Source organism: Ignatzschineria sp. LJL83, assembly GCF_054871845.1.
In genome coordinates this window covers 57,672-111,343 of the sequence record NZ_JBTXLY010000012.1, presented here as the reverse complement: position 1 = coordinate 111,343, position 53,672 = coordinate 57,672, and the positions used below count along the sequence as shown (strand labels likewise).

Here is a 53,672-nt window from a genome sequence, read left to right as displayed (position 1 = left end):
CCTTTCTTCAAGGGTAAGATGTGAATAATGCGACATAATTCAACTCCGGGAAGGGATGGATAATGGAACATTGTCACATCTTACTTCCGTTTCAGATAGTTAAAAAGTGTCGCACTTCATACTTGGATCTAAGAATTAAATAGTTAAAATTAATTTGTAATACTTAACTTATTGTTTTTTTATATAAAAGGATGTGTGTTTAATGGGATCTTTTTCAGTTTTTCATTGGCTTATTTTAATAGTGGTATTAGTGATTTTCATTGGTCTACCTATATTGGTAGCGAAAATGATATCGAAAAGTATAGAAAATAATAGCCAGAATCCCAAAAAGCAATTGGGGGTTGGGTTTGGAATACTATGCTTCCTTTTTCCATTTATAGGAATTATCCTTGGTTTAATGAGGCTTCAGAAACCTTATGGTAAGAGTGCTTTGTTATTAGGTGGGTTAGGCATAGGTGTTGGTGTGTTATTTAATATCCTTGGTTCTATGAATTAAAGTAAAAACGTAGGTAATATATTTACCTACGTTTTTTTGATTATAAAATTAGGCTATTCAGTTTTACAAGCGGATGCACAACGGTTGCGTTATCCATGCGTTTGACTTGTCCTCGGCAGGAAGAACCGGTTGCAAGCAGTGTTGTAACATCATTTTTCTGAACGATATCTTCCCATGATTGCGAATAGATTTTTTTCGACACTTCGACATTTTTCTTGATGTGTCCAAATGCACCGCTCATGCCGCAACAACCTGATTTCATCAGCTCAAGATCAACACCAAATGCCGAGAATACAGTTTGCCACGCTTTGGGTGCATTAGTTGCATTGGTTTTTTCTGTGCAATGACTTAAGAGTTTGAGCGTTTCGGCATGATTGATTTGCGGTAGATTCTCAGCAGTTGCAAGATAACGGCTGAGCCATTCTTGTACTAATTCTACTTGTGGCGTTTCTAAGCCAATTGCCGGATATTCATCACGATAAGTGAGCGTAATAGGTGGTTCAATGCCGATTAATGGAATGCCATAAGCTTGAAGTGCTACAAGAAGAGATTGCTGCTTTTCGGCTTCTTTTTTGAATTGATCTAGCGCGCCGTAAACTTGTGCGACTTTTCCAGAAGGTTGGTAAGGCGCAATAAAGACTTCAATGCCGAGCTTTTGGAAGAGTTCTACTGCGGCATTAAATGTCGTTGCATCATAAAATCTAAAGAAAGAATCCGGCACGATAATGACGGCTTTGCTCTTATCTTTCACACGAACTAATGGGGAGAGATCCTCTTTCGATAATTCATGATATAAATTTTGTGGCGCAAGATAAGCTTTTTTCTCAAGTTTTGGCAGATCGACTAATCCTAAGAAATCGAATGCTTTTTTTCCTAAAGAACTGCTAACAACTAAGTTATAAGCGCTACTGACCTTGTTTGTGATCGGTGCCATACTTTCAGAATTAATCAACAATTTCTCATAAAGCGGACGTTTATGGTTTTGATAATATTGATTTAAAAACTGCGATTTAGATGCCGGAATATTCACTTTAATCGGGCATTCGCCGGCACATGATTTACAGCTTAAGCAGAGCGAAAGAGAATCGTAAACCTCTTGCTCAAAGGCTGCATTCACGTTGTTATTAGACTTTTGACGAAGCCATTCTTTGATGAGTTCCGCTCGGCCTTTTGGTGAATGAATTCGTTCACGAGTTGCCTTATAGCTTGGGCACATTGCCGCATCGGTATCGTAGTTGAAGCAAGCGCCATTTCCATTACAGTAGAGCGTGGTTTGATACGCATTTTCTGCCCAATAATGGCTGTTAATTTGTCTGTTGTAATCAGCACGAAGAGGAACACCATCAATTTTCAGAAGGGGCATTTCATTGGCGCTTGAAATCTTACCGGGATTGAGCTGATTGAAAGGATCGAATGTTGCTTTGACTTGCTGAACGAGCGGGTAGAGCTCGCCGAAAAAGGTTTGTGCATATTCAGAACGAACGCCTTTTCCATGTTCTCCCCAAAGTGCACCGCCATATTTTTGGCAAAGCGCAAAGACTTTATCGGAGATTTCACGAATGAGCGGACGATCTTCTTCGAGTTTTAAGTCAAGCGCCGGGCGAACATGAATCACGCCGGCATCGGCATGGCCAAACATACCGTATTTTACATGCGCATGATCGAGAATATCTCTAAATTCTGCGATAAATGGCGCAAGGTTTTTCGGCGGAACCGCCGTATCTTCTACGAAAGGAATCGGACGGCGATTGCCTTGTACAGCGCCGAGTAACCCCACCGCGCGTTTACGTAAACCGTAAATATCCGTGACGGCTTTTTTGCCCATTAAAGGGCGGATAGATAATCGGCTACTTTCAGGATGTTGCTCGACATATTCCATAAATGCCGAGATTTTTTCTTCTAAAAGCGCTTCCGTATCAGCATTAAATTCAATGAGCTGAATCGCTTTCAGTTCGGAATAATCAATGCCGGTAAAGTATTGCTCTGTCGTTGCCCAGATGAAATCATTTTTGGCAATTTCCATCACAACGTTATCGATTACTTCCACCGATGTTGGCGTTGGATTGGAGCTCATTAATACCGGCGCATCATGAAGCGCTGCAATAAAGTCATTATAGGTAATGAGGATTAATGCGGTTTCTTTAGGAATCGGCAGAACATTGAGTTTTGCTTCTGTGAAAACGCCTAATGTGCCTTCAGATCCGCAGAGAAGATGATTGAGGTTTTTACGAGAATCTTGCGTGAAATGATCGAGATCATATCCTGTAATAAAGCGGTTTAATTGTGGAAAATGCGCATGAATTTCCGCTTTTTTTGGCTCTAGTGCATCAAAGAGCTTATTCACTAATGGGAATTGATCGGGATCATTCAGCTCCGTTTCTGTGAGCGCACGACTACGAATTGCTTCTCCGCCAATAGGATATGCGAGAATCTCAAGCACGTGTTGGCTTGTTTTGCCATATTCACAGCTTCCTTGTCCTGAAGCATCCGTATTAATCATACCGCCGATTGTGGCACGGTTTGAAGTGGAAAGTTCCGGCGCAAAGAAGTAGCCAAAAGGGCGAAGATAGGCATTGAGCTGATCTTTCACAACACCTGTTTGCACAGTAACGGTTCTTGAAGCTTCATCAAATCCCAAAATATTGTTCATATGACGTGAAATATCAAGGATAATGCCGTTATTGAGCGATTGCCCATTGGTTCCCGTTCCACCGCCGCGCGTTGAGAGCGTGACCGTTTTAAATTCTGGCTTTGCTAACAGCTTCATCACTTTTGCCACATCATCATTGGACTTTGGAAAAAGTACCGCTTCCGGCATCATCTGATAGATGGAGTTATCGGTTGCAGAGATTAATCTTTCGGCATAGCTGACTTCAATATCGCCGGAAAAATGTGTGGCTTTTAACGCTGTTAAAAATTGCTCGGTTGCGGCAGATGAGTTGGGAACGCTTATCATGAAGTTATTTACCGTTGTTACGTTTAGGTTGATCTAGATATTCTTGAGATTGCATTTCAATCAGACGGCTAATGGTTCTATCAAACTCAAAATCGAGCGCTTTTTCGCCCTTCGGTTCGTAGAGTTTGTTCATCGGTACGTCTGAGGCGATAATGACTTTCACGCCTTGGTCATAAAATTCGTCGATCATAATAACAAAACGGCGCGCTTCGTTCTCAAGAAACCTCGTTAATTGCGGTAATCCGCTGAAAAACACCGTATCTAATACATTTGCGAGATAGATAAAGTCTTGAGAAGAACGTGCTTTTTTACACGCTTCATCAAAAGTAAACCACGCACAGTTATCCACCATTTCGATCATCTCAAACGCATGACCATTCACGTCTAAGGTTTCAGGCTCGCTCGATCCGCCGGAGATATCTTCAAATTGTGTTCTAAAGTGATTTTCTTGCGCAGAATGATCGCCGACAAACCAAACATCTGCGCTCTCAATATGGCGCATGCGGTAATCTTGCTCGGTATCTAACACGATAATGCCTAAGCGCTTTTTGATGATCTCAATTGCCGGCAAAAATTGCTGTCTTTGTAAGCCATTTTTATAAAGCGCATCAGGTTCACGATTTGAGGTTGTGATGAAGAAAATTCCTTCGGCAAGAAGCGCATCGAGAAGGCGATAGAGAATCATCGCATCCGTGATATCAATCACATGGAATTCATCTACGCAGAGCACTTTGCACTCTTTGGCAAACTCTTTGGCAACGAGTTTTAATGGATCCTCTGAGCCTTGATGCTGACGCATTTTTTTATGCACATCTTGCATGAAATGGTAATAATGCTCACGAATTTTCGGCACATCGATATTGTCGAAAAAGAGATCCATCAGGAATGTTTTCCCACGCCCAACTCTGCCATAAATATAGAGCCCGCGCGGATCGCTGTAGGTTACGGGCGCCGTTGCAAATGGATTGCGGAGCTTTTGCATAAAAGAGCGATTGTCTTCTGCGGTAACAGGTTTATCGTTTAAAATTTTCTCTCTGAGCTTGTCGTAGCTTTCGGCAACGCTGACTTGCACAGGATCGATATTAAATCCTTTTTCCTCGATAAGCTTAAAATAAGCTTCTTTGATTGTGGTCATAATTATTTTTATTCCTCATTTTTTGCCCGGCGTTTTTTAAAGAATGCTTTAATTAACTGACTGCATTCTTCCTGAAGAACACGGGGAATAACATTGAGTTTGTGATTAAATGCTTCGTAATCATTCACATTAAGATTGGTGCCTAATGCGCCATTTCGGGAATCTCCGGCGCCATAAACAATGGTTTCGATGCGAGAATGCAAGAAGCTTCCGGCACACATTGTACAAGGCTCTAATGTTACGTAAAGCGTTGTTTTTGGAAGACGATAATTGCCCATTATACGACAAGCTTCTCGTATGGCAACGATTTCAGCATGCGCCGTTGGATCGGAATCGATAATAGAACGATTATGACCGCGCGCGATAATTTCGCCATCTTGCACAATCACAGCGCCAATAGGAACTTCGCCAATATCGCCGGCTTTTTCCGCTTCGATCAATGCTTCTCGCATAAACGCTTCATGCATTTGTTGCTCGCTTTTCGGCATTTCAGGCAGTTCCTTAAGGTTTGTTTCGGCATTGTGATGATTCATTGTGGAGATCTCTATTTTTGATTCTAACGTTAGTTTTGATTCGGACTTCATTTAGACTTCATTTTGACTTTATTCAGGTTTCGTTCATTTGAAAGCTGACTTGCGGCGGGAGGGAATGTTTGCACTCATTTTACAATCCCGCGTCCGCAGATTAGGCTTCTTTTATCCCATTTTTTATAAGAAATAGTGACTTTCATTGCGGGCGAGAGCTTTGTAGAAGAGAGTAAATGTTCTACCTCGCTTTTGATCCCCTTTCTTTAAAAATAGTTGTTTTAGTTTAAACTTCTAAGAAGGATGGATAGTGCTGGCGTGGGATTTTCATAAGAATGCAAGCATTCGACCCAGCAATGAATCAGCCTCTATTTTACAATGGGTTTTTCTTAAATTGCTTTCTCTTAAATCGGTTTCATTATATGTGCCAAATTTGATGCTTCATCCAAAGAAATTATGCAAAAAGCACTAATTTTGCATAGAAATGGCTGATCACTCTTAAGAGAAGGAAAAGTCCTAAAACAATGACCATTGGTCTGAAATCCATTACGCCGGCTTGTAACTTGAATGGAAAGCGCTTGACGAGTGGATTTGTGAGTTGCGAGAGAAGACTCATAAATACCGTTTGTCTTGGAGATGAACCAACCCAGCTACTGATCGCTTGAATGATGAAGGCGAAAAGATAGATATAGATAATGTTTCGAGCAATCTCAAGTGCTACAACGCCGGCTAAAAGAAGCGGGGAAATAGGGTGAATCACGCCTATGAGCATCAGTAAGACATATTTCAAAATCGTGATAATGACTGCTGCAAGAATACATGCCCAATCTGCACTGCCGATAATCGGCGTAATTTTACGAATCGGTAAAATTACGGGATTCGTGAGTTTGACGATAGACTGCACAATCGGATGAAAGAAGCTCGCCTTTGCTAATTGAAGCAAGAAGCGAAGCAGGATAAAGATAATGGCGAAGCTATATGCCATTTCGATGATGAATTCTAGGATTTGAGTCATAGGATTGACGATTCCTTGTTGTAAAAAAGCTACGAAAGTTGTGAAAAACTATGAAGATCTCATTAAGAAGATCACATTAAAGAGAGAATAGATAAAAATGACCTATTTGATCTCTTGAGAAATGATTTCAGAAAGCTCTTGATCTCGATTAAAAGCCGCTTGCATTGCATCTTGAATAATGCGATCTAAATGATTATTTTCAAGGCTGAAAATCGCTTGTTCCGTGGTTCCTTTCGGCGACATCACGTTTTTCTTCAATGTTTCTAAAGAATCGGTGGATAGCTGACTATATTTCGCCGAACCCAAAACAGCTTGTTGCGTGAGCGCTTTACTACTTGCTTCATCTAAGCCCATTTGCACGCCGACTTTCGTCATAATATCCATGAGGTAGTAGATGTAAGCAGGGCTTGAGCCAGAAACGGCAACTACGGCAGAGATGAGTTTTTCTTCCTCTAACCAAGCAGTAATTCCGCAACTTTTAAAGATTGTATCGGTAATTTCCTTTTGGGAATCTGACACAAATTCATTAGCGAAAATTGCCGAAGCACCTAAACCAATGGTTGCCGGTGTATTAGGCATCACGCGAATAATGGGATGTTCATCTTTCGCAACACCACGTAAAATGCCGGCAACAGAAACGCCAGCGGCGATAGAAATTAAGAGTTGATGCGGTTTTAAAAGCGGTTTTAATTCTGCCAATAATGCCGGAAAACCTTGTGGTTTAATGGCAAGCACAATGATATCGAGGGATTCAATAAAGTCCTTATAATCCGCCATTGCCGTAATTCCTAAATCTTCTTGGAAATGTCGGCGTTTATCTTCATTTCGATCACAGACAAAGAGATTAAATTCTGATGTTTGTTGGCTTAAGCTCGTTAAAATAGCGCGCGCCATATTGCCACCGCCGATAAAACCGACGCTTGTTTGAGTTGAAGAATCATTGTGAGGGATGTTTTCAGATTGCATGATGATCGTTCCTATTCTATGAATCAGCGCCTTTTAAGCATAATTTTATGGCAATGATTATAGCTTGTTTCGATGCTTTTAAGTAGAAAAGGCAGAGAATGAAGCGGAACAGGATTTAAGGTTTTGTGAGGATTGCTGTATGATTTAGGACTATTAGATATTTAATATAGAAGTTTAGATAAGAGGAATAGATTATGCCTTCGTTTGATATTGTTATGGAACCGGATATGGTTGAAGTTCGCAATGCGGTTGATCAATCTATCAAAGAAATTGATACGCGTTTTGACTTTAAAGGTACAGGCGCAAAATGTGAATTAGTGGATAAAAGCATCGTACTTCACGCAGATAGCGACTTTCAGCTTGAGCAAGTACAAAGCGTTGTAACCTCAAAACTCGCGCGCCGTAATGTGGATGTTCGCTTTTTAGACTTAACGGCAAAGCCTGAGAAAGTCGGTGGAAACTTACTGAAGCAGACAATTGCGATTAAAGTCGGTCTTGAAACAGATCAAGCGAAAAAAATCGTGAAAACGATCAAAGATGAAAAGATGAAAGTCCAAGCTTCAATCCAAGGCGATAGCGTTCGTGTGAGCGGTAAAAAACGCGATGATCTTCAAGATGCCATTGCGATCTTAAGAGATAAAGTGAAAGATTTGCCATTAACGTTCAACAACTTTAGAGATTAGTTGTTGCAAACGCTAATGTGAAATCGCTAGATCGAGCAAGTTGTTTGAGCTAATTCAATCATCGAATTGATCAGTGAATTCATCAATATAGATTATCAAAACGGCTTTAAGGGGTTAAACCTTTAAAGCCATTTTTTATAGTAAATTTTCTAGAACAGATTGTTTTTGTTTTAATTCTTTTCAGCCAAAAGCCTCTTTTACAAAAGACTACATCTCTTGCCATTAATTTTATATTAGATTGTTATAAATAGGTGTTCATTACGCATAGTTATGCGTTTCGATCATTTTAAATAGTCAGTGTGATTTTGAAATTCATCTCTATTTAATAAGAACAGTGAACAGTTAAAGGGAAATCAGTAAGGAGAAATTATGTCTACGGTTGAAATTTTAAAATTCAAAAGTAAAGATTTATCGAATGAGAAAATAGATGAATTAGCAGAAAATAGAAATTCATTTGTCATTACGGATGTTTCTAACATGGCACATACCGTTAAGCATGTTGAAAATCTTATAGAAAGAAAAGGCTATAAAGTAAGAGTTTATACAGAAAATAGAGCTGCAGGAATAGCCGTTGCAGCTATTCCGACTGGGATAACTCAAGTTACAGGAATTGCGACAGCTATCGGTATCGGAGTACACAATTTAGTAACGATTAATCCCGATTATGAGTTAGGAAAAAATTTATTTAATAACTCTTTAACAGTGATGTATAAAAAATAAAAATATTTTTTAGTTTTAAAGGAGGCTTTTAGTCTCCTTTTAACGATAGTTTTTTATCCGAATTAGAAGATAGCGATGTTTTTACCATTTGCGGGCGAGGGATTGTGAAATGAGGGTAAACATTCCCTCCCGCCACATATCAGCTTTTCTTATGAAACCAGGAATCTATAAATCCATGAATCCATCACTCAATCTGATCGATAGAAGCATGAATCATTGATATATGAAAACTAAGAGAGTAAGAACTCTTTTTTTAGATAATCAATCTCATCTCGAACTCTTGCGGCATCTTCAAATTCTAGATTCTGCGCATGATTGAGCATCTCTTTTTCTAAGGTTTGAATATGTTTTGCGAGGAGTTTTGGATTCGATTTAAACTGATGCTCTTTCTCGATCGCTTCATGATCAATCACAAGCTTGCCACGATATTCTTTGATGTATTCCTGCTCCGGCGCATTATCTCTTGCATCGTGCATCACATCTTGAATACTTTTAATGATGGTTGTGGGGGTAATGCCGTGTTCTTCGTTATAGGCTTCTTGAAGCGCTCTTCGGCGTTCTGTTTCGTCAATGGCAAAGCGCATCGCTTTTGTGATTTTATTGGCATATAAAATCGCTTTTCCTTCCGAATTTCGAGCGGCTCTTCCGATGGTTTGAATGAGGGATCGCTCAGATCGTAAAAAGCCTTCTTTATCGGCATCGAAAATCGCTACAAGGGAAACTTCCGGAATATCCAAGCCTTCCCGCAGTAAGTTGATTCCTACTAACACATCAAATACGCCTAAGCGTAAATCACGAATAATTTCCACACGTTCCACGGTATCAATATCAGAATGCAGATAACGGACTTTAATGCCGTGATCGCTTAAGAATTCGGTGAGATCTTCCGACATCCGTTTTGTGAGCGTTGTAATGAGAACTCGTTCATTTTTAGCCGCACGCGCCGTAATTTCAGAAAAGACATCATCGACTTGCGTATCCACAGGGCGAATCTCCACAATTGGATCGAGTAATCCTGTAGGACGAACTACTTGCTCAACGATTTGATCTGCATGTTCCGCTTCATATTTACTCGGCGTTGCCGATACAAAGATGGTTTGCGGCATGAGATCTTCAAATTCTTCAAACTTCAGCGGACGGTTATCAAGGGCTGAAGGTAATCTAAAACCATAATTCACGAGGGTTTCTTTACGGGAACGGTCGCCTTTATACATGGCGCCCACTTGCGGTACGGCAACGTGAGATTCATCAATGAAAAAGAGGGCGTTATCGGGCAAGTAATCAAAGAGCGTTGGTGGTGCTTCGCCGGGATTTCTGCCGGAAAGATAGCGAGAATAGTTTTCAATGCCTTGGCAGTAGCCAAGCTCAATCATCATTTCGATATCAAACTTCACACGCTGTTCGATTCTTTGGGCTTCGATCAGTTTATTTTGCGCTCGAAGCTCTTCTAAGCGCTCAGCAAGTTCTTCTTTGATGAGTTCAACAGATGCCATTAAACGGCTTTTCGGTGTCACATAATGGCTTGAAGGATAGACAGTTAATCTCGGCACTTGGCGAGAAACATGACCGGTGAGCGGGTCAAAGAAGGAGAGATTTTCAATCTCATCATCAAAAAGCTCAATACGAACGGCATCCCGTTCACTCTCTGCCGGGAAAATATCAATAATTTCCCCACGAACCCTGAAAGTTCCACGTTCTAAAACGGTATCATTGCGTGTATATTGCAGTTCGACTAAGCGTTTGATGATATCTCTTTGATCGATCAATTCTCCTTTAGAAACATGCAAAATCATGCTCATATAGTGATCTTTATCGCCAAGTCCGTAAATTGCGGAAACGGTTGCAACGATAATGGTATCAGGACGTTCTAAAATCGCTTTGGTTGCCGAAAGACGCATCTGTTCAATATGATCATTAACAGAGGCATCTTTCTCAATAAAGGTATCTGATGCCGGCACATAAGCTTCCGGCTGATAATAATCGTAATAAGAGACAAAGTATTCCACGGCATTATCTGGGAAAAACTCTTTCATTTCGCCATAAAGCTGCGCAGCTAATGTTTTATTCGGCGCTAAAATCATGGCAGGTCGTTGGGTATTTTGAATGACGTTTGCCATCGTAAATGTTTTCCCAGAACCTGTTACCCCTAATAATGTTTGAAAGGCGAGCCCATCATTTAGCCCATCTGTAAGCGCTTTAATGGCCGCAGGTTGATCTCCAGCAGGAGAATAATGCGTTGAAAGCTTGAAAGTTCTCTGATCTGACACCATATACCTACTGAGTTTTATTCAATAAAAAAGTAAAAAGCTACTATAGCATAACTTCTAACAATCTAAGTTAGGTGTTAAGATCATAGAGCTCGGCATAAAGCCTTATATAATTATAATTATTGGAGATAAAAATAGAATGTCTCAAAAAAAAGATCATTATGCAGAATTACCGATTCTAGCACTTCGAGATTTAGTGGTTTTTCCGGGAACTAAAACACCTCTATTGGTAGGAAGACCTCTATCTATTGGTGCTTTGGAAATGGCCGCAGAAATTGATAATCGCGTATTATTGATGAGCCTTCGAGATCCCGATGATGAAAGTATTACAATGGATTCAATTTATCACACGGGTGTGGTGGTAAATATTGTATCGAGTAAGCTCTCGAAAGGTGGATCTTATCAAATTACCGTAGAAGCCATTGAGCGAGTCAAACTTCGTTCAACGAAATCCTCTGTATATGAGAATGCAGATGGTTTTACGTATGATTTTGTGATGGGCGAGTATGAGCTTTCTCCTTTTGAAGACCATTTATCAAAGGCTGAAGCGGAAGTTTACTATACAACATTTGAAAAGCTCATTAAGAAGCTTTTAGAAAATGCCCAAATTAAACAACTCACGCCGGAAAAATTACTCGATGAGAAAGAACTCTTTCCATTAGTGATGAAGCTTGCGAGCGAAATTCCGATGAGTGTTGAGAAAAAACAAGCGATTTTATCGGAAGATGCGTTAGGGGATGCTGCAGATATTTTAATTAATAACTTAACGGTTGAATTAAATATCGTGGATCTTCAGCGCCGTATTCACGGATTAGTGCAGACGCAAATTTCTAAAAATCAGCGTGAATATTATTTAAACGAACAAATTAAAGCGATTCATAAAGAGCTTGATGAATTGAGCGATTCAGGGCTTTCTGAGTTGGAAGAGCTTGAGCTTAAAATCGTTGAGGCAAAAATGCCGGTTGAAGCGGAAGAGAAAGCACTCAATGAAGTGAAGCGCTTAAAATCAATGCCGACAATGTCTGCTGAAGGCACAGTTGCAAGAACCTATATCGATTGGTTATTGAAAATGCCATGGCATAAGCGTTCTCGTTTACGTTATGGTTTGGCAACAGCGAAAAAAGTGCTTGATAAAGATCATTCAGGGCTGTTTAAAGTGAAAGATCATATTCTTGAGCATTTAGCCGTTGTCAGTCATACCAAATCGAAAAAAGGCGATATTATCTGCTTTATTGGACCTCCAGGAGTGGGTAAAACATCCCTTGCGCGTTCTATTGCTGAAGCAACGGGTAGAGAGTTTATGCGCATGAGCCTTGGTGGTGTGAATGATGAATCTGAAATCCGTGGGCATCGTAGAACTTATATCGGGGCAATGCCGGGGAAACTCGTGCAACTTTTAGCGAAAGCGAAGACGAAAAACCCATTAATTTTACTTGATGAACTCGATAAAACAGGTAGCAGCCATAAAGGCGATCCTGCTGATGCGCTCTTGGAAGTATTAGATCCACAGCAAAATCATAATTTTAATGATCACTATTTAGATGTGGATATCGATCTCTCTGAAGTAATGTTTATTGCCACAGCAAATAGCTACAATATCCCGGGACCACTTCGTGATCGTATGGATATTATTGAACTTTCTAGCTATACAGAGCTTGAAAAACTCGATATCGCTAGAAATCATCTTGTGCCTGATGCGTATAAAGAGAATGGTTTAACAGCAGATGAGATTAAATTCACAGATGCCGGATTACTCTTCTTAATCAATCATTACACGAAGGAAGCCGGTGTTCGTAATCTCATGCGTGAGCTCAATACGATTTGCCGTAAATTCATCAAAACTCGTCTTTTAGAGAAAGATAAAACTCGAAAAGGGGAAGTCATTGATGCGGATCGTGTGAAGCATTATTTAGGTGCCACAAAATATCGTCATGGTATTAAATCTGATGCCCATGAAATTGGATATGTGAATGGTCTTGCTTGGACACAAGTGGGTGGCGATCTTTTAGGGATTGAAGTGCAATTATTACCGGGGAAAGGCGAGCTTATCACAACCGGAAGTCTTGGGGATGTGATGAAGGAGTCTGTACGAACGGCTTTAACAGTGATTCGTGCGCGTAGTAATTATTATGGATTGCCGGAAGATTTCTACAAAAAATGGGATATTCATGTACATGCTCCGGAAGGCGCAATACCTAAAGATGGACCAAGTGCTGGTGCGGCGATCACTTTAGCGATATTATCAGCGCTCTTAGGCGTACCAATTCGCTCTGATATTGCAATGACAGGGGAAATCACACTTCGAGGACATGTTCTAATTATCGGCGGTTTAAAAGAGAAATTGATCGCTGCAGAGCGTGCTGGTATTAAAACTGTCTTAATTCCGGATGAAAATCAGAAGGACTTAGAAGACGTGCCATTCAATATTTTAGAGGCATTGGAGATTATTCCTGTTAAAACCTTTGATGAGGTGGTAGATTATGCTTTAACACAATCACTTAAAAGATCAGAGGATTGGGAACGTTTTAATAGCTTTACAATGATTGATGAAAATAATACAGAGATCAAAAATAGAGCGAAAACACACTGAAACACTTGACTTCAATTGATTGCGGAAGTATAAATCTATACAGAATTAACAAATCTTGTTGATTTCATATAGACATAAGCATTAAACATAATCATAATGCGATAATGCAAATTAAATGTTTTCTTAAATAGTAGGATATAACTTTATGAACAAAACTGAATTGATTGCTGCAGTAGCAGAAAAAACGGAAATGACGAAAGTAGCTTCTGCGAAAGCAGTTGAAGCAGTGATGGAGACAATTACAGAAGCGCTCGCATCAGGCGACAGCGTTACTTTAATTGGTTTTGGTACTTTCACTGTGCGTGATCGTGCTGCACGTGTAGGCCGTGACCCACGTAATCCTGAAAAAACAATTCAGATTAAAGCGTCACGCGTACCAGCATTTAAAGCAGGTAAGGGTTTACGTGAATCTGTAAACAAATAAGTATTCACTGAATACTGATTTAGAAAGATTTTTAAAAGGCTTTGACACAAGCGTGTTAAAGCCTTTTTAGTGTGCGTTATCCTGCAGAAATCGTATGAAATCGCTATACTGAATCATTATTGATAATCGTCATAAATTATAATTTTAAATGGAGAACCTTATGGTTGATGAAAACCGTATTCCTCAAAGTATTTCTTATGGTTTACTGCAAGAACAGTTCCAAGGATTGAACTTAGCAGAAGCGCAAGGAGTGTTAGTCGCATTATTGAATAGCACTTCATTTGATCATTTTAAAGATTGGTTACAAGAGCTTGATCATATCCGTTTTGATGAATCTCCCCTCAATGAAGAAATTCTGAAAATTTTGTATGACAAAACCCTTGATGAAATGAATTCGACAGAATTTGGATTACAGCTTTTAATTGCCGATGAAGAGCAGTTAAAAGAGCGTATTAAAGGATTTATCAATTGGTGTCATGGATTTAGCTATGGCTTTGGCTTATCAAGCGAGTTATATGAGCGCTTAGATGAGGATGGCAAAGACTTTATTCGTTATATCGTGGAGTTCTCGGCATTAGATGCTGATGAAGTCATGGATGGTTTAGAGAACGAAATGGATAAACTTGCCCTTGAAGAGCTTGTGGAATTTGTTCGAATGGGCGCATTGATGCTCTATTTTCATTTAAAAGATCAACCTAAAGTTCATTAATTGTTCTGTAAAAGATTGATAAAAAGCCCGTGATACCGTATGCAATTGATTGATTCCCATATTCACTTAAATGCTGAGCAATATCGTGATAGTTTGCCGGCATTAATGCAACGAGCACGAGATCACTCTATTGACGCTTGGATTATTCCGGGAACGACTTTAGAAGGGATTTCTTCTCAATTAGTGGTTACAGAAGCTTATTTGAACTGCTTTAATGCATTTGGAATTCATCCTTGGTTTTTAGAAGGATTGCCGGCATTTTGGGAGTCGATCTTAGTTGAAAATATTGAAGAACACAATCCCGTTGCAATTGGGGAATGTGGTTTAGATTTTTCTAGAGAAGCGCAAGCGTTGCAACTCAAGGTATTTGAAGCGCAAGTTGTGTTAGCAGAAAAATACCAGCTTCCGCTGATTATTCATTCCTATAAAGCCGTGGATTCTGTTTTGAAAATTTTACGGAAATATCCAAAATCTCGGGGCGTATTTCACGGTTTTAATGGAAGCTTACAGCAATTATCGCAAGTTTTAGATCTTGGGTTTTACGTAGGATTTGGCGGTGCAATCACTTATGATCGAGCTAATAGAATGCGCCAGTTACTGAAAGGGATGCCTTTAGAGCGGTTATTGATTGAAACAGATGGACCTTTTCAAGCGGGAAGCTATCGGCAGAAAGGGGAAATTCATCTGCCGGAAGATCTTTTACCCATTGCGACATGTATTGCGGAACAAAAATCGCTAGAGCTGATAGAACTTGCTACTATAACTGCTGAAAATGCGATGACTTTATTTAATTTGGAGATAAGATGACTATTCAAAAACCTGCGAGACTTTCTCAACAGCTCGCCATAGAATTCCCAATTATTCAAGCGCCACTTTATCATGGTGGCTCAACTGAGCTCGTCGCAGCAATCTCTAATAATGGCGGTCTTGGAATGATTGCCGGCGGATTATTAACGCCGGAAGCGCTGCAACATGAAATTCAAGAAGTAAAAGCACTCACGGATAAACCTTTCGCTGTAAATCTTCTTGTCGCTACGGAAAATAGCTTAGAAGAGCAGAACTATGTGGATGCCATTAATCGCTTGAAAGGCTTTGCCGGGGCAGAAGCGATTGAGCTTGATGCATTAAATACCGAAGCGTGGGCGCTTTCTCCATTAGAAGAGCTATTAGATATCTTATTAGAAGAAGAAGTATCGGCGGTAAGTTTTTCTTTTGGAATTCCTGAGCAAGAGATTCTTGATATTTTGAAAGCATCCGGCATGAAAATTATCGGTAATTCAACGCATATGATCGAAGCATTATTGTGGGAAGAGCGTGGCGTTGATATTCATTATCTTCAAGGTTTAGAGTCTGGTGGCATGCGTTTTACATTTATTGGAGATGCGCTTCAAAATGGTTTTAGTATGCAATCCTTAACGGCGCAAGCGAATCGATTATTAGAGAAACCTTTCGTGATTTCAGGCGGTATTTATAATAAACCGCTATTTGCATCGGCAATGATTCAAGGCGCTGATGGCGTGGCAATCGGTACGGCATTTATGCTCACGGAAGAAGCCGGATTATCTCAGCATGAAGCGGATAAAATCTTGAAAAGTAATGAGTATGATAGTGTTTTCACACAACATTGGACGGGGGTAATGGGTCGTTGTTTGAGCAATACCGGCACACAAGAATTACGTAAAGTGCGTGGTAAAACACTACCATTTCCAGAGCAACTTTTCTTAGCGCATGCCGCAACTCTTGATGAGTTAGAAATTGGCGATTCACGAGAAGAATTTCAGCCAATTTGGGCAAGTGTCAATGCTTCTCTTTGCTCAAGAACTACCGTAAAATCCTTAATGGATACTTTAATAAATTAAGAGTAGGATTTTCTAGAATATATTTCAGATGATGCCATCTGAGTTTGAAGATTGAATCGCTCAGAGCCAAGCAAAGTTAAAGTAAAAAACTACAGTAAAAAACAAAAAACCGAATAGAGATAAAAATCTGTATTCGGTTTTTTGTTTTTTCTGCTTCTCTTCTTTGTTAACTTTTTGATAGAGAGCATCAAAGTTTCATAGAACTATTCATCTGTTTTATCAAGAAATTGACATTGATTATAAACAAGGCAAGAACCACAACGAGGTTTTCTTGCAACGCAGGTATAACGGCCATGAAGAATCAGCCAATGGTGCGCATCTAGAATGAATTCTTTGGGAATACGTTTAATAAGCTGATCTTCTACTTCTCGCACGTTTTTCCCCGGTGCTAAACCTGTTCGATTCGATAATCTGAAAATATGGGTATCGACCGCCATTGTCGGCTTTCTAAAGGCCGTATTGAGTACGACATTCGCCGTTTTTCTGCCAACGCCGGGAAGGGATTCTAATGCTTCTCGGGTTTCGGGGATTTCACCGTGATATTTAGTTGCGAGAATCTCACATGTTTTATAGAGATTTGCCGCTTTGGAATTATAAAGCCCTAAGGTTTTAATATATTCTTTGATGGTTTCTTCGCCAAGCTCGAACATCGCTTGAGGTGTATTTGCGGCTTTAAAGAGATGAACCGTGGCTTTATTCACGCCGACATCGGTGGATTGTGCAGAAAGTAGTACGGCAACTAACAGCTCAAAGGTTGAGCTATAGACAAGTTCTGTTTTTGGTTCAGGATTTTCGGCACGTAAAATTGTGAAGAATTCGATGATTTCATCTTTCTTCATTAAACGTTGATATTCTTTTTTCTTGCTCATAACTTCATAAAATCCTTTTACTTTGAGTAGGGATTGATGGTGTATGCGTGATTCATTCAATCAATATATAGATGTATAGGTGTATAGATCTATATCATTGGATTGATATTAATGATTATTTCTTATCAAACTCTTTTCTCGCAAGGCTGATTAAATCAAGCATACTGGTTTTTGAAACAGGATCGGCGAGCTCTTTTTCTTGTGGAGGTTGGGTATCTGTCAGGTTATTACGAGCATTTTCTCGATCTTTCTTGGCATTAAAACGCATGCGGGATTTCTCCGCACGAGATTTTTCCCAATCGGATAAACCCACTTCGCTAAATCCTAATTTTGGATTCAGCGGTTCAATGACAATGCAGTTTAAAGGGCAAGGAGGAATACAGAGCTCGCAACCGGTACATTCATCTTTAATCACGGTATGCATCAACCGGCGCGCGCCGACAATCGCTTCTACAGGGCAAGCAATAATACATTTCATACAACCAATGCAGAACTCTTCTTCAATGCGGACAATTTGTGGCGGTTTATATTCTCCTAAACTTGAATCAAGGGGAATAATGGGCTGATCTAATAACTCGCTTAAAGAAGCAATCACAGCATCTCCGCCCGGCGGACAGCGATTAATCGGTGCATTCTCTTCAACAATCGCCGTTGCATAAGCATAACAACCTTGATATTCGCACTGTTCACATTGCGTTTGTGGCAGTAACTGATCAATTTTCTCGGTTAAAGAAACGTCAGAAGCCATGGGAGAAGCAGATTGTGAAAGTGATGTTGGAATATTATTCATAAAGATTAAAGTCATTAAAGTTGCTACAGAAAAGGAGTTTGAATAGAGGCTAATCATAGGGGATTGCCGGAGTTTTCGCAATAAAAGGGAATAAAGTAGTGAAGATTGATCTATATGGCTTTATTTGAGAATTATTTTCACAAATAATAATAGAAATTGAATACTATTTAAATGTTATAACTCTAGTAATAGAATTCTGATAATTAATAGGAGATTGTATGAAAGTTCGGGTTGTGCAGTTTGGTTGTGGAAAAATGGCAGAAGTAATTTTGAGATACCTTCGAGATCATGGCGCAGAAATTGTAGGTGCAATTGATAACCAACCTGAACTACAAGGTGTCGATATTGGGGACTTTGCCAATTTCGGTCATAAAACAGGTGTGAAAATTGATAGCGATGCTCAGCGGGTATTTGATTCATGCGATGCGGATATTGCCATTGTTACGATCTTTAGCTATATGCCGGAGATGTATCCATTTTTTGAACTCTGTGCGAAGAATGGCGTGAATGTCATTACCATTTGTGAAGAAGCGATCTATCCTTGGAATACTTCTCCTGCTGAAACGAATCGATTAGATCGATTAGCGAAAGAGCATGGCATTACGATTACTGGAACGGGCATGCAGGATATCTTCTGGATTAACATGCCGTGTTTAGTTGCGGGAGGCGTAAATAAAATCCGTAAAATGGAAGGTATTGTCAGTTATAACGTTGAGCATTATGGATTAGCGTTAGCTAAAGCGCATGGCGTAGGTTTAACGGCCGAAGAGTTCGATAAAGAGATCGCATCTGCAGAGAGCCTTCCATCTTATATGTGGAATGCCGCTGAATCATTATGCGCTAAAATGCATTGGACGATTGCGAGCATCACGCAGAAAAGTGTTCCGATTATTTTAGATAAAGATATCTATTCAGAAACGTTAGGCGAAACCATCAAAGCGGGCAATGCCACAGGAATGAGTGCCGTGACGACCATTCAAACGCATCAAGGAATTGAAGTGGTCGTGCAATGCGTGGGGAATGTATATGAAGAAGGTGCCGGCGATCGTTGTGATTGGGAAATCAAAGGGGAACCTGATGTGATTTTCTCAGTACAAAAACCCGATACAGTGGCACATACTTGTGCGACAGCGGTCAATAGAATTCCTTCGGTATTAAATGCGCCAGCAGGATTTATTACAGTCGATAAGCTTGAAGAAGTGAGCTATATGACTTATCCAATGGAATTTTATGTCGATTAGGATTAAGTTATTGGCATTTTAATATTCCCGAGATTTTCTAATTCTGAATAAAACTTTTGAAGGGCTTTGAATGACTTGGGAAACATGTAAAGCCTCAACCGTGATAACACATCAATTAGCGAAAGTTTAGAAATAAGATCATGAAAGTATTTTTATGATCTTATTTTTTGTCTCATTAAAAGAAGGATCAGAAATAACATCAGAAATCGAATTAGAAATAGCATTAAAAGAAGCATTAAAAGAAGCGTTAAAAGAAGCGTTAAAAGAAAAAGCATGAAAATATCAGGCCCTTTTGATAGGGATTTTAAAATAGGTTCTTCTAAAGCAAATTTTTCTCAAGTGAATTTTTTCAAGGGAATTCTTCTTAAGAAAACGATGGATTCAAGGTTCATCCCGATTTTTTCTTCATGAACATTGAATAGATCTTTCATTTGTCATCAAATATTCAACACCTTAAATTAATATGCGTAAAATAGAGATTACTTTGTCTATTTAGAATTTTTTGTAAAACTTTAGCAGGAGCTGACATGAAGTTTGATCGTGTGAATCGCTTGATATTTATGTGGATTGGGATTATCTTCTCGATCTATCTTTTGCACCGATTATCTTCGGTATTAATTCCTTTTTTCGTGTCGTTTGGTTTAGCGTACTTAGGAAATCCGCTGGTTCTGAAAATTGAATCGAAAAAGATTCCTCGAGTTTGGGCAGTGAGTATCGTCTTTGCCGGCTTATTGGGGATTTTGGTTCTGTTATTGCTCGTTGTGATTCCACAGCTTTTAAATCAGATTTTCGCCTTTTTAGATAAAATTCCAACGTACTATTTCTGGGTACAAAATAATGTATTCCCAAGATTAGAGAAAATATTCTCCGCCGAAGATATGCATATGAATAAAGAGAGTGCGAAAGAAGCTTTTGCAAAATCTCTGAATATCATTGGCCGCATTACTTCTAAGATTGCGCCATCTATCGGGAGTTTGATCTTCGCAATTGCAGGATTAGTGATGAGCCTCTTTTTAGTGCCGATGATTACGTTTTATGTGATGCGAGATTGGTCAAAAATTACAGAGAAAACAGAAACGCTCATTCCAAGATCGATTTTCCCGCAAACGATGAGTTTCTTGCAAGAAGCGAACTTTATGCTCAGTAGCTTTTTACGGGGGCAGATGACGGTAATGTTCTGTTTAGCTTGTATTTACGGCATTGGCTTAACTATTGTCGGCGTTGAATATAGCTTAGTGATCGGCATGATCGCAGGATTAATCAGCTTTATTCCTTATGTTGGCGCAACTTCCGGCGTATTAATGGGCTTATTAGTGGCATGGTTCCAATATGGAACATTGACACATTTAGCGCTTGTGGGCGTTGTCTTTGGAATCGGGCAATTGATGGAGAGCTTCGTTTTAACGCCGATCTTAATCGGGGATAAATTAGGAATGCATCCCATTGCCGTAGTTTTTGCCTTAATGGTGGGCGGAAGTCTGTTTGGTTTCTTAGGGATTTTATTGGCGCTTCCGGCATGTGCCGTATTAATGGTAGCGCTTCGTAGGTTATATCATTGGTATATCGAAAGTGATTTTTACAAAGGGAAGAAAGAGCTTTCATAGATGATTTGATCTTCGTTGATTCAAAGATAAAAAGAGAATCCTTCGATAGTGGGATTCTCTTTTTTTATGGGTTCGAGTTTGAATCTGCCATCTCAGCCCCTTTGAAAAGAATTTTTGAAAAGAGACCGCTGAAATCAAGAGTGGGAATTTGTTTTGATAAAGGAATCAATAAGTTGGTTTTTGGTAAACCAAATAGATGATGGATGCTATTGTTTTTAGAGATGCTTTATGGCTTATTAATACATGCATATTTATAGGCACATATCTGCTTATCAATATTGATAACGATTGATTACCAATTAATACTCATATTAATCGGGATAAAACGGAAATATTAATAAGTAGATAAGGCGATAATTTTTTATAAAGATATCGCTGATATGAATAACCGATATGGATAACAATTATTATAAAAATAGATGAGTGATTGGAGAAAGATATTTTAAATCTTATCTTGAATCGCTTATTAAAAAAAATGACAACTGTCAGGAGGATTTATGTTTCAAATACTACGAATTGCCAGTGCATTCATTGGGATTATTGTCGGAGCGGGATTTGCTTCAGGGCAAGAAATTCTGCAATATTTCACAAGTTTTGGTTATATGGGCACGATTGGTGCAGTGATAGCAACGATCTTGTTCGCTTATTTAGGAATGATGCTGACAAGAGTGGGAAGCTTGATGCAAATCGGTTCTCATAATGAGGCAATCTTTCGATTAAGTGGGCCAATAGTGGGCAGATTAGTGGATTGGATTTTAATCTTAACGCTCTTTGGCGTTGGCGTTGTCATGGTTGCCGGTGCTGGAAGTTTAGGCGCACAATTTTTAGGACTTTCTCCTTATATCGGTAGTTTAGTCATGACTATTTTAATCGTTTTAACGGTGTTAATGCCGATTCAGCGTGTGATTACCTTGATTGGAAGTATTACGCCATTTTTAATTATCGCTTTGGCGGTTATCTGTCTTTACAGTATTTTTACCTACAATAGTACGTTAGAAGAGCTTGAGCCGATTGCACTTAGCGTTGAAACATCTCTTCCAAACTGGTTTATCTCGGCGATTAACTACGTTTCCTTCAACATTGCCGTAGGTGCGGGAATGGCACTTGTGATGGGCGGAAGTGAGAAGAATGTGAAGATTGCAACATGGGGCGGATTCTTTGGCGGTTTAGGAGTTGGGGTTTTAATCCTTATTGCGAACCTTGCGATCTTCTTAAAGGTTGATCTTGTATTTAATTATCCATTACCACTTTTAAGAATCATTCAAGATATTTCCCCTTTCTTAGGAATGTGTATGGCGGTTGTTCTGTTTGGCATGATCTATAATACCGGCGTTGCCATGTACTATGCGTTTGTGGCGCGTTTTACGGTGATGCAAACGAAAAAATCTTATATTTTTGCAGTTATTACCGGCGCTGTTGGCTATGTTGCAAGCTTTGTAGGATTCACAGATTTAATCGCTTACTTCTACCCACTTATTGGATATTTAGGATTATTCCTCATCGCAGTTCTACTTTTTGCTCCATTAAGAATGGGTAGAATGGCAAAAGGAAAATAGGACAAGAATAGTAAGAGAGTTGACTATATCGAATGATCGTCTGATACAGAATTTATCTGATACAAAACAATGGATTCGAAATGAGCTTCAAGAAATGTTTAAAAGGGCGCTAACAAGCGCCTTTTTCTTTGCTGATTCGAAAGTAACCATACACATTAATAATAAACGCATAATGTTCCGTTTGGGATTTGCCGGCAGAAAGATTGTGATTGTTATAACAGAGCTTAATTCTGCCATTGGGAAGCGATCTTCCCATGCCGTAGGCATATTGCCGGCGAGCTTTAATATTAATGCCACCGCCGATATTCGCTGATGATAAAAGATAAAGCCCTTTCTCCTGTAATCTTTTCGGCGGAAGATAATGAATGATCGAATCAGGAAGCGGTTTAAATGTTGCAGAATCATCATAAAAGAGAAGCCAGCCAAACCACTCAATATCCTTATCATTTAAGCATTCTTTGCCGTTATGACTATGGCAAAGGGAAATTGCTCTCTCTTCGATGGAAGCTAGGTTTTTGGCTAGTTTTAAATCCTGCATAAATTCAGAACGAATCAGCTCTTCATGCAAGGTTAATTGCAGAGATTGATAAGAATGAGAAGCCATTAAAAAGAGCACAGAACTGATTGCTAAAGTCACTAGTAATTCTAGCAATGTCATTCCACGCTCATCTTGTAACGTCATTTTCACACTGAAGTTTTGTCTATAGCTTTATCTATAATAATGATATTTAAGATTCTGTCTTTGCTTCTAAGAATTCAGCAGTTTCTAGGGCCGTATCATCATTCATAGATGGAATATCAAAAATCAAATTATCGATATTTTTCTGTAACGTTTTATCGCCAATACCTTTTACGGAAAGAAGATCATTTACGGTTTTAAAAGCGCCATTTTTCTGGCGATATTCCACAATCGCAGTGGCTTTAACAGGACCAATATCCTTTAAATTTTCTACAATTGTTGGAATATCTGCTGTATTGATATTAATCGGTGCGCCGAAACTAAAGAGGAGAAAACAGCTTGGAAGAAGCGTTAGAACGATTTTTTTATAAACAGAGATCTGAAAATATTGAAACATAATTAACTCCTGAATAATGATCTCTTTAGCCCTGTTTTGAATAATGCATTTCGCAGAAAAACAGAAATGATATTAAAAGACTAAAGAGAAGATTGATATAAATTCAATGAGTTATAAGCGTAGAAGATAAATATGAATAGTGGTTAATTATGTTTTTTTTCAGAAGATAGAGAGATCAAGATCTCTTCATAAGCCTCATTTTGCTCGATGATAATTGTTTGATTTTTCGCAAGCTCAAGCAGAGAGAGAAAAGAGATGGTAATGCCGTAACGGCCTTCTTCTGGCTGAAAAAGTGATGCGAAAGTGACAGGTTTATTGAAAGATAAACGGCCGATAATATGCGTCATTCGATCAGTAATAGTGATCTTTTCCGCTTCGACTTTATGCTTTTTTTGAAGATCCGCTCTTGCAAGAATCTTTTGAATTGCCGAGAGAAGCTGTGAAAGCTCAATGGTTGGCGGTGGTGGTTCTACTTTAATATCGGGTGTTGCCGGCGATACAGGGAAGATATCTCGATAAAAAATCGATTGCTGCGATAAAAGCTCGGCGACTTCTTTATATTGTGCGTAAATTTGTAATCGGCGAATCAGCTCCAATCGAGGATCGAGTTCTTCTTCATCGGGGTTATCCGTTGCCGGCATTGGCAATAAAATGCGAGATTTAATCTCGGCAAGCCAAGCTGCCATGACGAGATATTCAGACGCAAGCTCAAAGCGTTCCTCTTCCAAATGATGGATGTAGGACATATATTGCTCGGTAATACTACTAATAGGAATATCAACGATATCGAAGTTGTTTTTGCGAATAATATGCAGAAGAAGGTCGAGCGGTCCTTCAAATTCCTCAAGCCAAATTTCAAACGCATCCGGCGGAATAAAGAGATCAAGTGGCAATTCTAATTGCTCACCTTTGAATGTCAAAAGGGTATCTTGCATCATGGATATTCTATTAGGAGGAATCGGAAATTATGGGTTTGATCGGGAATTTTTTTAGAAAGTTTAACGGCTTAATATGAGCTGATACAAAGCTGGTTCGAATGTTTGCATGTTTCTAAATATCCCGTGCCAGCAATATAAATGCCTTCTAGATTACTAAATGGAAGTGGATTGTATCGCCGGAAAGTTTAGATAAAACAGAATAGATAAAACCGAATCTAAATATCTAGCGATGAATCACCTTTAAACTTACACTTCTAAGCTTAAGCAGCTCTTACTGCGGGCGCGAGATTGTGAAATGAATGCAAGCATTCTCTCCCGCCACAATTCAGCTTTTAGAGTTTCAGGTTTAGTTTCATTTTTAGATATAGCAATCTGCATATGAAATGACTTCTAAAATTAGAGGATTGAGCTTTATCTTAAGCCAATCCTCGTTCATTGTCGCAATTAGATGAAATTTCTTAAACCAACGGCATCTTTGAGTTGTTGTAACATCTCTCTTGCCGGAATACGGGCTTTTTCAGCACCTTTTTGTAAGGTTTCTTCGATAAGTGCTGGGTTTGCCATTAATTCATTATACTTTTCACGAGCATCTTTGATTTCATCGTTAATGAGATTGAAAAGTGCTTTTTTCGCATCGCCCCAACCAATTCCATCGATAAATGCTTGACGGAAATCGCTCACTTCCTCCGGTGTTGCAAATGCTTTATAGATCTCGAAAAGATGAGAATTATCAGGATCTTTCGGCTCGCCTGGCTCAAGGGAGTTTGTCACAATGCGGTTGATCGATTTTTGCAGTTTCTTTTCCGGCAAGAAGAGCGGAATCGTGTTGTTGTACGATTTACTCATTTTTCTGCCATCTAATCCTGGAAGAATCGCCGTTTCATCATCAATTACTTCTTGTGGCATCACAAAGAATTCTTTTTTGTAGATATGATTGAAACGCTGTGCGATTTCTCTAGCAATCTCAACGTGTTGGCGCTGATCGCTTCCTACTGGAACGAGATCGGCATTGAACGTTAAAATATCGGCAGCCATTAAGACAGGATAGGAGAAAAGTCCCATGGTAATGCCTTTGTCGGCATCATTTTCTGCGGCGATATTATCATCAACGGCAGCTTTATAAGCATGCGCACGGTTCATTGTGCCTTTTGCAGTAACACAGTTTAAAAGCCAAGTAATTTGTGGAATCTCTTCGATATCAGATTGGCGATAAAACACTGCTTTATCTGTATCTAAACCAAGCGCCATCCAAGTTGCGGCAATCTCAAGGCGAGATTGATTCACAAGCTCTGCATCTTGGCATTTGATTAATGAATGGAGGTCAGCTAGGAAAAAGTAAGCGCTATCATGAGTTTTACTAAGCTCAATGGCAGGGCGAATGGCGCCGGCATAGTTTCCTAAATGCGGAGTTCCAGTGGTACTAATTCCTGTTAAAACCGTCTTCTGTTTCATTATGATTCCTTTATGACAATAATCCGAATCCGGAGTGAAGTGACAAGTTCGTCAAATAATTAAATGGTAATGTTTACTGTAAAAATTCTTTAAAACTACTCTTTAAAATTCTTTTTAAAAACTCTCTTTAAAAGGCTATTTAAAACACCTGATGGCAGAGAGGTTTTTTAGATATCTTTTTTGATATCTAAACGTATATTAAATATTTAAATATATTTAAACCCTGAAACGAGCGCTATAATCCTCAAATTGGGGTGCGATTGCTTCAGGATATTCCACATTATATAGATATAATCCTTGCGGTGGTGCAGTAATTCCACCCTTTGTCCGATCTAAGCTTTTTAGCACTTCTTCCACATATTGTGGTGGTTTTCGCTCTAAACCTACTTCAAGGAGCGTGCCGACAATATTACGTACCATATTATGCAGAAAAGCATTGGCTTTTAGTTCGATTTCGATCAAATGTTCTGTTTGTGTGATTTTGATGTAATGCACATTGCGAAAGGGTGTGTTTGCCTGACATTCTGAAGAACGAAATGCCGAGAAATCATGTTCGCCAATGAGAAATTGCGCACCTTCCTGCATCGCCTGCACATTCAGAGGATGATAATTCCAAAGATTGTAAAAGCGTTTGAGCGGGCTACGAAACGGATGATTAAAGATTTGATAGCGATAGGTGCGATTAATGGCACTAAAGCGCGCATGAAAATCATCATTAACACTGACAATATCTTTGATAGCGCAATCATCCGGAAGATTAGAATTAATGCCGAGCATCCAAGCGCGTTTTGGGCGAATAGCGGTAGTTTCAAAATGCACTACTTGATTCATCGCATGAACACCGGCATCGGTTCTTCCGGCGCAGACAAGTTTAATCGGTTCATTAGCGATTAAACTCACAGCTTTCTCAAGCTCTTCCTCAATGGAACGCACCGGTGGATTACCTTGCTTCTGCCAACCTCTAAATTCTCTACCATCATATTCAATTAAGAGCGCATATTTTTGCGTGGGTTTCGAAGATGCATTGCCGGCATTTTCGGAAGAATTTAACGATGTTGTTTCGGAAGAAGTTTCAGCGGTCATGGTGTTCAAAAGTTATTGTAGGTTACTGTTTTATATGTTGCGTTATATCGAGTTATATCGTGTTGTATTGTGTTACATAGCGAAATTGGTTTAAGAAAATTCAATGGCATCTATACGAGCTGAAGCATCATTGGTTCGAATACTTGCATGCTTTTAAATATTCCGAGCCGGCAATTTTTGTCGTTCTGCAAAACAGCTTAGTATCTATTTGAACCCTATTTGATGCGTTTTGAATCAATGATTTTCAAGGAGTTTTCCATGGCAATTCTAAATTCAGGGCCTTTTTTAAGGGCTAAGGTTACAAGGAGAATATCGACAATAGCAAGATCCGCAAGGCGGGAGATCATTGGCATATATTCTGATGTATCTTCTTTTGTACCTGATTCAAGGACAACTGTTGCGTGATAGCTAAGTGGCGATCCTTTCGGTGCAAATGCAATGACAGATGCGCCGTTAGATAGAGCAAGATCAGCAGAATCGATCACATCTTGGCTCTTTCCGGTATGAGATACGGCGATTAAGACATCTTTTGGCGTAAGTAAACTCGCGGCTAAACTATGCACGTGATGATCGCTGTATGAAGATACCGGAATTCCCACACGAAGGAGTTTTTGCTGAATATCATTGGCAACAACGCCAGAAACGCCGTGACCAATGCACATGACTTGATTGGAATGTTCCAATAAGCTAATGGCTTTATCGAGATCTTCTTCATTTAAATAGTTTTTCATATTTAAAAGCGCTGCGCTCGATTGATCGATCAGTTTCGTGATAATGCTCGATGTGGAATCATGCGGGGAAATACTGCCATGCACAAATGGTACGCCGGAACGTAAGCTCTTTGCGAGAAGCTGTTTGAAGGTATGAAATCCTTCATAATTAAGCGCATGGCAAAATCGCATGATCGTCGGTTCTGAAACGCCGGCTTTTTCGGCAAGGGCGCTGATAGAGAGATCGACAGCTTCATTGGGATGCGCAAGCACCCAATCGGCAACTTTTGCTTCTGATTTACGGAGATTGTGATAATGATTTTGAATATGGGAGAGCATAATGTCCTTTAACCTTGAATATATCGAGGTAGGATCTGCTGTAATCCTACTAAAGTGGCATAAGGATGTGTAATCAAATACGTTGGAACTGCTGATAAGATGTCAGTGACGGATTCTTTATTCGTGAAGCATTCTCTAAATTTGGACGCTTGCAAGAACTCGCTAAAACGAGGCGCAAAACCGCCACCAATATAAACGCCGCCGGCAGCACCAGTTGTGAGCGCAATATTACTTGCCGTATTGCCGAGCATCATGCAGTAACGGTTTAAAACCGTAATGGCAAAAGCATCCTTAGATTCTAATGCCGCAATTAAAAGCGCTTCTGGCGTTGCATCAAATGTTAATGTGACTTGATGAATCTTCGCCATAATCTTAATTAAGCGAGAAACACCATGTTTACAAGCAAGAAGGTCTTCGATAATTACCGAGCGATTGAGTTCTTGAATGGCAAGACCCACAATCTCCGTTTCTTCAGCATCTTGTGGTGCATAGAGCGCATGACCACCTTCTGATGGAATGCTAATATTACCACTTGGTGTTTGAAGATTAATTGCGGTACCAAAGCCTGTACCAGGACCAATGACAACTTTAGAGAAATGAGCGCTTGCGAGGAGTTTATTCTCGTGATGATGCCCAATCTCTGTCAGTTCTTGCTGTGAGAAATGATCTAAAGAGAGAGAAAGCGCTTCAAAGTCATTAATGAATGTGACTTTAGTGTTGAGCTCTTGCGTAATCTCTTTTTGACTGAAATCCCAATGATTGTTCGTTAAAACAAGATGATCGTTCAAGGTCGGCGCAGCAACGGCAATTAAGATATGATCGGGCGACGAGAGTTCCATTTCAGAAAGATACGCATCAATCACATCTTTTGGCGAATTGAAGTCGTTAGAAAGATAGACTTTCACATGACGAAGCGCTTGATATTCATCAATGAAAGCAAGGCGCGAATAGGTTGCGCCCATATCTGCCACAATGATTAAGGGAAATTTATCCTTCATGATGCTCAACCCATTGCCCAATGTAGCCTAGCGCTTCTTTGAGTCCGATCTCTGGTTTTGTGGAAGAGAAGAGTTGCACCGTAATGGGCGTTGTAAACTCTTCTTTTAAGATTTTTTGAACTTGATGCAGCGTTTTACTCGCTTCATTTTTACTGAGTTTATCTGCTTTGGTTAAGAGAATGTGCGTAGGTAATTCTTGGAATTCGCACCAATGAAGCATCTGTTTATCAAGTTCTGTTAAAGGATGACGAGAATCCATGAGCATGATGAGTGCATCTAAAGATTCGCGTGTTTCAAAGTATCCTTGAAGAATCTGTTTCCAATGTTCTCTCATTGGTAGAGGGACTTTCGCATAACCATATCCTGGAAGATCCACAAGATAGAGCTCATCTTTCACTTCGAAATAGTTAATCAGCTGCGTTCTTCCCGGCGTTTTACTGGTTCTTGCTAAGGTTTTTTGTCCGGTTAAGACATTGAGTGCGCTGGATTTTCCGGCATTAGATCGACCTGCGAAAGCAATTTCTCCGCGGCTATCTTCAGGGAGTTGGCTCAAGCTATTGGCACTTGTTTTAAAAGTGGTTTTACGCAGTAACGCTCGGATATCTTGCATCAGTCAGCCTCTTAATAATCATGAAATATATAGCCCGATATTTTACCTTTAATTGCCGTGAATTGCACCTTACTGCCGTAAAAGAAGCCCTGAAAATGATGTGTGAAAAGAAATCGTTGGTAATATTTAGAATGAGAAGCTCATAAGTTCCATTTCCGGCGTATCAATTCTAACAACTGAAAGTGATCCTTCCCAAACACAGCCCGAATCAATACAGAGCGTATTATTCTCTTCATGAATGCCAAGACTTGCCCAATGCCCATAAATAATTTTCGTATTTTGATGTAAACTTCTGTCAAACTTAAACCACGGAAGCATAATGCTTTCGTCGTAATCTTCGAGTTTATTATCAAAATCCATGGAAAGATCGAGATTAAGGTAACGCATTCGGCAGAAGTAGTTGATGATCGTGCGCACTTTATCAATGCCGGTTAGCTCATTGCTCCAAGCTTCAGGATGATTGCCGAACATTTTGCGCATCAGTTTTTGATAATGTTTTTTATCTTTGCGAAGCAGAAGTTCATGAATTTCATTACTATACGCAAGCGCTTCGGCAATGCTCCAAAAGGGCGGAATGCCGGCGTGGGCAATGGCAATATCAAATTGGGGGAGATAGCGCATTAAAGGCTGTTTACGCAGATATTTACGAATTTTTTTAACTTGATCGCTTGTGGCTAATTCATTGTAAGTATCGCCGCGGCGAAGCTTTGTTTCTCCGGCAGCATAGACTAAATATGAGAGATCATGATTGCCAAGAACAGGGAAGATAGAGGATTCATGCTTCATGAGATACTTCATGACTTTTAAGGATTTGGGACCCCGGTTAATGAGATCTCCCACAAGATAGAGCTGATCGATATCGTGATTAAAGTCGATTTTTTGAAGTAGGGCGATAAACTCATCATAACAGCCGTGAATATCGCTCATGACATAAGTTGCCATAGAAGCCTCTGGGATTTATATGTGGATTAATACTTGCTGATGATGCTTAAGGTTGCGGGTTTTCTTGAAGATAATCAAGAATAGATTTCAAACCGAGCACTTCAGTTTCCGCAGCCCAATGATAATTCACGATATTATCAAAGTCGATCTCTTCTAAATCCGTATTTTGAATGTATTCTAAGAGATCAGTTTCTTGCTCATTGATCAATAGAGATTCAGCGAGATCATAATAAGTTATCGCTAATGGGAAATCTTCGAGATACACAAAGATATGAACGAGATCAAAAATTGCCGGCAATGAGTAATAATGCGGGATAGACTGGTTTTTGCTGATACTGTAATTGATATTACGGAGCGCACTATTGTATTGAGTTAAAGCTTCAGATAACTCATCAAGTTGAAGATAGGTCCAACCGAGCATAGATTCTGTTCTGCCGAGATTATAGTAATCAGGCGGAGAGATTGCTTCATGAGTATCTAGTTTAAATAGGAGAATTTCCTCCGCTTTGCGATATTCTCCAAATTTAAGATAAAATGTCGCATAATTTTCTAACGCTAAAATCGTGCGAATATCAGAGCTTGTTAAATGCTGTAGATCAAGCGCAAGTGCCGCTTTATAATGTGCATCTGCCTTTTCAAAATCATCAACAATTTCGTAATAGATGGCAAGATTGCGTAATACTTCTGTGTATTGAGGCGTGTAATCGTGCTTTTCTTGGATTTGTTTAGCGCGCGTTAATAATTCATAGATTACAATTCGCTCTGTCGCCATATCGAATGTCCAGACGAGTTTTACTAAAATATCTGCAACTTCAGCATCATATCCTCTGTGAGATTCATAAATTTCTAGTGCATTTGTGTATTGGAATCGAGCTAAATAGAAGTTATCTTCCATATCTGCAAGTTTCACGAGCGCTTTAGCATAAAGTGGCGAGGTTTTGTTATTAGCGCCCAATTTTACAGCGTGGACATAGTGTTGTCTTGCTTTGATAGGATTATCTGAGAATAGATAATAATCTCCCGTTTTTAGGGATTGTTCGATTTGTTGCGCCATCGGTTGGCTAATGAAATCTATAAATGCAGATTCAGCTTCTAAAATCTCATCAGGACCTTGAAGATAAGGATAACTGCTAGATTCTGAATCTTGTTCTGAGTTATTAAATACAATATCTATGGAACTTTCAGCGTACTCATAATCTTGTAAATCATCATAATAAGCTTCAGATGCTTCCCAATCCTCAAATAGATCTTCATCTTCTGAGATACTTAAAGAATTATCAATTTTATTGGCAAGTTTGATAATTGAAAGCTCTTCCACATGAGCATCTTGAGGGTAAGGTTTAACTACAGGTTCCTCAATAATGGCATTTTTTTTATGAGGAAATAGTGTAAATAGGACATAATTATTGACCTCATCTTCCTCAATAGCGTTGAGATGATGTTCTATTGCCGCAGGAGATATTTGAGACATTACAAGATCAATATCATTCTCTATTTTTTGTGCTTGAAGATCATATAATGCTTGTTGTTGTATTTGCTGAACTTTACTAATGAGCTCTGTAGAAATTGCTCCAATTAATGTTGGTGTTGGTCTACTGATTAACTCTATTTGAATGGGGGATATTGCTTCTGCTTTTGAATGTTGCTGTGCTATTAAGTCCGATTCAGCAACTGATTCCAAGACTAAAACAGGCGAGAAGAGGAGTTCTTTTTGGGATGCAATGACGCTACTGATAATAAAAGCGCGTTTCTCCTGTTGTATTTGAGTTGCTCGAGCAATCGTTGCAATGATCAGAGATAAATAGATAAAGAGCGCTACTAAAACATAGTAACGAGCGACTGTTATCATTCGCATTAATCGTTGTAAAGGATATCTATTCATGAACATCTCAAATGAAATTACTCATTAGTAAAGTGTATTTTAAAACTCAAAACAGTGACAGTATACTATAATTTTTAACAACGATAAATCGACAACTAAAATAGATAATAAAAAACAAAAATATAACTTAAAAATTATCACCTTTTAAGTTATTTAAAAACATCTAGTTAATTGAATTTTATTTAAGTGTTTTAAAACGTGTTTTAAGACTATTTGAGAACCATGATGACTTTACGACTGCTTTTACAGTTTATGGTGCATTGTATAGTAAGTTTTGAATGAGCTCAGCAACCGGTTTTGGCTTTGGCAAAAGTAGCGCTTCTTCTATCGAAACTACTCGATATTCTTGGGGTTGCGATTGCATCCATGTATGAAGATCAGTTTCAGAGGTTGGGATTTTGAAGACTGTGGCTTCCAATGTGTAATGGGTAAATTGATGGCGGATATTTGTTATCTGTGTTTTGTTTGGAAAAGCCGTTAAGTCTTGATGAAGAAGTAAAGAACTAGAGCGACTTTTTGTATCTTTACCTTTTAATAGCAGTTCAGGAAGAGAGTAAAGATTACCCCAAATGCCTTTTTCTGGACGTTTTTCTAAAAGAATTTTATCGGACTCACTCAAGAAAATCATGAGGGCAATGGATTCGGTAGGTTTTACCTTTTTCGGTGGCTTTGCCGGAATCTCGGTAGTTTTCTCGAAGATTTTTGCCGTGCAAGAAGATTGTATAAAACAGCGATCACACTCAGGCTTTAATTTACATAACGTTGCACCAAAATCCATAATTGCTTGCGTATAATCAGCAGGATTTTGATGGCAAAGAAAGATATCGCTAAAGGGCTTTAAACGCTTATCGAGCTCTTTTCTGGGCGCTGTCATGCCGGTTAATCGGCTTAAAACCCTCCGAACATTTCCATCTAAAATAGCAAAAGGAAGATTAAAACCTTGCGCTAAAATCGCATTTGCGGTGGTATCGCCAATGCCTTTTAAACTTCTAATAGCATCAAAATCAGGCGGGATTTCCCCGTTAAATTCTGTCACAAGTTGCTGACATGCAGTATGAAGGTTTCTTGCTCTAGAGTAATATCCCAAGCCTTGCCACAGCTTCAATACCGCTTCTTCCGGTGCACTTGCTAAATCTTCCGGCGTTGGGAAAGCTTCCATAAAGCGTTCAAAGTAGGGAATGACCGTTACTACTTGCGTTTGCTGTAACATAATCTCTGAAATCCAAATACGGTAGAGATTAATCTTTTCACTGAACTTCGCTTGTGGCTTCCATGGAAGATCATGTCTTCCTTCTCGTTCAAACCATTCTAAGAGTTTTTCTTGAAATAATAAGATTTGATGCGTCGTAACAGGCGCAAGAAGCGTATTATCTAGAGGGATTTCTGTAGATTTTAGAGGAGATACAACGTTCATAATAGATATCAAAGATAGTTTCACAGGAGGTTATGGATAAGAGCGGAATCGTTCATTGATTCGCTATTGAGATAACGATTTGAATAACGATTCGGTGAGCTATTCTAACGTCTTTAAAGGATCATTATTGAATATCTGTGTTTAATGCTTACGCTGTGGATTTAGAGTTCTTCGAGGCACTGGCTTCATGGTGTTCTTTTTGTCCTAATCGACTGACAAGGGTTGTGAGGTAGGCGGTAAATATCGGAAAGATTGTCAAACCTACGACGGCTAAAGAAGCGGTGATCACTTTGCCAGAAACAGTGATGGGTTGAATGGTTGAGCCTAGAGTCGTGACGGTCATTGCCGCCCACCAAAGTGAATCATAAAAGGTTTTTACTTCAGGATTTACTGATCTTTCTGCGACAAAGAAGAGGATCGTCATAAAATAGATAATAGCAATTAGTAGGATAATATAGGAGATGAAGAGTACGGTTGTACTCCTGCTAACGAAGAGCAAGATAATAAAGACAAAAGCCGCAGCACCTCTCACTAATGGAATTAGCCTAATGAGATAGATTTCTCCTTCTGTAAAATGCTCATGAAGATTATCTATAAACGAAAGGTAAGGAACGGATAGGAAAAAGATCATGAAATATCTTCTGAAAAATTGCGCTCTGTTTTTTGAAAGAAACCAAAAGATAAAAAAATCAATACAAAAATAGATACATACCCAAAACTGCGTATCGGAATAGATATCTTTTTCAAAGAAGGAATCGTCGCTAAATACTTCTAAAGAAATGCTTACTATTAAAATAATAGAAGCGATCACGCCAATAATATTGAGGATATTCCGGATTTGTTGAGCTTTTTGGTCATTTAGAAATGGCATATTGCCTCTCTGTTTTTTTAATATAAAAAAGGGGATACGGAATCTATTCTAAACATTTCAACTTATAATGCATATGAATCTTTGCTGAATTTTATATTTATTGATGGATTTGCTATTAAGGAAACTTATTATTGAGATGAGTAAGTTATTAGTTTTAAGATATAGATATTAGAATCTGAAAATAGCTATAAAATTTCTAATACTTTCAGCTTGGTTCAGGAAAATTAGGTGCATGAAAAACCATAGGGTGCAACTGACGAGCCATATTTCAGAATCGTAGTAGAAAAGCTTGATGAAGGTTGTATCGTAACAGTCCATGATGAATACGATGATTATGAATGAGTAGAAATCATGGATATTGACGGCAATAAGCGAACTGTGACAAAGCAAACGAAAATATTAAGTGCACCACGAGATATTAAAGAGCATGAGCGCTGGATTGATTTAAGATTCCGCGAAGAACCACAGGAGCTAGAAGAGGGTGTGATCGCCGAAGTGGAGGTAGAGCATAAAGAAGAGTAGAAATGAAAAGTCCCGTTAATTCGGGGCTTATTTTTTGTCTGAAATAATGGATATATTATTATGGAATTTCATTTTTACTTGGAGGTCTTACATTCTTTACGAATCTTTCTTCCATCGCACCATATTTGTTAAAATTAATTTTGGCTTGTGCAAGAGATACGGCATTCGCCCCAAATGTAGCATTAATATTTTTGTTTTGAAAAGGATCATCTTCCCAAAAACAAATTTGGCAAATGTCGTAATCTCCATCACTAGGTGTTTCTCGAGTTAAAAAACCACAGCATACGCAAGGGTATTTATTCATACTTAATCCTTATATTAATGAAATTTCCGCCTCTTTCAGCGCTCTTTCATTATTCTCTTTCGTATCGCATTTGTCTATGAAGTCAGTCAAGTCCTGTATCAGAACTCTCTAAATCTTATTTATGTTTAAGTAAATTTAGAAGTTTATACCGTAAAATATGCTGTAAAAAGATCGGGAAGTAAACGATCTCAGATACAATAAGAATTATTTAGAATCTTTTAAAGGCAACAAAAAATGCGATTCATAGAGATTTTCATAAACTCTAATAAACCGCATTTTATCTATTTGGCGCGCCTAAGAGGGATCGAACCTCTGGCCTTTGGTTTCGGAAACCAACACTCTATCCAACTGAGCTATAGGCGCTTTGAAGCTCAATATTATACCATCAAAAAATTCTTATGATAGTAAAAGCATGATCTCCGTGATTGATCGATAATTCATGTTGTTATTCAATATTTTGAATTTGCTCACGAATCTGTTCGATTAATACTTTGAGATCTACGCCAATTTGGGTGAGAACCACATCTTGTGATTTGGAGCCTAAAGTATTTGCTTCACGGTTGAGCTCTTGTGTTAAGAAGTCTAAACGGCGACCCACAGGTTCTTTGCGGCTAAACACATGTTTCATTTCGGCAATATGTGCCGTTAAACGATCGATCTCTTCATCAATGTCTAAACGTTGAGTGACATAGATAAGCTCTTGCTCGAAACGTTGTGGATCATGTTCAATATCGAGGTTTTCTAAACGACCACGAAGACGCTCTTCGATTTTTGCTACAGCAATTGGGCGCTGTTCACGAGCTTTTTCAACAAGCGCTTCCATTTGATCAAGGCGATCAAGCATCATCTCTTTTAAACGAGCACCTTCACGTTCACGATTATCAAGGAATGATTTTAACGCCTGTGTGAAGAGTGAAAAGAGCGGTGCTTTGATGGAATCAGCATTTAATGTGGAGCTTTTCATTACGCCGGGAAGTTGCATTAATTGTAATGCCGATAATTGTGAAGATGCGCCGAGTAATGCATTCGCTTCTGCATGAATTGCTAATAATTCCTTAGCGGTTGCTTCATTGAATGTGAGATGCGCGCTTTCTGCTTCATCAAAATCAATACGAATTCCCACTTCCACTTTTCCGCGCGACACATTTTTTTGAAGCATTTCACGAAGTTCAGGTTCAAGCGCACGAAGCAGTTCCGGCATTTTAAAGGTGGGATCTAAATAACGGTGATTAACACTGCGAATCTCAAGACTTAATTGTCCGATCTCTGTTGCAGTTGTTTCACGAGAAAATCCAGTCATGGAGCGTAACATAGGCATCCTTTATTGATTATTTTTAATTTTGAATGATGGGTTATTTGATGTTGATAGTCGTTTCACAAGGAAGATTGTCAGTACTTGAAAAGCGCTTTAGGATCTTGTGAAAAAATATCAAACTATTATACGTAAAATCGGGCTTTTTTGTTGAGAAAGCCCGATGCGTTAATTTGTGCTTGGTTTATGGCAACATTGGCGCATAACTATAAGCTAACAGAAGCCTCAAAGTCGCTTCCATCGAATCTAAATGCGTACGCTCTAAAGCATGAGAGGATTCAATGCCGGGGCCAATGAGCGCATGGCGAATATCAAATCCTGCTCGAATCGCAGCGGATGCATCTGAACCATAAAATGGATAGATATCCACTTGATGCGGGATTTCATGGTTTTTCGCAAGTTCGATAAGCTGATTCGTCAGTTCATAATGATAAGGACCTGAAGAATCTTTCGCGCAGATAGAAACACTATATTCATCGGTGGTTTGACCATCGCCAATCGCTCCCATATCTACGGCAAGATATTCTACAACTTCCGGCGGAATAGAAGCATTTCCACCAAAACCGATCTCTTCATTATTGGAAAAATAGAAGTAGAGCGAATAGGGCAATGGTTCTTCGGATGCTTGAATCGCTTCAATCACTGAAAATAGAAGCGCAACGCTCGCTTTATCATCTAAATGTCGAGATTTAATAAATCCTTGCGCCGTATATTCAAAGCGAGGGGTAAAAGAGACAAAATCGCCGGCATGAATGCCAAGCGCTTTTGTATCGGCTTCGCTCATACTCTTTTCATCAAGGCGAACTTCAATATGTGCATCATCTCTCGGTAGATCGCCGGCATCTCGATATACATGTACGGAAGTTTCATGCATCAATATCGTGCCGGTAAAGGTTTTGCCGTTGCGCGTATGAATTTGGCAATATTCGCCTTCCACGGCATTCCAGTTAAATCCCCCGATTTTAGTCAGTTTTAATCGACCATCTGCTTTAATCGATTTCACCATTGCGCCGAGCGTATCCACATGCGCTGTCATTAATCTTGCACGCGAATCGTCCTTGCCGGCAATTTTGGTAATAATCGCGCCTTTATAGGTCTTTTGAACGGGAAGCGACAGCTTTGTGAGTTCCGATTCAATATACCGAAGTGCATTTGCCGTAAATCCTGATGGCGATGGCGTTTCAACTAATGTTTGTAACCTTTGAAGCAGGGAATCTGCCTGAAATACCATGAATAGATCTCCTAAAAATGGGATGTAATTTTCTATTAAGCGCGATTTTTCCAAGCTTCAACGAGGGCTTCGATAATATCTCTGCCTAAGAATGTGCCTTTCACTTCATCAATCTGACGAATGCCGGTTGGGCTTGTCACGTTGATCTCTGTGAGGTAATCGCCGATCACATCTAAACCCACGAAATAGAGTCCACGTTTCACTAATTCAGGACCTAATGTTTCGCAGATTTTACGGTCATTTTCAGAAAGTTCTTGAACAACGCCGGTTGCGCCTGCCGCTAAGTTGCCGCGTGTTTCATTTTCTGCCGGCACTCTTGCAAGAAGATAGGGCGCAGGTTTACCGTTAATGAGAATAATGCGTTTATCCCCTTTTGTAATTTCAGGAATATAGCGCTGAACCATAATGGACGTTGTGTTGTGCTCGGTTAATGTTTCCAAAATCACGTTAAGATTTGGATCCTTCTCCATTACTCTGAAAATAGAGCTTCCGCCCATGCCATCAAGGGGTTTCACAATGGTATCGTGATGCTTTTCAATAAATGCTTTGATGTGCGAGCTTTGGCTTGTAACTAAGGTGTCAGGGCATAATTCTGGGAACCACGCCGTAAACATCTTTTCGTTACAATCACGAAGTGAATCAGGGCGATTACACACCAGTGAACCTTGCGTTTCCATCAGCTCTAAAAGGTAAGTCGTGTGAATGTAATGCATGTTAAATGGCGGATCTTTACGTTGGAGCACGATGTCGTTTTCCCCAAAGATAAAGTTCTCTTTTTCGCCAAGAGAATACCAATCTTCTAAGCTTGCGAGTTGATTATCACCGGCAAGATTTAACGTGACGTTTTGCGCCGTTGTTTGCACAACGCCATCTAATAGATAAATCGACTTCTGCTCTGTGTAGTAAATAGGAAGACCGAGGCTTGCCGCGCCCATCATCATACCGATGGTGGTATCTTTCTTCGCAAGTAAGGATTCTATCGGATCCATGATAAAGATAATTCTAGGTGTCTTGTTCATAAATGTCCTCAACAGTCATTTTGTGAATCTGTCATCAATAGCTGAGTGATATCTGATTCGTGTATATGTATGATTTATTTGTGATGTTTATTTAATGGTTTTATATGATTGCTGTTTCTTAGAATAGATCATTTCGAAGGTAAGCGAAAATAGATTTCTTTAATAGAAAAGATCAAGGTTTTTAATCTCGATCTTTCCATCTCAATCTTTGCTGTAAAATCTCTGCTGTAATCTTAACCGCAATCCCATTGTTTAGTTTTCTAGGAAAAGATTCGTTTCAGTAGACCAATCGCCGATCACGCCTTGAAGCGTTGAAATTACTGTTAATGCGGCAGTTTCTGTTCGTAAAATTCTAGCGCCTAATGACACGCTTTTTGCGCCGGCACTTTGTAGTTGCTCGATCTCTTCTTCCGTTAAACCACCTTCAGGACCAATCACGATAGTGAAAGAGTGGGGTAGTTGGGAGTTTTCAGAACTGTTTTCTTGATCTAGTAATTGATCCGGCAATCTCAAAAGTTGGAAGGATTTTAAAAAGCTTCCAAGTGAATGCTCTGCTGTCGGCGCAAGGGTGATAATCGTTGTGTTCATGGTTGGCAAGACATTTTGAATCCATGAATCTAAAGAATGCGGTTCATGGAGCGTTGGTGGAATATTGAGTCCGCACTGTTCGCAAGCGGAAGTAATGATGTTATTCCAACGATCTAAACGCTTTTCAGTCTGATCTTTTTTAAGATGCATCACGCTTCTCTCAGTCGCTAACGGCGTAATCGATGTAACTCCAAGCTCGGTACTTTTTTGTAGCACAAGCTCCATCTTTTCGCCTTTCGCTAAGGATTGTAGAAGATGAATCTGAATTCTACTGGTGCGATTGATGGGATTAAACTTCTTAAGACGAACCGTGAGATGACGTTTTGCAATCTCCACGATATTGCCGTGATATTCTCCGCCTTCGCCGTTAAAGAGAATGATCGGATCATTCTCACGACTTCTTAAAACGCGAGCAATGTAGTTATATTCTTCATTTTGTAATGTGATATCTTCGCCAATGGCAAGGATCTGGTTCAAAAAAAGGCGCATAAGCTTATCCTTTGTCTTCTGAATGTATAAAGAGTAAAGGCGTTTAATCTGCTGACTAAACGCCTTTTGACTGATTTTGATATGGAACGTTAGTTAATTCTAACTACTGATTTCTTTGGCGTGCAAGATCCGCAATCGACATGCCGGTCTCTTCATCATCATATTCATCATCGAAGAATGATTCTTGTTCATGTGCGCTACGAATATATTTCACACCTTTGTTTTTAAGGAACTGATTACGATATTGTAGGTAAGCTTCACGTTGGAAAACATATGGGTCTAATGCCGCAGACTTTGTCACAGAATCCACATCTAATAATTCGCTTCGAAGATTCACAAGTCCCACAGTATAAAGCCCCACAGCTTGCCAATCTGTGAATGCGTATGTTGCAGGATTCACGAAGATATCGGCCACGGTTCCAACAGTATCACGAGAGGTAGAAGGACCGACAAACGGTACGACAAAGTAGTTACTATTTGCCCAGCCCATTTTTGCAAAGGTCGTTCCCATATCGTTATCATTTTTTGGAGGAAGATGGAAAGTATCTGTTAAGTCGATAAAGCCAAGTAATCCAAAGGTGGAGTTAAAGACGAAACGATGTACGCTTTCAAGAGCTGATAAAAACTCGCCTTGGGTCACATGAACAACGGCATTATGCGTATCACCCAAGTTTCTTAAAGAGTTTGCAATTCCCGTTCTTGCTGTTTGTGGTACAACTGTTACATATCCTTCCGCAACAGGTTTAGAAATCGCTTTATCAAATGCCGTATTAAACTCATAAGTAGGTCTGTTATAGCCTTCATACGGATCATACGGATTTGGGTTTTTACCCGCACATGCCGTAATAATGCCGGCAATCATTAGTGTGCTTAAAAGGCGAAAATATTTCATAGTGTTTTCTCAGATTTAAATAATTTTACTGTCAATTGTAACAGGAGTTTTTATAAGAAAGTATATCTTATTGTTTTTATAGTCATCAGTTACGATATCTCTATGGGGAGATTGTGCCGTATCTGAAAGAAAAAGTATCTCATTATGGATGATCAAGGTGCTTCATAATTAGAAGCACCTCGATATATAGCGAGTTAGGATTTTAAGCCAATCCCTTTATTTAGCAAGTAGTACGCTAAGCTAAATAGGACGATAAAGAAGCCTGATAAGAGCAGAATTGCCGTCCAGATATTAATATCTGAAACGCCTAAAATACTATATCTAAACGCACTCACCATATAGAGCACTGGGTTAAAGTACGATACATTTTGCCAAAATTCCGGAAGTAGTGATACGGAATAGAACACGCCACCGAGATAGGTTAATGGCGTTAAAATGAAGGTTGGGATAATAGAGATATCATCAAAACTTCTTGCGAAAATCGCATTAATTAAACCAGCAAGTGAAAATACGAGCGAGGTTAAAAGGAAGATAAAGACCATCAAAAAGGCATTATCTATCTTCATATCAATGAAAAACATTGCCACAATGGTCACAATTCCGCCGACAGCAAGTCCACGAGCAACACCGCCCATCACATAACCGCCGATAATCACAAGATTTGGAACAGGTGCGACAAGCATCTCTTCAATATGGCTAGAGTATTTTGCGCTAAAGAATGAAGAAACCACGTTGGAATAACTATTGCTAATTACTGTCATCATAATTAATCCCGGTGCGATAAATTGCGCGTAGTTGACGCCATCCATATCACCGACACGATCGCCCACTACTTTTCCGAAAATAAGGAAATAGAGAATTGTTGTGATTAATGGCGGTAATAATGTTTGTGGCCAAATGCGGACAAAACGGTAAATCTCTTTGGTAATAATGGTGTAAAAGGCAATCCAATAAGCGCGATTACTCATTTTTTGCTCCTTCTAAATTGTCTGAATTTTGGGGCGCACGATTTGTAATGCGAAGGAAAAGCTCTTCTAAACGATTAGACTTATTGCGCATCGTATCAATTTTGATATTTTTCGTGTTCAGCCCAGTAAATAGATCATTGATCGTATAAGGCTTTGTGATTTCAGCTTCCAAAGTCATAGAATCCACCAGCTTTAAGGTAATGCCATCAATCATTGGTAATTCAACGGCGTGATCACTTAAATCTAAGATAAAGGATTCCGTTTGCAGTTCTCGAAGGAGCGCATTCATAGAGCTTTGTTGAACAATTTCACCGTGATTAATAATGGCGATATTTTTACACATCTGCTCCGCTTCTTCTAAATAGTGCGTCGTGAGAATAATGGTGGTGCCGGCATCATTCACTTTTTGCATGAGTTCCCATGTTTGACGGCGAATTTCAATATCAACGCCGGCAGTCGGTTCATCTAAAATGAGTAATTTAGGATTATGCACTAAAGCTCTTGCGATCATGAGTCTGCGCTTCATCCCGCCAGAAAGTTCCCGAGCCATCACTTTCGCTTTATCGGAAAGATCAAGAAGCGCAAGGAGTTCAGCGGTGCGTTTTTTCGCTTCTGATCGAGGAATGCCGAGATAACCTGCTTGGTTAATGACGATCTCTTCACAAGGCTCAAAGGGGTTAAAGTTGAATTCTTGAGGCACTAAACCAATCATGGATTTCGCAAGATTTTTATTCTTCTGAGTATCCACGCCAAACACTTCAACATTGCCGGAAGTCGCTTGTACAAGATCGGTAATAATACCAATTGTCGTAGATTTTCCGGCACCATTTGGGCCAAGAAGGGCGAAGAAATCGCCTTCTTTCACTTCAAGATTAATGCCTTTTAAGGCGACTTTACCGTTTCGATACTGCTTCTTGAGATCAGTAATTTTTAACGCTAATGGAGTTGCCATAAAATTGATACCTCTAATAGTTCATGAATGGATAGGGTTCTGAAAGGGATTGGGAATATCTTTCAGTAAGAGAATTGAGAAGCGATGTTATTTCTCAACTCTTTCTCAATTTTTGAGATGTTGCTCTAAGTTATTATCTTTAAATCATCATAAAGCTTAAAGGTAATTTATAAAAACTAACACATAAAAACAAATAAAGACCTCTTGCTAATGCAAAAGATCTTTATGATTACTTAAAAGTGTCGATAATTAATCGCGTGATCTTTTCGGTGAAAAACGCTCTTCACGATTAAATGATCTAGTTTCATCACGGCTATGTCTGCGAGAATCTTGTGAACCAAAGCTTCTGCCTTCAGAGCGGTTATTGCTACGATCAAATGAACGACCTTCAGAACGGTTGCTGTTACGATCGAATGAACGACCTTCTGAGCGGTTGTTGTTACGATCAAATGAACGGCCTTCAGAACGATTGCTGTTGCGATCGAATGAACGACCTTCAGAGCGGTTGCTGTTACGATCAAATGAACGACCTTCAGAGCGGTTGCTGTTACGATCAAATGAACGGCCTTCAGAACGGTTGCTGTTACGATCAAATGAACGACCTTCAGAGCGGTTGCTGTTACGATCAAATGAACGGCCTTCAGAACGGTTGCTGTTGCGATCAAATGAACGGCCTTCAGAACGGTTACTGTTGCGATCGAATGAACGATCTTCAGAGCGGTTGCTGTTGCGATCAAATGAACGGCCTTCAGAACGGTTGCTGTTGCGATCAAATGAACGACCTTCTGAGCGATTGTCACGATTGAACGGACGACCTTCAGAGCGGTTATTATCGCGATTGAATGGGCGACCTTCAGAGCGGTTATTATCACGATTGAACGGACGACCTTCTGAACGATTATTATCACGATTGAACGGACGACCTTCAGAGCGATTGTTGTCACGATTAAATGGACGGCCTTCTGAACGGTTGTTGTCACGATTAAATGAACGACCTTCTGAACGGTTGTTGTCACGGTTAAACGGACGACCTTCTGAACGGTTGTTGTCACGATTAAATGAACGGCCTTCTGAACGATTGTTATCACGATTAAATGGACGACCTTCAGGACGACTGCCACGGCTATCATCACGATGTTTGAAACGATCGCCTTCATGACGGCGCGCATCTTGTGAACCGAATGAACGGTTATCACGATTTAGTTCACGGCGACGATCTTGCTGATTACCACCCACACGGCGTGCTTTTGAACGTTGGCGTTCTGTTTTTTCATCAAGCACAACACGTTGATGCTCAAGACCTACAGATTCTACGAGACCTTTTAAAACGTCTGCATCAATATCAATAAATTGACCTTCACGAAGACCTTTTGGTAATTCCACGTTGCCGTAACGAATACGGATTAAACGTGAAACCATTAAACCTTGTGATTCCCAAAGACGACGAACCTCACGGTTTTTCCCGCCTTTTACCGTCACGTGATACCAGAAGTTTGCACCTGTGCCACCTGACCAAAGGATATCTTCAAACTTAGAAAGACCATCTTCAAATTCGATGCCTTTCTTCATATTATCAGCCATCTCATCAGTGAAATCGCCGATAACACGAACTGCATATTCACGCTCTAATTCGTGAGATGGATGCATTAAGCGATGCGCTAATTCACCATCATTTGTTACTAAAAGAAGACCTTGCGTGTTGATATCTAAACGGCCAACAGTGATCCAACGACCATCGTTAATGCGTGGAAGACTATCAAAAATTGTCGGACGACCTTCAGGATCGTGACGGGTTGTAATTTCGCCTTCAGGCTTATAATAAATAAGCACACGACGTTCTTGTTCGCCATTTTCGATCGAAATTTTACGGCCATCAAGGAGAACAGTTTCAGTTCCATCCACTTGACATCCGAGCTCTGCTGTTTCGCCGTTAACCTTGATACGGCCTTCGCTAATCCAACTTTCGATTTCTCGGCGTGAACCCAATCCTAGGTTCGCTAAAACTTTTTGTAAACGTTCTTTCATGATGCCCTTAAAATAGGAGTGTTAAATGGCGATTATTATAGCGGATTCTCGTGCTAAATTGTAGCTTCTTGCAATAAAACGTGAATAAAACCAATCTTGAAGATTAATGTAAAGAGAATCATGAGCTTCATCTGTAGGCTTTTTTAGAATGATTGCCGAGAAGTGAATGTAATGAAATTATAGAGAAATTGGTTTAAGAAAGTTCAATAGTTAAAGTGCAATAGTATTGCAAGAGTAAAGAAGAGATTGATTCATAGCAGGGGTGCATGTTTACATTTTTTGAAAATCCCATGCCAGCGCTGTTCCTCATTTTTAGAATTTTAAGCCGAAATAACGATAGGACTATTGGGTTCTTAAAACATAAAAAATCCCAAGTGATTTCTATTCGAAACAGTTCTTGGGATTTTTAAAATAGCGTATCTATTTACTATTTAAATAGTATTTGAATGCCTGATCTGAATCCTTGCCGGCAATTATTTCTTCGCTTTAAGCTTTCCTTCTTCGCCGTTTAATAAGCGTTGAATATTCGATTTATGGCGATAGATGAGGAAAACATCCATAAAGATTACGGCATAGACAATCTCAATGGGCGCATTAAAGAAATAGAGGAAAAAGGGTACTGAAACCGCCGCAATCAATGCTGAAAGGGAGGAGATCTTCGTGATGATGAAGATCACAATCCAAACACCAAAAGCGCATAATCCTACTAGAAAGTTTAATCCTAAAATCGCACCGAGCGCAGTCGCAACGCCTTTTCCGCCTTTGAAGCCAAAAAATATTGGGAAAAGATGCCCTAAGAATGCCATCACGGCAACGAGAGAAATCGTGAGCGCTGATTGATCTAGCAATTTCGCGATAAGAACCGGAATAAGTCCTTTTAATAGATCGCCAAGAAGCGTTAATGCCGCTAATTTTTTTCCGCCAATGCGCATCACATTTGTCGCGCCAGGATTGCCGGAGCCTTCTGTTCTCGGGTCCGGAAGACCTGCGATTTTACAGAGAATAATGGCAGAAGAGAGCGAGCCAATAAAGTAGCTTGTAACAATTAAAAGGTAACCTAAAAGCGTGATATCCATATTTTAACAATCTCGGATGTGGGAAAATTAGGAGTTAGTTTCTCGTTTATTTTCCATGTAGTCAAAAAAACGTGTGATACGTTCGGGTTTTAATGTCTTGGTCATCGGCGGTAAGCTATCTAAAAAACGCTTGCCGTAACGGCTTTTTGATAAACGAGTATCGGCAATCACGAGAACGCCGTAATCATCATGATCTCGAATCAGCCTTCCAACACCTTGTTTCAGCGCAATGATCGCTTTTGGCAGTTGATAAGTGCTAAAAGGATCGTAACCTTGTTCGCGGATCAGATCCATTTTCGCTTGTTCAATCGGGTCGCCCGGCGATGAAAAGGGGAATTTCTCAATAACGACGCAAGAGAGCGCATCGCCTTTTACATCCACACCTTCCCAAAAGCTCATGGTTCCAAGCAAAATACCATTGCCGGATTCTTTAAAGGCTTCGATCAACTGCATTTTCGGCAAATCGCCTTGCACAAAAAGTGGATATTCCGTTTTACGTTTTAAGAGCTCTTTCGCTTCATTGAGTGCACGATAACTCGTGAAGAGAATAAAGCTTCGACCTTTTGTAATATCGATTACCGGCAATACCGCATCAATCATCTCCGGCAAAAACTTGGGATCATTGGGAAGTGGTAGATGATCAGGATGATAAAGTAGGGACGTTCTCGGATAATCAAATGGGCTATCGAGCTTTAAGGTATTTTTCTTAGAAAGCCCAAGCGGACGGCAAAAATAGCTGAAATCATCTTTTACGGCAAGGGTTGCGGATGTGAAAATCCAACTTGCGTTTAAGATGCCGCTATTTTTACGAAACTGTTCTGAAATATCGAGCGGTGTGGAATGAAACGTAATATTAAACGTATAGGTTTCAAGCCAATTAATGGCATTCACGGAATCCGGCGTTTTATCGCCAAGCAGAAGAATTTTCCACGTCACGATAATCTCTTCTAACCGCTCCACAAGTTTTGTGAAGATTTGCGCCCGAACTTTAAGCGGATCGACAATGGTTAGGAGCGTTTTCGCAATATCGTAAATCTCTTGGAAGAGCGTTGTGATAACAGGGTTTTCTTCAAACTCCGAGAGCGCATAACGCTGATTATATTGCGGCAAGGCTTTTCGAAGCTCCGTGAGTGCCTTAAAGAGCGCATCTGCCGCTGTATCGTGGCTACTGAAATCAGAGGCTTCTACGGCAATGGCTTTATTGAGATCATCAATCCAATCGTGAAATTGCTTTGTGGAAAGCTGCGTACTGAAGAACAGTCCGGCAGTTTCGGCAAGTTGATGGGCTTCATCAATAATGATAATTTCTGCTTCCGGCAAAATTTCGCCAAAACCATCTTGTTTTAAAGCAAGATCGGCGCAGAGAAGGTGATGATTCACCACGACAATATCGGAATCCATCGCTTTTTTACGAGCTTTAAAGACAAAGCATTCCTCAAAGTCTGGGCATTCATTATGAAGGCAGTTTTCTGTGGTAGAAGTGACTTGTGACCAGAGATCAGATTCTGTAATGCCGGAAAGTTGCGTAATATCGCCGGTGGCGTCTTGTTGTGCAAAGCGTTCAATTCTAAAAAACTGCTCCACTTGTTTCTTGTTCTCAAATCGTCCACGAGCTCGAAGGGTTTTCGTTCGGTAAAGACAGATATAGTTCGCACGACCTTTAAGGAGTGCCGTTGAAATCGGATGCTTAATCAAGCCTTGAAGTAGCGGAATATCCTTTTCAAAGAGCTGATCTTGAAGGTGCTTTGTTCCGGTAGATACTAATGTTTTCTTTTTTGATAAGAGCGCCGGCACAAGATACGCAAAGGTTTTTCCCGTTCCGGTTCCCGCTTCTACGATTAACGTATCGTGCTCATCAATGGCTTCGGCAATTGCTTCCGCCATCATAATTTGCTCTGCACGAGGCTGATAGCCATTAATCTTTTGGCTTAACGCACCGTTATCGGAGAAAAATTGGGTAATGGGCTCTTTATTCATATCGTATCGTTATTCTTGCGAGGATCTATCGTTCTGTGAGTTGAAAATGAAGCTCTATTGTAACGGTTTTTAGAAAAACTGTTGTAGCAAAGTAATCAGAGTTATAGAAATAGGAGAGAAAAGAAGATCGTAGATAAAAAAGAAAGATCTTAATTTCTTAAGATCTTTAAAGGCCTCACAACTTACAGAGGAAGGGGGTAAAGAGTCATATTTATTGTTTTTGTAAAATTACCTAATTTATAGATCTAATGTAATTCGGTCATGTTTTGCACGGGATACGCATGGCATAATGGTTTGTTGGGAGGCTTTTTCTGCATCACTGAGGTATCTGTCTAAATGTTCAGCCTCACCTTCAATAATATTGGTTTCACATGTGCCACAATAACCATCACGGCATAGGCAATCTATGTCAATGCCAGAGCCCTCTAACGCTTGTAAAATAGATTGATTGGATTCCACTTGTATTTCAATCCCGCTTTTTGCTAAGACAAGCGTGAATGCATTGGCTTCAGTAAGGGGATCTGATGAGAATTTTTCCCAATGAATATATTCATCTCGATAGCGATTACGATGACCGCTTTCTATAACCGCATCAATCAATCCTTGAGGGCCACAGACGTAGATATGTGTTTGTTTAGGTTGATTTGCTAATAGTTCATCAATATTCAGAGATTCATTGTGACTATTAATGTAGTAGAAACAGCGATCTGCATGCATGCTTTGCTGAAGATCTTCGGTTAATGCCCCATGTTCAGGTGCACGAAAGGCATAGTGCAACTCATAATCAGCATTACGATCAGAAAGTTCTTTTAATTGTGGAATAAAGGGGGTGATACCAATTCCACCGGCAATTAATATATGTTTTTGCCCTGTGTTAGATAGCTCAAACATATTTTTAGGTGTTGAGATCGTCAGAATATCATCGACTTTCACATTGTTATGCATGAATTTAGAGCCACCTTTGCCATCTTCTTCTAATCTCACACAAATTTGATAGTGAGTCTGATTATCGGGTTGGCTCATTAAAGAGTAGGCATTATTGAAATCTTCAGCCCCATTTTTCATCTGAACGATGATATGACTGCCACCACTGAATTCAGGGAGTAAATTCCCGTTAATATCTTCTAATGTGAAGCGCTGGATGAGAGGCGTTAGCTGTTCTATCGCTGTGACTTTGACGTTTAATGATTCTTGCATATCTCCCATTTTGAATCCCTCTTATTATTGATGTTTGTGAGTGTGTTTGTTGTAATTATTGTTTTTTATGATTTTTATAATGATTGCTAAGTTGTAGTAAGAAACCGCTCTTATGAGGCGCTAGTATAGATATAGAACTAGTGATACTTGATAAGAGCAGGTTTCTCACTTTTTAGCTTGTTTTTTGTAAAGTAAAAGCTAGATTAATCCTGATGTACTTGAGCAATTAGGCTATGGAAGTAAGCAATTCCATGCTCGCTAATGCCAGATCTTTGTCTATCCGTCATGATTCTGCCTTGTCCACGATAGCCTTTTGATTTCAGACCACGTTGAACGCTTTCCACTAAACGAAGATCTTCAGGGCGGAATACTGTGCGATACCATTCAATAAGATCTTTCTGTTTTTGTGTGAGCTCTTCATTTAAGAAGAAGATCTCATAATGTTGAAGTGTATTTTCTGCATCAATAGGGTACTCGTAGATGACTGTCATAAAGTCGCTACCTGGATTGACATTAAACATTGTTGCAGGCCATGCCCAAAAACCATGGAAACTCGCATCTACAACGGAATCATCTAGTTTGAAAGATTTTTCAGAAGAGCGCGCAAAACCATATTGTAAAGACCAATTACCATGCATTGTATGCCAGTATTTATCTACTTGAACTGAATCCGCAAAACCGGGATGAGCAGGGCCACAGTGGTAACATTCCATGTAGTTATCGACGATGACTTTCCAGTTTGCAGGAGTATCTGTAATATACCTTGCAGCTAGTTTTAGGTCATTAATAACGGGGCAAGCTTCAAACATTTTTTCTGCTAAACCTGGAAGCTGTTCTTCAACAGACCCGGAGTTTGGATCTAGATTGATGAAAACAAATCCTGCATATTCTTCTACTTTGATAGATGAAAGATGTGACCCTTCCGTATCGAAACTTTCAACATTGTCACAGTTACGAGCTAATGCAAGTGTTCCATCAAGTTTAAATGTCCATGCATGATAAGGACATGTGATCACATTTTTAGCTTTACCACTCCCTTCCATGAGTTCATGTCCACGATGTGGGCAGACGTTATAGAATGCGCGTAAAACATTATCTCGACCTCTGACAATGAGGATATTTTCCCCAATAATTTGGCGCGTTATATAGTCATTCGGATTGGCGAGTTCGCTAATATGAGAAACGCAGATCCAACTTTTATCAAAGATACGCTCTTTTTCGATCTCAAAAATTTTCTCTGAGGTGTAGTATTCTCTCGGCAATGTCCATGCTACATCAGGATCATTACAAAAATCTTTAGGAAGTTTAGGGATTTGTGACATAGTTGTTCTCCTTTAGGGATTATGGATGACTTAATATGTGAGTCATTGATTAATTATTATGAGTAGTGAGCGACTGAATTACGCCCACATAGAGCGAATCGCTTGTAAAAAATTTAAATAAAATTGATAGACATTGGGGCAATCTCGCCACATGCAAATCGAATTATGAATAATGGATTGAGCTTCATATAAAGTGACATCTACCCCTTCTTTTTGAAGTAACTCAAAGTAGGCAACTCCTTCATCTAGAAGAGGGCTCCAAGGGATAACTCCTATCCAAACTTTAGGGACTTTAGAGATGTTTTTTGCCAGAAGTGGTGAGTTCTCCTTGAGTACGTCTTTGAGTGCTTCAGGTACATAACGTTCATAATAGAAAGAAATATCACTTGGGTTAATCATAGGTGCTTTCGCATGATCTTCGTGGCTTGGAAAAGACTCTGTGAGAGATAAGCATGGAGAGAGCAGAGCGATCCCCGCAGGCTGAATCTCTTCTTTTGAGATCATAGAAGCTAAGCTTGTCGCTAATAAAGCCCCGACTTCATCCCCTGCCAATACGATTTTATTAGGATTAATATTCCATAAAGAAAGATGCTCTATTAGGTAATTCCATCCTTCTAATGCATCCTCAAATGCGGCAGGATATTGATGCTCAGGAGCTAATCGATAATCTACACAGAAAATCCAAGCATCGAGCGATCGAGCCATATCCCCCGTTAAGAATTCGTAGGCATCCAATCCTCCACATTCAAATCCGCCACCATGAAGATAAAATACGATGGGCCATCCCTCTTTCGGAGTAGAAGTTGTAGGTTTATAGATACGATATTTCATATTATGTGTATTAGATAAGGTGCCATCTTCTACTAAATATGAGTCATCTCTTAAGAATGAATAGTGAGCATACATTGCATCAAAAGCAGCTCTGCGGGAATCAATATGTTCATCTGCTGCGGAATATACAGTGCTCCAATGAACGAGTTGTTCCATCTCTTCATTTAATAAGTAATCTTGTTTAGTCATTTTATGGCTCTCTTAATTTGGTGTTTTTTCAGATGAAAGTAGAACAGCCGTTTCAGGAGTTATTTCTAATTTTTTATTCATTTTTCTCATCATTTTTTCTATCTTATGCGCCGGCATTTGAGAGTAGTCTTGATGGAGCCATGCTATGAGTCCATAGGTTTGTACTAGAATAATGACTATGAAAGGAATTGCGGTAATGATTGTGGCGGCTTTCATGGTTTCTAAAGGTGCATTGGAGTACATCATGGCTAATGGTACAAGAGTTAGCATGACGCACCAGAAGAGACGATCTTTTGGAGATGGATCTTGTCCTTCTTGCAATCCTTTAAGGCTAGCCGCAGATACTGCATAACCTACTGCATCCATGTGTGCTGCGAGAAAGATTGCCATGATGAAGAGAAATATCCACATCATAATTGTGCCTAGAGGAAGTAATTGTAATAATTCTCCAATAGCGTATTCACCACCAATTTCCGTTAACATATTAGGAACTTCAACAATTCCATTAATAAAACTATGAACGCTGTAGTTTTCAAATACTCCGTATACAAACCATAATCCTGCACAACCACCCACAATCATTGCTGTAATAACTTCTCTGATGGTTCTACCGCGAGAAACACGTGTAACAAATAGCGCAACGCCAGGAGCATAAGAGATCCACCATAACCAGTAGAATACAGTCCATTCTCTCGTAAATTTGCCATCGCCCATTGGGTCTGTAAATAGGCTCATTTCAACGAAATTTGTCATCATTAAACCAATGCTACTTAAACTGTTGTTTATAATAAATTGAGTAGGTCCAAAGATCAGGACATAAGCTGCGAACAGAACGACACCAATACAGACCATTTGACTGAGGCGTCTCATTCCACTATCCATTCCAACATAAGAGCTAAGCGCAAAAAGAACAGAAACACTTAAGACAATGATTGCTTTAGTAGTAAAGGTGTTTGGAATACCTGTCAGGATTGAAAGAATATTCGCAAAAGTAGCAGCAGTAAAAACTAGAGAGATTGTTAATGCGCCAAACATGCAAAGAATGAAGAGTAAATCAACGAGTCTACCCACAGGGCCCGTTGCTTTAAGTCCTGTAACGGCTTCAATCATTGCTGCCAAACTTAAACCTTTATTTTTACGAACATGGTAGTGATAGCACAAACTAATAGAGGCTAATGCATAAATCGCCCAAGCGCTAATACCTGAATGGAAGAATGAGTATGCCACGCTAAATCGAAGGGATTCAGGGGATTCTGCTGCAATATTTAAACCGGGGGTTTGATAATAGTATGCCCAATCAAGAAATCCCCAATAGAGCGCGGAAGAGCCAATTCCAGAGAGGATAAACATAAATATCCATGAGGGAGTTGAATACTGAGGTTTTCCAGATCCTAGTTGGATTTTTCCATACTTACTACATGCGAGTAGTACGACAAATAAGAAACCAATGAAAGTGAAAATAAGTACAGGGGATGCAAAAGTGGTTGTTGCAATATGCATTAGATCAGCCGCAATATCGACTGCTACAGCAGGGTATGTTGCAAGAGCCCAAACAGATGAAAAAACAATTAATAAACTAAGGGCGGACAATAGTAAATCGCGCTGAGGCTTTTGTTGAGATAATTCCATGTTTCCTCCTTGGAAAATTTACTTAACATTGTTGATTCTTATTGATCAATATTAGTTTTTATAGATGTTAAGCTTTTGAAGTGTTGGATTTTCTTAAAATGGATTAAGAAAGTAAGGGGATATTTTTTTAAATATCGTCAATTACGTTATCTCCTCCCTTAGATGTGAAGAAAGTAAATTATAGAGCTAATTGATTGGATGAAGGTGTTATATCCATCTTCTTAATTCGTGCCGTTAAATAAGTTAAATAATATTTGTTGTGCTTATCTTTTACATTAACGAAAAAAAGAGAATAAGGTAGAGGGAGGATTGTGAATTCAAGAAACACGATCTGTGAATAATCATTTTTATATCTTATACAACAGTGTTTTAGTTGTTTTCTTGAAGAGGATTACACTAGAGTGTGTTTTTTTAAAATTGTAGGAAGATT

48 protein-coding genes, 1 tRNA gene and 1 pseudogene (1 of these 50 only partly in view) are annotated in these 53,672 nt (G+C 39.5%); 13 read left to right on the top strand and 37 right to left on the bottom strand.

All coding sequences use genetic code 11. The features are described from left to right. Window positions 1–202: 202 nt before the first annotated feature. Entirely contained in the window at window positions 203–496 is a 294-nt protein-coding gene (locus ACYSN2_RS08975) for a hypothetical protein (RefSeq protein ID WP_461749917.1), read from the top strand. A gap of 40 nt (window positions 497–536) precedes the next feature. On the opposite strand, the gene ACYSN2_RS08970 is transcribed toward ACYSN2_RS08975, so the two are convergent. The 5 genes from ACYSN2_RS08970 to proC all read right to left on the bottom strand — a co-directional run bounded on the left by ACYSN2_RS08970 (window position 537) and on the right by proC (window position 7,092). Continuing rightward, complete coding sequence (locus ACYSN2_RS08970; protein ID WP_461749916.1) at window positions 537–3,452, bottom strand: FAD-binding and (Fe-S)-binding domain-containing protein; 2,916 nt, start codon at window positions 3,450–3,452, stop codon at window positions 537–539. 4 nt (window positions 3,453–3,456) lie between these two features. Further along, entirely contained in the window at window positions 3,457–4,587 is a 1,131-nt protein-coding gene (zapE, locus tag ACYSN2_RS08965; protein ID WP_461749915.1) for a cell division protein ZapE, read from the bottom strand. A gap of 8 nt (window positions 4,588–4,595) precedes the next feature. Then, window positions 4,596–5,171 (bottom strand): tRNA adenosine(34) deaminase TadA, encoded by a 576-nt coding sequence (tadA, locus tag ACYSN2_RS08960; protein ID WP_461749914.1) that lies wholly within the window; start codon window positions 5,169–5,171, stop codon window positions 4,596–4,598. 394 nt (window positions 5,172–5,565) lie between these two features. After that, window positions 5,566–6,126, bottom strand: coding sequence for a YggT family protein (locus ACYSN2_RS08955; protein ID WP_461749913.1), 561 nt, complete (start codon window positions 6,124–6,126; stop codon window positions 5,566–5,568). A gap of 102 nt (window positions 6,127–6,228) precedes the next feature. After that, the gene (gene proC, locus ACYSN2_RS08950; protein WP_461749912.1) at window positions 6,229–7,092 is read right to left on the bottom strand and encodes a pyrroline-5-carboxylate reductase; all 864 of its coding nucleotides are present in this window, start codon (window positions 7,090–7,092) and stop codon (window positions 6,229–6,231) included. 194 nt (window positions 7,093–7,286) lie between these two features. Between proC and ACYSN2_RS08945 the strand changes: the two genes are divergently transcribed. Both ACYSN2_RS08945 and ACYSN2_RS08940 read left to right on the top strand, forming a co-directional pair. Next, on the top strand, window positions 7,287–7,775 hold the full coding sequence (locus ACYSN2_RS08945) for a YajQ family cyclic di-GMP-binding protein (protein WP_461749911.1): 489 nt from the start codon (window positions 7,287–7,289) through the stop codon (window positions 7,773–7,775). Window positions 7,776–8,144: 369 nt separating this feature from the next. Continuing rightward, complete coding sequence (locus tag ACYSN2_RS08940) at window positions 8,145–8,495, top strand: hypothetical protein (RefSeq protein WP_461749910.1); 351 nt, start codon at window positions 8,145–8,147, stop codon at window positions 8,493–8,495. Window positions 8,496–8,725: 230 nt separating this feature from the next. Here the strand turns inward: ACYSN2_RS08940 and uvrB are convergent, their stop codons facing one another. Further along, entirely contained in the window at window positions 8,726–10,765 is a 2,040-nt protein-coding gene (gene uvrB, locus ACYSN2_RS08935; protein ID WP_461749909.1) for an excinuclease ABC subunit UvrB, read from the bottom strand. 136 nt (window positions 10,766–10,901) lie between these two features. On the opposite strand from uvrB, the gene lon reads away from it, so the two are divergent. From lon to ACYSN2_RS08910, 5 genes are all read left to right on the top strand, one after another. Continuing rightward, window positions 10,902–13,352, top strand: a complete 2,451-nt coding sequence (gene lon, locus ACYSN2_RS08930; protein ID WP_461749908.1) for an endopeptidase La — start codon at window positions 10,902–10,904, stop codon at window positions 13,350–13,352. 145 nt (window positions 13,353–13,497) lie between these two features. Then, window positions 13,498–13,776, top strand: coding sequence for an HU family DNA-binding protein (locus tag ACYSN2_RS08925; protein WP_461749907.1), 279 nt, complete (start codon window positions 13,498–13,500; stop codon window positions 13,774–13,776). A 160-nt stretch (window positions 13,777–13,936) separates the two neighbouring features. Further along, entirely contained in the window at window positions 13,937–14,485 is a 549-nt protein-coding gene (locus ACYSN2_RS08920; RefSeq protein ID WP_461749906.1) for a UPF0149 family protein, read from the top strand. 39 nt (window positions 14,486–14,524) lie between these two features. Continuing rightward, window positions 14,525–15,292, top strand: coding sequence for a TatD family hydrolase (locus ACYSN2_RS08915; RefSeq protein WP_461749905.1), 768 nt, complete (start codon window positions 14,525–14,527; stop codon window positions 15,290–15,292). Beyond that, window positions 15,289–16,344 (top strand): nitronate monooxygenase, encoded by a 1,056-nt coding sequence (locus ACYSN2_RS08910; protein ID WP_461749904.1) that lies wholly within the window; start codon window positions 15,289–15,291, stop codon window positions 16,342–16,344. The genes ACYSN2_RS08915 and ACYSN2_RS08910 overlap by 4 nt, the downstream gene beginning before the upstream one ends. Window positions 16,345–16,547: 203 nt before the next feature. On the opposite strand, the gene nth is transcribed toward ACYSN2_RS08910, so the two are convergent. Both nth and ACYSN2_RS08900 read right to left on the bottom strand, forming a co-directional pair. Further along, window positions 16,548–17,183: an endonuclease III gene (gene nth / locus ACYSN2_RS08905; protein WP_461749919.1), complete on the bottom strand. Its 636-nt coding sequence runs from the start codon at window positions 17,181–17,183 to the stop codon at window positions 16,548–16,550. A gap of 145 nt (window positions 17,184–17,328) precedes the next feature. Further along, window positions 17,329–18,003: an RnfABCDGE type electron transport complex subunit B gene (locus tag ACYSN2_RS08900; protein WP_461749903.1), complete on the bottom strand. Its 675-nt coding sequence runs from the start codon at window positions 18,001–18,003 to the stop codon at window positions 17,329–17,331. 218 nt (window positions 18,004–18,221) lie between these two features. Between ACYSN2_RS08900 and ACYSN2_RS08895 the strand changes: the two genes are divergently transcribed. The 4 genes from ACYSN2_RS08895 (at window position 18,222) to ACYSN2_RS08880 (ending at window position 22,404) form a co-directional block, all read left to right on the top strand. Next, complete coding sequence (locus tag ACYSN2_RS08895; protein WP_461749902.1) at window positions 18,222–19,244, top strand: NAD(P)H-dependent amine dehydrogenase family protein; 1,023 nt, start codon at window positions 18,222–18,224, stop codon at window positions 19,242–19,244. Between the two features lie 154 nt (window positions 19,245–19,398). Then, on the top strand, window positions 19,399–19,521 hold the full coding sequence (locus tag ACYSN2_RS08890) for a hypothetical protein (protein ID WP_461749901.1): 123 nt from the start codon (window positions 19,399–19,401) through the stop codon (window positions 19,519–19,521). Window positions 19,522–19,771: 250 nt separating this feature from the next. Continuing rightward, complete coding sequence (locus ACYSN2_RS08885; RefSeq protein ID WP_461749900.1) at window positions 19,772–20,848, top strand: AI-2E family transporter; 1,077 nt, start codon at window positions 19,772–19,774, stop codon at window positions 20,846–20,848. A 497-nt stretch (window positions 20,849–21,345) separates the two neighbouring features. Further along, window positions 21,346–22,404 carry a YkvI family membrane protein gene (locus ACYSN2_RS08880; protein ID WP_461749899.1) on the top strand — a complete coding sequence of 353 codons (1,059 nt, stop codon included), beginning with the start codon at window positions 21,346–21,348 and terminating at the stop codon, window positions 22,402–22,404. Window positions 22,405–22,513: 109 nt separating this feature from the next. On the opposite strand, the gene ACYSN2_RS08875 is transcribed toward ACYSN2_RS08880, so the two are convergent. The 12 genes from ACYSN2_RS08875 to ACYSN2_RS08820 all read right to left on the bottom strand — a co-directional run bounded on the left by ACYSN2_RS08875 (window position 22,514) and on the right by ACYSN2_RS08820 (window position 34,719). Further along, the gene (locus ACYSN2_RS08875) at window positions 22,514–23,086 is read right to left on the bottom strand and encodes a prepilin-type N-terminal cleavage/methylation domain-containing protein (RefSeq protein ID WP_461749898.1); all 573 of its coding nucleotides are present in this window, start codon (window positions 23,084–23,086) and stop codon (window positions 22,514–22,516) included. 46 nt (window positions 23,087–23,132) lie between these two features. Further along, a complete protein-coding gene (locus tag ACYSN2_RS08870) occupies window positions 23,133–23,480 on the bottom strand; it encodes a ComEA family DNA-binding protein (protein ID WP_461749897.1) in 348 nt (115 codons plus the stop codon). Between the two features lie 143 nt (window positions 23,481–23,623). Beyond that, the gene (locus ACYSN2_RS08865) at window positions 23,624–24,418 is read right to left on the bottom strand and encodes a segregation and condensation protein A (protein WP_461749896.1); all 795 of its coding nucleotides are present in this window, start codon (window positions 24,416–24,418) and stop codon (window positions 23,624–23,626) included. A 444-nt stretch (window positions 24,419–24,862) separates the two neighbouring features. Next, window positions 24,863–25,870, bottom strand: a complete 1,008-nt coding sequence (gene trpS / locus ACYSN2_RS08860; protein ID WP_461749895.1) for a tryptophan--tRNA ligase — start codon at window positions 25,868–25,870, stop codon at window positions 24,863–24,865. Between the two features lie 216 nt (window positions 25,871–26,086). Further along, complete coding sequence (truA, locus tag ACYSN2_RS08855) at window positions 26,087–26,953, bottom strand: tRNA pseudouridine(38-40) synthase TruA (protein WP_461749894.1); 867 nt, start codon at window positions 26,951–26,953, stop codon at window positions 26,087–26,089. A gap of 215 nt (window positions 26,954–27,168) precedes the next feature. Then, entirely contained in the window at window positions 27,169–28,002 is an 834-nt protein-coding gene (locus tag ACYSN2_RS08850; protein ID WP_461749893.1) for a MurR/RpiR family transcriptional regulator, read from the bottom strand. 8 nt (window positions 28,003–28,010) lie between these two features. Further along, window positions 28,011–29,000, bottom strand: a complete 990-nt coding sequence (locus ACYSN2_RS08845; protein ID WP_461749892.1) for a glucokinase — start codon at window positions 28,998–29,000, stop codon at window positions 28,011–28,013. Continuing rightward, the gene (yihA, locus tag ACYSN2_RS08840) at window positions 28,990–29,610 is read right to left on the bottom strand and encodes a ribosome biogenesis GTP-binding protein YihA/YsxC (protein WP_461749891.1); all 621 of its coding nucleotides are present in this window, start codon (window positions 29,608–29,610) and stop codon (window positions 28,990–28,992) included. Before yihA ends, ACYSN2_RS08845 begins: the two co-directional genes overlap by 11 nt. Window positions 29,611–29,736: 126 nt before the next feature. Further along, the gene (locus ACYSN2_RS08835) at window positions 29,737–30,552 is read right to left on the bottom strand and encodes a symmetrical bis(5'-nucleosyl)-tetraphosphatase (RefSeq protein WP_461749890.1); all 816 of its coding nucleotides are present in this window, start codon (window positions 30,550–30,552) and stop codon (window positions 29,737–29,739) included. A gap of 46 nt (window positions 30,553–30,598) precedes the next feature. Beyond that, window positions 30,599–32,434, bottom strand: a complete 1,836-nt coding sequence (locus tag ACYSN2_RS08830) for a tetratricopeptide repeat protein (protein ID WP_461749889.1) — start codon at window positions 32,432–32,434, stop codon at window positions 30,599–30,601. Window positions 32,435–32,684: 250 nt separating this feature from the next. Beyond that, a complete protein-coding gene (gene mutY, locus ACYSN2_RS08825; RefSeq protein WP_461749888.1) occupies window positions 32,685–33,848 on the bottom strand; it encodes an A/G-specific adenine glycosylase in 1,164 nt (387 codons plus the stop codon). Window positions 33,849–33,996: 148 nt separating this feature from the next. Further along, on the bottom strand, window positions 33,997–34,719 hold the full coding sequence (locus ACYSN2_RS08820; protein ID WP_461749887.1) for an ion channel: 723 nt from the start codon (window positions 34,717–34,719) through the stop codon (window positions 33,997–33,999). Between the two features lie 351 nt (window positions 34,720–35,070). On the opposite strand from ACYSN2_RS08820, the gene ACYSN2_RS08815 reads away from it, so the two are divergent. Continuing rightward, window positions 35,071–35,241: a hypothetical protein gene (locus tag ACYSN2_RS08815; protein ID WP_461749886.1), complete on the top strand. Its 171-nt coding sequence runs from the start codon at window positions 35,071–35,073 to the stop codon at window positions 35,239–35,241. A gap of 58 nt (window positions 35,242–35,299) precedes the next feature. Here the strand turns inward: ACYSN2_RS08815 and ACYSN2_RS08810 are convergent, their stop codons facing one another. The 17 genes and pseudogenes from ACYSN2_RS08810 to ACYSN2_RS08730 all read right to left on the bottom strand — a co-directional run. After that, a complete protein-coding gene (locus ACYSN2_RS08810; protein ID WP_461749885.1) occupies window positions 35,300–35,545 on the bottom strand; it encodes a CPCC family cysteine-rich protein in 246 nt (81 codons plus the stop codon). Window positions 35,546–35,831: 286 nt separating this feature from the next. After that, window positions 35,832–35,908: transfer RNA gene (locus ACYSN2_RS08805), tRNA-Arg, on the bottom strand. 82 nt (window positions 35,909–35,990) lie between these two features. Continuing rightward, window positions 35,991–36,857: a YicC/YloC family endoribonuclease gene (locus tag ACYSN2_RS08800; protein ID WP_461749884.1), complete on the bottom strand. Its 867-nt coding sequence runs from the start codon at window positions 36,855–36,857 to the stop codon at window positions 35,991–35,993. Between the two features lie 184 nt (window positions 36,858–37,041). Further along, the gene (locus ACYSN2_RS08795; RefSeq protein ID WP_461749883.1) at window positions 37,042–38,088 is read right to left on the bottom strand and encodes a M42 family metallopeptidase; all 1,047 of its coding nucleotides are present in this window, start codon (window positions 38,086–38,088) and stop codon (window positions 37,042–37,044) included. 35 nt (window positions 38,089–38,123) lie between these two features. Then, entirely contained in the window at window positions 38,124–39,107 is a 984-nt protein-coding gene (gene gshB, locus ACYSN2_RS08790) for a glutathione synthase (protein WP_461749882.1), read from the bottom strand. Window positions 39,108–39,359: 252 nt separating this feature from the next. Next, window positions 39,360–40,184: a 16S rRNA (uracil(1498)-N(3))-methyltransferase gene (locus ACYSN2_RS08785; protein WP_461749881.1), complete on the bottom strand. Its 825-nt coding sequence runs from the start codon at window positions 40,182–40,184 to the stop codon at window positions 39,360–39,362. Between the two features lie 103 nt (window positions 40,185–40,287). Beyond that, window positions 40,288–41,076 carry an MlaA family lipoprotein gene (locus tag ACYSN2_RS08780; RefSeq protein ID WP_461749880.1) on the bottom strand — a complete coding sequence of 263 codons (789 nt, stop codon included), beginning with the start codon at window positions 41,074–41,076 and terminating at the stop codon, window positions 40,288–40,290. A gap of 194 nt (window positions 41,077–41,270) precedes the next feature. After that, the gene (locus ACYSN2_RS08775; RefSeq protein WP_461749879.1) at window positions 41,271–42,044 is read right to left on the bottom strand and encodes an ABC transporter permease; all 774 of its coding nucleotides are present in this window, start codon (window positions 42,042–42,044) and stop codon (window positions 41,271–41,273) included. Beyond that, window positions 42,037–42,996 (bottom strand): ABC transporter ATP-binding protein, encoded by a 960-nt coding sequence (locus ACYSN2_RS08770; RefSeq protein ID WP_461749878.1) that lies wholly within the window; start codon window positions 42,994–42,996, stop codon window positions 42,037–42,039. The genes ACYSN2_RS08775 and ACYSN2_RS08770 overlap by 8 nt, the downstream gene beginning before the upstream one ends. A gap of 249 nt (window positions 42,997–43,245) precedes the next feature. Then, window positions 43,246–45,021 carry a 23S rRNA pseudouridine(2605) synthase RluB gene (gene rluB, locus ACYSN2_RS08765; RefSeq protein WP_461749877.1) on the bottom strand — a complete coding sequence of 592 codons (1,776 nt, stop codon included), beginning with the start codon at window positions 45,019–45,021 and terminating at the stop codon, window positions 43,246–43,248. Window positions 45,022–45,494: 473 nt separating this feature from the next. Continuing rightward, the gene (plsY, locus tag ACYSN2_RS08760; RefSeq protein ID WP_461749876.1) at window positions 45,495–46,097 is read right to left on the bottom strand and encodes a glycerol-3-phosphate 1-O-acyltransferase PlsY; all 603 of its coding nucleotides are present in this window, start codon (window positions 46,095–46,097) and stop codon (window positions 45,495–45,497) included. Window positions 46,098–46,124: 27 nt separating this feature from the next. Further along, window positions 46,125–48,074 carry an ATP-dependent DNA helicase gene (locus tag ACYSN2_RS08755; protein WP_461749875.1) on the bottom strand — a complete coding sequence of 650 codons (1,950 nt, stop codon included), beginning with the start codon at window positions 48,072–48,074 and terminating at the stop codon, window positions 46,125–46,127. Window positions 48,075–48,311: 237 nt separating this feature from the next. Beyond that, window positions 48,312–49,280, bottom strand: a complete 969-nt coding sequence (locus ACYSN2_RS08750; RefSeq protein ID WP_461749874.1) for a PDR/VanB family oxidoreductase — start codon at window positions 49,278–49,280, stop codon at window positions 48,312–48,314. A gap of 194 nt (window positions 49,281–49,474) precedes the next feature. Beyond that, a complete protein-coding gene (locus ACYSN2_RS08745) occupies window positions 49,475–50,593 on the bottom strand; it encodes an aromatic ring-hydroxylating oxygenase subunit alpha (RefSeq protein ID WP_461749873.1) in 1,119 nt (372 codons plus the stop codon). A 78-nt stretch (window positions 50,594–50,671) separates the two neighbouring features. After that, window positions 50,672–51,613 carry an alpha/beta hydrolase gene (locus tag ACYSN2_RS08740; protein ID WP_461749872.1) on the bottom strand — a complete coding sequence of 314 codons (942 nt, stop codon included), beginning with the start codon at window positions 51,611–51,613 and terminating at the stop codon, window positions 50,672–50,674. A gap of 57 nt (window positions 51,614–51,670) precedes the next feature. Then, window positions 51,671–53,242, bottom strand: a pseudogene (locus tag ACYSN2_RS08735) (BCCT family transporter); the annotation flags it as partial. A 391-nt stretch (window positions 53,243–53,633) separates the two neighbouring features. Next, window positions 53,634–53,672, bottom strand: the end of a protein-coding gene (locus ACYSN2_RS08730) for a LysR substrate-binding domain-containing protein (protein WP_461749871.1). 879 nt of this gene lie beyond the right edge of the window; 39 of the gene's 918 nt are visible here — the last part of the coding sequence; its start codon lies off the right edge, out of view; the stop codon is at window positions 53,634–53,636.

What these genes read in the sequence shown, in the direction of transcription:
- ACYSN2_RS08975 (WP_461749917.1), top strand. Translation starts at nt 203, where the DNA reads ATGGGATCTTTTTCAGTTTTTCATTGGCTTATTTTAATAGTGGTATTA.
- ACYSN2_RS08870 (WP_461749897.1), bottom strand. Translation starts at nt 23,480, where the DNA reads ATGTTTCAATATTTTCAGATCTCTGTTTATAAAAAAATCGTTCTAACG.
- ACYSN2_RS08945 (WP_461749911.1), top strand. Translation starts at nt 7,287, where the DNA reads ATGCCTTCGTTTGATATTGTTATGGAACCGGATATGGTTGAAGTTCGC.
- yihA (WP_461749891.1), bottom strand. Translation starts at nt 29,610, where the DNA reads ATGCAAGATATCCGAGCGTTACTGCGTAAAACCACTTTTAAAACAAGT.
- gshB (WP_461749882.1), bottom strand. Translation starts at nt 39,107, where the DNA reads ATGAACAAGACACCTAGAATTATCTTTATCATGGATCCGATAGAATCC.
- ACYSN2_RS08820 (WP_461749887.1), bottom strand. Translation starts at nt 34,719, where the DNA reads ATGCCATTTCTAAATGACCAAAAAGCTCAACAAATCCGGAATATCCTC.
- rluB (WP_461749877.1), bottom strand. Translation starts at nt 45,021, where the DNA reads ATGAAAGAACGTTTACAAAAAGTTTTAGCGAACCTAGGATTGGGTTCA.
- ACYSN2_RS08875 (WP_461749898.1), bottom strand. Translation starts at nt 23,086, where the DNA reads ATGACGTTACAAGATGAGCGTGGAATGACATTGCTAGAATTACTAGTG.
- ACYSN2_RS08895 (WP_461749902.1), top strand. Translation starts at nt 18,222, where the DNA reads ATGAAAGTTCGGGTTGTGCAGTTTGGTTGTGGAAAAATGGCAGAAGTA.
- ACYSN2_RS08925 (WP_461749907.1), top strand. Translation starts at nt 13,498, where the DNA reads ATGAACAAAACTGAATTGATTGCTGCAGTAGCAGAAAAAACGGAAATG.
- ACYSN2_RS08845 (WP_461749892.1), bottom strand. Translation starts at nt 29,000, where the DNA reads ATGAAGGATAAATTTCCCTTAATCATTGTGGCAGATATGGGCGCAACC.
- plsY (WP_461749876.1), bottom strand. Translation starts at nt 46,097, where the DNA reads ATGGATATCACGCTTTTAGGTTACCTTTTAATTGTTACAAGCTACTTT.
- ACYSN2_RS08865 (WP_461749896.1), bottom strand. Translation starts at nt 24,418, where the DNA reads ATGATGCAAGATACCCTTTTGACATTCAAAGGTGAGCAATTAGAATTG.
- ACYSN2_RS08810 (WP_461749885.1), bottom strand. Translation starts at nt 35,545, where the DNA reads ATGAATAAATACCCTTGCGTATGCTGTGGTTTTTTAACTCGAGAAACA.
- ACYSN2_RS08915 (WP_461749905.1), top strand. Translation starts at nt 14,525, where the DNA reads ATGCAATTGATTGATTCCCATATTCACTTAAATGCTGAGCAATATCGT.
- ACYSN2_RS08900 (WP_461749903.1), bottom strand. Translation starts at nt 18,003, where the DNA reads ATGAATAATATTCCAACATCACTTTCACAATCTGCTTCTCCCATGGCT.
- ACYSN2_RS08920 (WP_461749906.1), top strand. Translation starts at nt 13,937, where the DNA reads ATGGTTGATGAAAACCGTATTCCTCAAAGTATTTCTTATGGTTTACTG.
- mutY (WP_461749888.1), bottom strand. Translation starts at nt 33,848, where the DNA reads ATGAACGTTGTATCTCCTCTAAAATCTACAGAAATCCCTCTAGATAAT.
- ACYSN2_RS08835 (WP_461749890.1), bottom strand. Translation starts at nt 30,552, where the DNA reads ATGGCAACTTATGTCATGAGCGATATTCACGGCTGTTATGATGAGTTT.
- ACYSN2_RS08745 (WP_461749873.1), bottom strand. Translation starts at nt 50,593, where the DNA reads ATGTCACAAATCCCTAAACTTCCTAAAGATTTTTGTAATGATCCTGAT.
- ACYSN2_RS08955 (WP_461749913.1), bottom strand. Translation starts at nt 6,126, where the DNA reads ATGACTCAAATCCTAGAATTCATCATCGAAATGGCATATAGCTTCGCC.
- ACYSN2_RS08770 (WP_461749878.1), bottom strand. Translation starts at nt 42,996, where the DNA reads ATGGCAACTCCATTAGCGTTAAAAATTACTGATCTCAAGAAGCAGTAT.
- ACYSN2_RS08815 (WP_461749886.1), top strand. Translation starts at nt 35,071, where the DNA reads ATGGATATTGACGGCAATAAGCGAACTGTGACAAAGCAAACGAAAATA.
- ACYSN2_RS08795 (WP_461749883.1), bottom strand. Translation starts at nt 38,088, where the DNA reads ATGGTATTTCAGGCAGATTCCCTGCTTCAAAGGTTACAAACATTAGTT.
- trpS (WP_461749895.1), bottom strand. Translation starts at nt 25,870, where the DNA reads ATGAAACAGAAGACGGTTTTAACAGGAATTAGTACCACTGGAACTCCG.
- ACYSN2_RS08850 (WP_461749893.1), bottom strand. Translation starts at nt 28,002, where the DNA reads ATGCTCTCCCATATTCAAAATCATTATCACAATCTCCGTAAATCAGAA.
- ACYSN2_RS08890 (WP_461749901.1), top strand. Translation starts at nt 19,399, where the DNA reads ATGATCTTATTTTTTGTCTCATTAAAAGAAGGATCAGAAATAACATCA.
- ACYSN2_RS08910 (WP_461749904.1), top strand. Translation starts at nt 15,289, where the DNA reads ATGACTATTCAAAAACCTGCGAGACTTTCTCAACAGCTCGCCATAGAA.
- ACYSN2_RS08880 (WP_461749899.1), top strand. Translation starts at nt 21,346, where the DNA reads ATGTTTCAAATACTACGAATTGCCAGTGCATTCATTGGGATTATTGTC.
- ACYSN2_RS08740 (WP_461749872.1), bottom strand. Translation starts at nt 51,613, where the DNA reads ATGACTAAACAAGATTACTTATTAAATGAAGAGATGGAACAACTCGTT.
- ACYSN2_RS08755 (WP_461749875.1), bottom strand. Translation starts at nt 48,074, where the DNA reads ATGAATAAAGAGCCCATTACCCAATTTTTCTCCGATAACGGTGCGTTA.
- tadA (WP_461749914.1), bottom strand. Translation starts at nt 5,171, where the DNA reads ATGAAGTCCGAATCAAAACTAACGTTAGAATCAAAAATAGAGATCTCC.
- ACYSN2_RS08750 (WP_461749874.1), bottom strand. Translation starts at nt 49,280, where the DNA reads ATGGGAGATATGCAAGAATCATTAAACGTCAAAGTCACAGCGATAGAA.
- ACYSN2_RS08940 (WP_461749910.1), top strand. Translation starts at nt 8,145, where the DNA reads ATGTCTACGGTTGAAATTTTAAAATTCAAAAGTAAAGATTTATCGAAT.
- ACYSN2_RS08885 (WP_461749900.1), top strand. Translation starts at nt 19,772, where the DNA reads ATGAAGTTTGATCGTGTGAATCGCTTGATATTTATGTGGATTGGGATT.
- lon (WP_461749908.1), top strand. Translation starts at nt 10,902, where the DNA reads ATGTCTCAAAAAAAAGATCATTATGCAGAATTACCGATTCTAGCACTT.
- ACYSN2_RS08775 (WP_461749879.1), bottom strand. Translation starts at nt 42,044, where the DNA reads ATGAGTAATCGCGCTTATTGGATTGCCTTTTACACCATTATTACCAAA.
- proC (WP_461749912.1), bottom strand. Translation starts at nt 7,092, where the DNA reads ATGCAATCTGAAAACATCCCTCACAATGATTCTTCAACTCAAACAAGC.
- nth (WP_461749919.1), bottom strand. Translation starts at nt 17,183, where the DNA reads ATGAAGAAAGATGAAATCATCGAATTCTTCACAATTTTACGTGCCGAA.
- ACYSN2_RS08780 (WP_461749880.1), bottom strand. Translation starts at nt 41,076, where the DNA reads ATGAAATATTTTCGCCTTTTAAGCACACTAATGATTGCCGGCATTATT.
- truA (WP_461749894.1), bottom strand. Translation starts at nt 26,953, where the DNA reads ATGACCGCTGAAACTTCTTCCGAAACAACATCGTTAAATTCTTCCGAA.
- ACYSN2_RS08800 (WP_461749884.1), bottom strand. Translation starts at nt 36,857, where the DNA reads ATGTTACGCTCCATGACTGGATTTTCTCGTGAAACAACTGCAACAGAG.
- ACYSN2_RS08785 (WP_461749881.1), bottom strand. Translation starts at nt 40,184, where the DNA reads ATGCGCCTTTTTTTGAACCAGATCCTTGCCATTGGCGAAGATATCACA.
- ACYSN2_RS08970 (WP_461749916.1), bottom strand. Translation starts at nt 3,452, where the DNA reads ATGATAAGCGTTCCCAACTCATCTGCCGCAACCGAGCAATTTTTAACA.
- ACYSN2_RS08830 (WP_461749889.1), bottom strand. Translation starts at nt 32,434, where the DNA reads ATGAATAGATATCCTTTACAACGATTAATGCGAATGATAACAGTCGCT.
- uvrB (WP_461749909.1), bottom strand. Translation starts at nt 10,765, where the DNA reads ATGGTGTCAGATCAGAGAACTTTCAAGCTTTCAACGCATTATTCTCCT.
- zapE (WP_461749915.1), bottom strand. Translation starts at nt 4,587, where the DNA reads ATGACCACAATCAAAGAAGCTTATTTTAAGCTTATCGAGGAAAAAGGA.